This is a genomic window from Streptomyces sp. NPDC051183, assembly GCF_040682455.1.
In the GTDB taxonomy this organism is placed as follows: domain Bacteria; phylum Actinomycetota; class Actinomycetes; order Streptomycetales; family Streptomycetaceae; genus Streptomyces.
The window spans coordinates 1-57,488 of record NZ_JBFBBA010000013.1 but is presented as its reverse complement, the minus strand read 5'-3'; the positions used below and the strand labels follow the sequence as shown (position 1 = coordinate 57,488).

Genomic DNA, 57,488 nt, shown 5'->3' with positions numbered 1-57,488 from the left:
TAACAGACCAGCGTACGGTCGGGCCCCAGGTCGGAGGGCTCCAGTCGGATGCGGCGGTAGCAGCAGTTCGCACCCAGGATCGCGATGTTGGTGCCGGCGTCGCGGGCCGCCGTGAAATGGGCGCGCTGCTCGGGCGACCAGTACTCGTCGTGGCCGAGCGAGAGCACCGCCGCGGCCCCCTCCAGCAGCCGCTTCTCCCGGGCCACGTCGGTGGTCGTCGTGTACGCCAGGGGTATGCCGAGCCGCTCGGCGAGCGCGAGCAGCGGCGCCTCGTACACGAGGAAGAGGCCCGCGCCGTCGTCGTACTCGTACGGGCGGTCGAAGCTCACGGCGAGCGAGCGCGAGGCGTAGCCGCCGCTGGGGCCGTCGTAACTGCCGTAACCGCCCCACCGGTTGTACGCCTGCCAGGTGGCCACCGCGTTGACCACCACGGTACGTCCCGCCGTGGCCGCCGAGCGGACCGTGACGGGCACGAACCGCTGGCCCTCCCCGCCCTGCGCGTCGAGCCGCAGCAGGTAGCAGCCCTCCGGCCAGTCCTTGGTCTCGACGGTCGCGGTGCGGGCCCAGCGGGTGCGGACCGTCCGGGTCGCGGAGTCCACGCCGTGCTCGGGCTGGCGCACGCCCGGCAGCGCCTCGGAACGCCACACCAGTCGGGCCCGGGCACCGCCGTACCAGCCCATCCGGTAGGCGGAGACCGTGAACCGGGGCGCGGTGGTGGACACGTACAGCCCGAACGACTCGCCGGGCAGCACGCTGACCTTGTCCGCGAAGCCCTCGACGGCGCGGGCCGCCCCGGCCTTGGTCACCTGCCAGTCGGCGTTCCCGGGGCGGGCGTTCTCGGCCTTGACGTCGAAGCCGCCCGGCCCGTCCTTGCCCGGCGAGCCGGCCGGCTTCGGGCTCTTGCCGGAACCCGCCCCGTCTGCCCCGCCCGCTCCGCTCGCGCCGTCGGCGTCCCCGGCCGCGCAGCCCGCCACCGTACCGAGCCCGGCTGCCGTGGCCGCTCCCGTCGCGATGGCGAGGAACCGCCGCCTGCCTGCGCCTTCGCCGCCCCCGGCTATGTGCTCCTGATCCATGGAGGGCACGCTATGTCACGCTTGGGCCCCAGTCCTTACTGCCCCAGTCCTTACTGCCCTGGCCCTTACCGCCCCGGCCCGTCCTGGCTCTGGGGGCGCCACGTGTGGGACGGGAGCGAGTCCGCCAGCGTGGTGAAGTGGCGCTGGTCGCGCCACGCGGCGAGATTGCCGATGACGAACAGGCGGCGTTTGGCGCGGCTGACCGCGACATTGAGGAGGTTCGGGCGGGAGGCCGCCCACGTCCGGGCGCCCGCGCGCCGCGGATCGGTGCCCAGGACCAGGACGACGACGTCCGCCTCCTTGCCCTGGGTCGTGTGCACCGTACCGACCCGCTCGGCCGGCACCAGGTCGCGGCAGGCCCGCTTCGCACCGGCGACGACCTGGCGGAACGGGCTGATGACGAACACGTCCCGGTCGAGGTCCACGCCCCCTTCGTCGCGCAGCCGTTCCAGTACGCGCCGCAGCGCCCTGCCCTCCTCCGGGATCCAGTGCCCGTCCGCCTCCGCGCCGGTGACGTTCACCCAGCTGCTGGCCGGGCGGTAGACGTAGGGATCGCGTGCTCCCGGGTCGATGCCCTGGACCATGAGGCCGTCGTACGCGATGGCGTTGCTGATGGAGAACATCGGATCGTCGCACCGCCGGTGCACCCGCAGCGGCGAGCCGACCCACACCTCGTGACCGCCGTCGGGCAGTTCGGCGGGCAGCAGGGTGCCGTAGCGGTTGGCACGGTCGGCGAGCTGCTGCACCGAAGTACGCCCCGGCGCCCATTCCTCCGCGGCGCCGAAGTCGTCGCGCAGCGCCCGCTGCGCCGTCCACGGCAGCAGGACGACCGGCTCCAGCTGGAGCGGGTCGCCGACGACGACCGTACGGCGGGCCCGCCAGATGCCGCCGACCGCCATCTGCGGGGTCGCCTGCCCGGCCTCGTCCACGAACAGCCAGCCCAGCGACTCGGCACCGAGCCGCCCGAAGACCCGGTCGAGGGAGGCGAAGGTGGTCGAGACGACCGGGACCAGCAGGAACAGGCTCTGCCACGCGGCCCGCAGGTGCGCCTCGGGCACGGTCCGCGGTACCGCGCCGGTGACCGCGTCCATGGCGGCCATCAGGTTGGCGTACATGGTGCGGGCCGTGCAGCGCAGGAAGGCCCGGTGCAGGTCGAGGGCGGCGAGGAACAGCTCGCTGCGGGCCTGCGTGATCTCCGGGTCGGACCACGGGGCCGAGCGCTCGCGCGCCGCGTCGTCGTCGCTGTTGCCGCTGATGCCGTTGCCCTCGCCGCCGGTGAGCCGGCCCTCCTCCGGTACGAACCCTTCCCAGCGGGTACGGGCCGCCGCCAGGGTCCGCTCCACCTGCTCGACTCGGGCGCGGGCCGCATCCGCCGCCTCCTGCCGGGCGGCCAGCCGCGCCTCGGCCGCGTCCACGGTCGCATGTACGCCGTCCAGTCGCGCCTGCGCCGCGTCCCGGGCCTGGCGCGCCGCGGCGGTCGCGGCCGCGGCCTGCGCCTCGTCCGCGTGCCAGTCGCGGGCGGCGCGGCCCAGGGTGAAGAGGCTGACCGTGAAGCCGGGGCGGCGCGCCCGGTGCGCTTCGAGCGTCCGCTCGGCCTCGGCCAGTACCTGACGGGCCCGCGCCAGTACGGCCTCGGCGGGCGGGAGCCCGAGGCGGGCGCGGGCCAGGGCCGGGGCGTCGTGCCCCACAGCGCCCTGAGCCCGGCGCAGAGCCTCGTACGCCGCCAACCGGTCGGCATGGGCCCCCGCGGCACGCGTCCGCTCCTCGCGCAGCCGCTCGACCTCGGCCAGCGCGGCCTCGAACCGCTGCCTGGACTCGCGCCACACGCCGGTCTGCGGGGTGTCGCGCCACTGGCGCAGGAGGTGCGAGAGCCCGCTGCCGCTGTCGATCCAGGCGTTGCGGCCGGGGCGGCGGGCACCGTCACGGCAGCCGTCCGCCTGCGGCGGGACGGGCGGCGGGGGCGGGGCGTCGGCGTCGGTCCGGCGGTACTTGCCGTGCCAGAAGCGGTTGACGAACTCCAGGCGGTTCTTCTTGCTGCCCAGCCGGGCCGCGACCGCGCCCCAGGCGGGGTCGCCCTTGAGGAGGCGGGTGGCCTGCTCGGCGAAGTAGTCGGCGTCGCCGCGCCACTGCTCGCCGAGTGCGGCGCGGGCGGGGATCTCGGTGGAGATGTTCTCCACCGCACCGTTGTTGGCGGAGGCGACGACGATCTCGAAGCCGGTGAACTCCGGCCGCAGCGGCGTCACCGTACGGGTGTAGTCGCCGCTCTTCCACACGTACGGGGCCTGCTCGGCGAACGCCTGGGAGGGCAGCCGGAGCGCGGCCAGGCGGCGGGCCCGCTCGACCACGGCGGAGGCGAAGCAGTCGCGCAGCATGGTGGTCTTGCCGGTGCCCGGGGGACCGTTGACGGCGAAGATGCCGGCGGCCGGGGCGAGGTCGGCGTGGATGGCGTTGACGGCGAACTGCTGGCTCAGCGCGAGGGGATGCCCGGGGTCGGCCGGCCAGCGGCCCGCCGGGGTACGGGCGGGGGCCACGCCGTCGAGCGCGACCGCGGGGTGCAGGCGCAGGTCGATGCGGCGGGCCTTGTCGCAGGCGGCTTCGGGGGTGAGGTAGGCGGCCAGGGCCGGGCCGGGGTCGCGCTGTGCGAGCTCGCGGGCCACGCGGTCGAGGTCCGCGGCGATGAAACTGTTGAGGAAGTCCTGCTGGTCGGCGCCGCCGGGGTGGTCCAGGCGCACGGGGGTGCTGCGGACGCGAACGCCGGCCGGGGCCAGGGCGACGGAGACGCCCCAGGCGAGGGCGAGGCTGCCGGTGAACTCCAGTAAGTGCTTGGCCGTGACCACGCCGGCGCCGACGGGGGAGTCCTCGCCACCACCCGTACCCGCATCGGCTTCGCTGTCGGCCCCTCCTGCCGGGGCCTCGACGGGCCGCTCCCCGAGCGCACCGGCCCGCAGGCCCCACGCCCCGGCCTCCTCCTCGAATCCGTCGAGCCAGCCCGGGCTGCCGGGGCCGGGCGTCACGGCGCGGCCGGTGGCCCAGGCGCAGGAGGAGAAGACGGGGGAGTCCAGGACCAGTCGGCCCTCGTCCGTGACGGTCAGCGCGAACAGCGCGCTCTCGCCGTCCATCCGGCCGTCGTGGTCCTCGCCGCTCTCGCCGAAGACGTCGAGCAGAGTGTCCCGAACCGCGCCGAGGGCGTACGCGCCGCCGTACACGACGTGTTGCCACCCGTACCCGGGCTCCAGGGGTTCGGACCGCAGCGGATGCCCGGCCTCCCAGGGCATGGGCCGGTCCGGCTCGACGCCGTAGACGCGCTCCTTGACGGAGATCCCGGGCACCTTCTGCGGGCTGAACAGCTCAACTGCCCGCCAGTACCCCACGATCTGCCCCCGCCGCCGACGTTCGCCCCCCATGGCACCCGCTCCCGTCATCGGTGATCACTACTGCGCACCTTACGGCGCCACCGCCACCCGGGTCAGGCCGTTGCGCTGCCCCGGCACCGGCGGGTGAGCCGGGCGGCTATTGCAGGTTCAGGAGGAGCGGGTGTGACGGGTCCTCGGGGCAGGTGAAGATGCGGAGTTCACCGAACGAGCCGAGGTTCAGGTCCGGGTCCCGGCCGCTGTCCAGGGTGAGGGACAGCCGGGTCCGGGCGCCGCAGGAGCAGTCGAGCGGTTCCGGGTCCGTGGAGTGCCAGCTCGGCCAGCCGCCGGCCTTCCACCCGTCGTGGCAGGCGAGGCCGCGGTGGTACTCGGTGCCGTGTGCCTGTGCCCAGGCGTCGGCCCGCGCGGCGAGCTCTGCGGGCAGGTCCTCCGGGTCCGGGAGGTCGGTCACCCCGGCCGGATCCAGGACGCAGGGCCGCGGCAGGTGGCGGCGCGGGGCGTCGACCGGTACGGGGGGCTCCAGCACGGCCGCGACCGACGCGGCCGAGCGGCGGTACACCTCGACGGCCGGTCCCCAGTGCGCCGACCGGCCGGGCAGCTCGGGGTGCTCCCGAGGGCACCACAGCACTTGCAGCACGTCAGGGCCCTCGGGCAGGTCGGCCGCCGGTACGTCCTGCGCGCGCAACTGGAGCACGCCGACCAGCGGCACACCCGGGTCGGCCGGGACCGGCACCCAGCGGCACAGCTCCCACGTGTTCATGTCGAGCGACCCGGCGCCGTTCATGATCCGGGAATGGAGCTCGGCCTCCTCCTCGGTCAGCTCGTACGCGGAGTGCGGCTTCCCGGCCCGCCTCGCGCGCATGTCGCGGTCGATCCGCCGGAGGGCTTCCCGGTCGGCGTCGGAGAGCTTCTCCCGCACCTCGGTCAGGTGCGGCCCCCGGCATACGGGCCACTCCTCCTCGGCGGGCCACAGCATCGGCCCGCCGACATGACTGTCCCGCGCGGACGGCGTCCCCGCCGCGGGGCGCAGCAGCGTGGCCCTGCGGGCGTACGGGGCGAGGGCGGGCACGGCGGCGAGCAGCGCCTCGGTACCGGGGTGCACGTCTGTCACGTCAGTCACGCGGGAATCCGTAGCTTCCGCAAGGCAGCGGCCCACTCCTCGGCCGCCTCGGCGTCTCCCACACGCCGCGCACGCGTAGGATGTCCGGTTCCGACCCGTTCCGGGGATCGGCAGTGGCGTGGCAAGAGGTGGAAAGTGGCGGATCGGTTCCGGCGGGAGCCATGGGGCTGGTGGCGCTGGATGGCGGCTTGTGTCGTGCGCTACACGGCGCTGTTCGCGGCCGGCTGGACCGTGGTGACGCTGACCAGTCCGGGGCTGGACGATCCGGGCAGTGACGGCTTCGATGACACCCTGCCGTACGGGGAGACGGTCCGCGCGTACTGGGAGCTGGCGCCCGGTATGTTCGCGACGGTCGGCGGGCTCACGCTGCTGGTGCTGGTGTGCCTCTCGCGCCGGCGGAACACGCAGACCGAGTCGGCCGAGTTCCGGCTGCTCGTCGGGACGCTGACCGTCGTGCCCCTGATGCTCTTCGCCATGTTCGGCTGGCCCTCGCTCATCGTCGTCCTGCTGGCGGTCCAAGGGGTCTTCGCGGGCCTGCTGATGCCCGTGGGGCCGAGGCGGGTCATGCCGTGGTCGCGGGCGGGAGCCGCCGACGCGCCGGCCGAGCCGGAGTAGCGGCCCCCCGCCACGGTGCCCGGTCAGGGGCGGTGGCCGAAGCGGAAGGCGGCGGCCCGGGCCTGGAGGGCGCGGATCTCCGTCGGGGTGGTTTCGAGGAGGGTGGCGGCCAGGGCCAGCTCATGGTCGAGGGTCCGGCCCGTGTGGAGCGGGACGTCCGCATTGAAGGAGACCGGGACTCCGGCCGCCAGCAGGGCGGGGAGCGGATGGGCGCAGGGCGTAGGGACGGCGCCCAGGGCCAGGTTCGATGTCAGGGACACCTCGGTCAGGATCGAGTCCCGGGCCATCCGGCGCAGCAGCGCGGGGCTGGTGGCGCAGGAGAGCCCGTGGCCGATGCGGCGGGCACCCAGCTGGTCCAGGGCGCGCCAGACGTGCTCGGCCGGGCCGAACTCGCCCGCGTGCACCGTGCAGCCCAGGCCCGCTTCGGCCGCGGCCCGGGCGAGCGGCACGAAGGGCCGTACATCGGGGTGGGTGAGCTCGTCCCCGGCGATGTCGATGCCCACGAACACCGGGGGAAGGCAGCCGACGCGGTCCGTGAGCTCGGCCGTGAAGACGTCCGAGCTGTTGCGGTTGACGAGCAGGACCGCGGAGACCAGGGGATCGCGCAGCGGGCCCAGGACGTCCTGCGCGGTGTCGGTGAAGTCCTGCCAGGTCATCCCGTCGACGAGGAACCGGCGTGGCGAGAGCCGGAGTTCGACGTAGTCGGCGCCCTGGAGGCGCTGTTCGCGGTGTACGTCGCGAAGGAACCGCCGGAGGTCGCCCGGCTGGATCCGGGAGCGGTCGGGGCGGTCCGTGCGGTGCGCCTCGAAGAAGCGGTCGCGCGAGCCGAAGTCCCGTAGGGCAAGGCCCAGTTCGAGCCGTTTGCGCTCCTCCGGTTCGAGGTGCAGGTGGAGATGGGGGGAGCGGGGGTGCTCGTCGTGCGGGTCGGTCATGTCGTCCTGCGGAGCCTTAGTTTGATCCAGCGCTGCACCTCGTCGGAGGAGTCCCGTTCCTCCTCGGTCCAGGTGTGCTGTACGTCGAACCCCGCCTGGCGGGCCAGGGGGATCAGATCGCCGTGCCGGTAGAAGAAGAAGTGGCGGCGGTACGGGTTCTCGCCGCCCATGGGCAGGGAAGCGTGCCCGTCGCCCTCCTTGACGGAGACCTGTACGGCGCCACGGCTCTCCAGCACCCGGTGGAACTCCCGTAGCGCCCGCAGGAGTTCGGCCGGTGGTAGGTGCAGCAGCACCGCGGAGCACCACACCGCGCCCACGGACGCGGTCGACAGCGGCAGGGAGCGTACGTCACCGGTGACCCGTTGGACCTCGGGCTCGTCGGGGGTCATCGTCAACAGGGGCAGGCAGGCGTCGAGCGCGATGACCCGGCGGCCGTTCGCGGCGAAGCACAGCGCGTCGCGCCCCGCGCCCGCGCCGGCGTCGAGAACGACTCCGCGGGTGGTGCGTGCCAGATCGGCGATCTCGTGGGGCAGGGTCGAGCCGGCGGTGAACTGCCGGGTGAGGGCCGCGTAGGTACGGGCGGCCACTCCGTAGGCGAGCAGAGTTTCACGCATTTGGCGGTCCGTATCGGACTCGTCCGGGTCACGCAGCCGGTTGGTGGTGTCCTGGCAGTTGGCGAGGAAGGGGAACGCGGCCCAGTCCCACAGGTCGGGCGCGTCTAACGTTCCCGCCCACACGCGCCGTGCGTACTGGGAGGGCAGGTCGGGATCGGACAACAGGTACCCCTCGTCGCGTTTCCATGTGCAGAAGTAGTAGTTCTTCTTACGGTGCGCGGTGTCAATCAGACTCGACAGGCCGGAGATTTTCCGACTTCCGGGTGCAGCGAACAGCGGCGAATGGGCCGCATCCGAAAGGGGGAAGATGTGGAGGTGCGAATGTGTGATGCACGACCCTCCGGTGCGGTGCCGGCTTGCGGCGGCCGAGGCCGTGCCCGGGTCCGCGGCCCCGATCGCGCCCGCGGCTCCCGATGATCCGTGTTCCACCAGTACCACCGGGTGGCCGAATTCGCGCTCGATGCGCTCGGCGAAACACCAGCCGACGGAGAACGCCTCGGCCAGATCGGCCGGCGGCAGCTCGCCGAGGCTCGTGGTGTGCCGCCGCGGAACGACCAGTACGTAGCCCGGCAGCAGCGAACCGAGCCCGGACAGGACATCGACGGCCCTGGTCCGGGCGACGAGCCGGGAGAAGCCCGGCCCGGGCCCGTACGTCTGCCCGCTCCCGTGCCCTGACCCTGCGCCGGGCGGATCTCCGGGCGTCCGCGGGGTGACGCCCGTGGCGAAGGATCCGGACAGCCGGACCTCCTCGCACATCTCGCACACCTCGGGCGGCGGCATGACGACGGGGACGGGAGCGGGAGCGGGGACGGTAGCGGTCACGGTGAGCCCCCCGTCCGGGTCGACGGGCGCCGCTCCCATACGAACTGGAGCACCATCAGCAGCGCAGGAAGGATCAGCGCGGTCAGGAAGTCGTTGACCGAGAACCGCCCGGTCACCAGGAGGGCGATCGGGATGCCGGTGGTGATGAGGGCGATCGCCCAGAGCACCAGGGTGAGCCATTTGCTCCGCAGCCAGTCGAAGAACGCGTTCTGGATCAGGAGCCTGCGCGTCAGGTCCTGGGCCTGGTCCTCGCTCTGCACGATCGCGCACCCCGGATAGAGCAGGGACGCCTTGCTCCGGGGGGTGGACAGGACCGCGGCGCGTGCCGAGGACAGCGCCGAGACGAAGGGCCACAGCGCCCACACCGAGGGGCGCATGGGGCTGCGGGGCAACTCCCAGTGGCCTCCCTCCAGTTGGCTGTCGATGATGCCGGCGACGGCCTGGAAGAGCTTGGGCTGGAGCGGGTCCACCACGCCGGTGGAGAAGATCGCGGACAGGGCGAGCGGCCCCGCGAAGTGCGGGAGGGAGTTCTGGAACACGGCCGGAGCGCCGCCGTCCGTGAACGGGACGTCGTACTCCTCGACCGTCGTGCTGCGCTCGACGTGCACCCCGGGTTCGATCCGGTCCAGCAGCCATTCCGCCGTCTGGCGCATGGTGTTGGTGCTCAGCGCTCCGGGGATCCGGGCGAGCGCCATCAGCGCCATGCTCGTGTGCACCACCGTCGGCTGCGCCCCGGGCAGTGGTCCCCAGCCCGGGGTCTGCGCGTTCTGTACGTCGATCAGCCAGCGCTGGGCGTTGGCCAGGGCCTCGCCGCCCGCGCCGGACTCGTGGAGGGCGAGCATGTTGAGCGCGGTGTGGAAGACACGGGAGGGCTGGCCGCGGTACGAGCCCCAGCCGAAGTCCACGTTCTGGTTGGCCCGCAGCCATTCGACGCCCAGGCGCAGGGAGTCCCCGGCGAGGAGGGCGGCGCCCGGCTGGCTGAGCGCCCGTACCACCCAGGCCGTGGCCTCGCCGATGGGGAAACCGTTGGTCGTACGCACCGGCCAGCCGCCGGCGCTGCCGTCGGGGGACAGGCGCTGCTGGGCGGTGAGGTAGCCCACCACCTCGGAGGAGCGCTCGAAGCGGCCGCCCGCGAGGCCGAAGGTGAACAGGCCCACCGCGGAGGCGGTGATGCCCGGGTTCGGATCGTCGAGGTAGTGGTACCAGCCGGCGGCCGCGTCCGGAGCCGTACGGAAGTTCTGGCGCAGGCAGCCGATCGCGAGGTCGATGGATGCGGTGACGGCGGTACCGGACAACTCGGCTGCGGAACGCACGCCTTGGTCTCCCCCCGGGTGGCGGCTTCACGGCACGGCGTCCCGGTGCGTAGGTGATTCGGCACGCAGAACGGTAGGCACAGTGTGCCCTTTCCGGGGTCGCCCGACACCGGTTTCTCCCGTACGTGGCCCGTAGCCGCGTGTGCGGTTCCGTTCGGTTCGAGCGGGGCCGTACCGGGACCGGCCGGCCGTGCGGGAGCCGGTGAAAGCGCCGCGCGGCGGCGGCCTGCGCGAACAACGGGGCTGGTCATCGGCGTCGCTTCCCTCGGGAGCCGGCTCTCGGGGCGCCGGCCGCCGGGTCCTGCGGAGGGTCCCGTCCGGCCGCGGCCGCAAGTGCTTTGCGCGTGGTGACTCCGTCCGGCGACGGGTTCCGGCCAACCTGCCCGCGCCGGGAGCCCGGGAACGCGGGCGGGGCCCGACGCGATCAGCCGCCAGGCCGGGGCCGCCGACGCCGGCAGGTCGGCCAGATCCGGCTGCTCCGGTCCGCGGGCTGCTGTGTACTCACTGCTTCCGGTTCCCCGAACGCCGCGTCCGCCCTCCCCCCAGCCCGGGTCGGGCTTCCTCGCCATGCCCGCAGGGCTACGGCGAACCGGCTTTCACAGCACACGAGTTGGAGGAGAGGCGCATGTCCCGGACACAGACCGAGAAGCCGAATCCCGCCCCGCCGGAGTTCACGTTCAAGTGGGGGCAGCACAACAAGGCCATGGAGCGGCTGTCGCTCGCGCAGATGGCCCGCCGGGTGCCGTCCGCCCTCGCCCGGACCGGCCGCCTCGCCTGGGCGGTGAACCGTACGGCCTTCATCTGGCTCGTCGGAGCCCAGGTCATCGGCGGGATCTGTACGGCCGCGGCCCTCACGGCCGTCTCCAGGGCCATGGGCCCGCTCCTCACCGGCGGCACCGTCGAGCAGCGCATCGCGGCCGCCGCCTGGCCGCTGGTGGCCGCCGCCGCGATGACCGCCCTCGGCGCACTCGCCTCCATCGCCTCCGGCAGCGCCGCGCGCCGCCTCACCCCGGGCATGTCGACCATCGCCGACCTCGCGATGGTCGACGCCCACATGGACGTGGAACTCGCCTCCTACGACGCGCCCGACTTCACCGAGCGCTCCGAGGCGGCCGAGACCGGATCCGCGCGTTCCTCCATGCTCCTGCAGGACGCCCTCGGTTTCACCAGCGGACTCATCGACATGATCGCCGTCGCCTCGGTGCTGTCCGTGGTCCATCCGGTTCTGCTGCCGCTCCTGCTGCTGTCGGTCGTTCCGCGCGGCCTGGGCTCGGTCTACGCCGCCCGCCTCGACTACACCCTCCACAACGAGACGGTCGCGTCCCGCAACATCCGCCACATGATGCGCTGGCACCTCACCACGCCCAAGCTCGCGGACGAGCTCCGCGGCAACAGCATGCGTCCCTACGCCCACCACTGGTACGCCGCCGTCTGTGAGCGCATCGACTCCAGGATGGTCGGCTCGGCTCCCCGCTACCTGACCGTCCACCTGATCGCCGCGGGCGCGTCCGGGCTGTTCGTCGTCCTGACGTGGATGTCCCTGGGCGGACTCGTGGCCGGCGGATACATGGCCATCGGTGCCGCCGGTACCGCCATCGTCGCCATGCGGACCTCGACCGCGGCCCTGTCCAGCCTGGTCGTCTACGGCGCGGCGATGTTCCAGCACGCCCTCTACCTCGGCGACTACGCCACCTTCATCGCGCAGGCAGCCGAGCAGTCCGGAGCCCGGGGCCCGCAGGCCATGGAGGCCCCGGAGAAGATCCGGCTGGAGGCGGCCGCCTACACCTACCCGGGCAAGGACACCCCCGCCCTCGGACCGGTCGACCTGACCCTGAACCGCGGCGAGGTCGTCGCGCTCGTCGGCGAGAACGGCGCCGGGAAGTCCACCTTCATCCGCCTCCTCACCGCGCTCACCACCCCGACGGCCGGCACGGTGTCCTGGGACGGCGTGCCGACCTCCGACGCCGACCAGCGGACCGCCTGGACCCACGTCGGCCTCGTCACCCAGTCCTACGGCTACTGGCCCTTCTCCGCGCGCGAGAACATCACCCTCGGCCAGCCCGACCCGCGCGGAGAGGAAGCCGTCTGGGACGCCCTGCACGCCGTCGGCATGAAGGAGGCCGTCGAGGAGTTCCCCGACGGCCTGGACACACTCCTCGCCCGGTCCCTCTGGGGCGGACACGAACCGTCCGGCGGCCAGTGGCAACGCCTCGCCTGCGGCAGGGCGTTCCACCGCCGCCCGGCGCTCCTCGTCATGGACGAGCCGACGTCAGCGATGGACCCGCGGGGCGAGCACATGGTCTTCTCCGGCCTGCGCGACATGAAGGCGGAACGGATCACCGTGATCGTCACGCACCGCATGGAGAACTGCCGGCTCGCCGACCGCATCATCCTCCTGGAGCGGGGCCGGATCGCCGAGCAGGGGACGTACGAGGAACTGATCCGCACGCAAGGATCCTTCGCCGAGCTCGTCCGGCTCTCCATGGACCGGTAGCCGGGCCGGCACCATCCCGAACGGATACGGCCACCCACCCCCGCCGCCGCGGGGGTGGGTGGGTGGCCCGCTCAGCGCCGGCCCGTACGCACCGCGCCCGCGCTCGCCGCGGCCACCATCGCGATCCCCGCACACTGCGGCAGCGACAGCCCCTGGTCCAATACCAGGTAGCCCGCCAGTGCGGCGAAGGCGGGCGCCAGGCACGTCAGCACCGCGAACGTCGCCGCGGGCAGCCGGCGCAGCGCCAGCAGCTCCAGGGTGTGGGGCACGCCCGAGCTCATCACAGCGATGGCAAGGCCCAGGCCGAGCACCCGCGGTTCCAGCAGGGTCGCGCCCGATGCGCCGATGCCCAGCGGCAGGCTGACCAGCGCGGCGACGGACATCGCGACCGCCAGCCCGTCCAGCCGCGGAAAGCGGGCGCCCGCACGGGCGTTGAACACGATGTACGCCGCCAGCATCACCCCCGCACCCAGCGCGAAACACACGCCCGCGACGTCGAGCCGCTGGAAGTCGCCGCTGCCCAGGACGTACACGCCGGCCAGCGCGAGAGCGGCCCACAGCAGACTGGCGGCGCGGCGCGCCGCGACGACCGACAGCAGCAGCGGACCGAGCACCTCCAAGGTGACCGCCGCCCCCAGCGGGATGCGGTCGATCGCCTGGTAGAAGAGGACGTTCATGCCGCCGAGAGCCAGGCCGAAGCCCCCCGCCACCGCCCAGTCGGCCCGCGAGTACCCGCGCAGCCGCGGCCGGGTGACGGCCAGCAGCAGCAACGCGGCGAACGTCACCCGCAGGGCAACCGTGCCCAGCGCCCCGGCCCGGGGGAACAGCAGGGCGGCAAAGGCCGATCCGAACTGGACGGAGACGGCCCCGGCCAGCACCAGGCCGACGCCGCCGAGGGTGCCGCGCCCGGCGGCGTGGCGCAGGACGACGGGCGCGGCCGTCGTCGCGGTCGAGTCGTGCACCGTGGATGTCATGCCCTTCACGCTAGGAAACCGGCCGCGCCGCGTGAAATGCCGAGTACGTCCCGGTTATGCTCCTGACGCATGACCATCGAGCTGCGGCACCTGCGTGCCTTCCTCGCCATCGCCGAAGAGGGCAACGTCACCCGCGCCGCCGCCCGCCTGCACCTGAGCCAGCCCGCGCTCTCCCGCACCCTGCGCCAACTGGAGGACCACCTCGGCGCGCGCCTCGTCGACCGCTCCACGCACCACCTCGAACTGACCGCCGAGGGACGGACCTTCCGCGACAAGGCCGGTGCCGCCCTCGCCGCCGTCGAGACCGCCCTCGACCCGGGAGGGCTGAGGAACTGGCCGCTGCGCCTGGGCCACACCTGGGCGGCGCTCGGCGACCACACCGTCCCCTTGCTGCGCCGCTGGGACGAGCGGCACCCCGGCACCCCGCTGGAGCTCCTGCGCATCGACGACCGTACGGCGGGCCTCACGCAGGGCAAGGTCGACGCGGCCCTGCTGCGCGGCGCGGTCACCCCGGCCGGACTGCGCACGGAACTGCTGCTGTCGGAGCGGCGGGTGGTGGTCATGCCGGCGGACAGCCCGCTGGCGGCTCTCCCGCAGGTCACCCTGGCGGACCTCGTCGCCCATCCGATCGCCCTCAACACCGTCTCCGGCACCACGACGCCGGACCTGTGGCCGGCGACGGACCGGCCCACCGCGACCATCGAGGTGACCAACACCGACGAGTGGCTCATGGCCATCGCCGCGGGCCGCGCCGTGGGCGTCACCACCTCGGCCACCCCCAGCAACCACATACACCCCTCGCTGGTCTACCGCCCGCTCGCCGACGCGCCGACCGTTCCCGTGTTCCTCGCCTGGCGCGAGGGCCCGGGCCACCCGGCGATCCCGCACCTGGTGGCACTCGCGCACGAGGTCCTCACGGCCGGCGAAGGCTGACGAAGACATGGACGGGACGAAGAGACGAAGAGACGAAGAGCCGTTCGATGGACTCGCCCCGGAGCCGGATGCTCTCATGGGACCCATGCGGAGTCGGGGGTCGGGCCGCTCGGGCTGGTGGCTGCTCGTCGTGGTCGCCGCCGGCGTCTCGGCGGTCTCCTGGCTGGCCAGCCTGCTCCCCGGCCTGGTGGGAGGAGCCCTGGTCGCGACCGGGGCGGCGGTCGGCGCCGTGCTGTCGCAGCGGGGCAGGCAGCTCATCGACGAGGGCGTGCTCCACGCGCTGGAGACGCGCGAGAAGCTGCTGCGCGACCCGCGGGGCCGGCTGCCCCGGGTCCGTGACATCGAAGACCTGATCGCGGTCGGCGTCCACCCCGCCGCCCCGGCGGGGAGCGCCCGTACGGTCACCTCGAAGGTCACCCCGTTCGTGCGCCGCGACCGGAGCGAGGAGATCGAGGCGGCGCTGCGCACGCACGACTTCGTACTGGTCGTCGGGGGGTCCACCGCCGGCAAGACGCGGGCGGCGTTCGAAGCGGCGCGCACGGTGCTACCGCGGCACGCGTTCATCGCACCCGACCCCGCCGACCGGACGTCGCTGCGTGCCGCCGTCGCCGCGGTCCGGGGGCGCTCCCGCTGCCTCGTCTGGCTGGACGACGTCGAACGGTACCTCGGGTCCGACGGCCTGACCCCGTACGCCCTGCACAAGCTCACCCGATCGCCCGGCAGCCGCGAGGTCGTCGTCCTCGGCACGATCAGAGCACATCAGCGGTCCCGCTACAGCGGCGTGGAGGACGGCGACGCCGACGCCGGCGCCCGCTTCGACCAGCGCACCGGACGGGACGTCCTCGCCCTCGCGCACGAGATCCGCCTCGACCGGCGCTGGGACCCGGACGAGGTGGCACGGGCCCGCGCGTTCCGGAACGACGAACGCATCGCCCACGCGATCGGCAGCGCCGGCCGCTACGGCATCGCCGAGTTCCTGGCCGCGGGCCCCCAACTGCTCACGGCCTGGCAGGACGCCTGGGCTCCGGAAGGCGGGCACACCCGTGGAGCCGCGCTGGTCACCGCCGCGGTCGAGGCCCGCCGCGCGGGGTGGGCGCACCCCCTGCCCACCGCGCTGCTGCGCGACCTCCACGAGCGCCACCTCGCCGCCCGCGGCGGATTCGGACTCCGCCCGGAGAGCTGGGAGGAAGCGGTGGCGTGGGCGACCACCCCGCTGTACGCCACCAGCAGCCTGCTCCTCCCCCTGGACCCCTCCGGGGACGCCCACTACGTCTTCGACTACCTGCCCGACGCGGTCGACGCATCCCCGGAAGGAGCCCCCGTCCCGGAGGAGACCTGGACGCGGCTGATCGCCGAGGCGGACCCCGCCACCTGCGAGGCCATCGGCTGGGAGGCGGTCCGGCGTACGAGGTACACCGCCGCCCGGACCGCGTTCCAAAAGGCCCTGGACGCGGGCGTGGTCACCGGCGCGGTCGGACTGGCCCGGGTCCTCGGCGAGGCGCGGCAGGTGCAGGAGGCCTGCCGGGTGCTGCGTACGGCGTTGGGGTCGGTCCCGGCGGAGACCGACCCCGACGCCCTCCTCGCCCTCCGGCGGGCCCTGGCCTGGTGGAGCGGGGGAGCTGGGCATACGGAGGAGGCTCTGGCCATGGCCAGGGCCGTCCACGAGGAGTACGCGAGGAGGTACGGCGACGAGCACCGCGCCACACTCGAAGCCGCGCTGATCACGGCCCGCTGGCTCGGCGCCACCGGGCGCACCTCGGAAGCGCTGGGCCTGGCGCTCGACACCGGGCAGCGCTCCCTGCGCGTGCTCGGAGCCGAGCACCGTACGACCCTGGACGGCCGCTTCGAAGTCGCGATATGGACCGGGGAGAGCGGGCAGCCGGCCGAGGCCGCGCGGCTGTGGGGCGAACTGGACGAGGACGCCGGCCGGTTGCTCGGCGAGCGCGACAAGCTCACGAACGACGTACGCTGGAACCGCGCGGCCGTCGCGGCGGACACCGGCGACACCGCACTCGCCCTGGACCTCCTCACCGGTGTCGTGGAAGGCAGAGCCGCCCTCTACGGCGACGCCCACCCCTGGACCCTGGCCGGACGCCTCGAACTCGCCGGACGCACCGGCCGGGCCGGGCGGACCGAAGAGGCGCTGGCGCTCGCAACCACCGTCACCACGGACTGTGTTCGGTCCCTGGGCCACGCGCACGAACTGACCCTCGCCGGACGCCACCAGCAAGCCCTGTGGACCGCCCGCTCCGGTCGCTCCGAGGAGGCCGGTGAGCTGTTCGCGGCCCTCCTCGCCGACTGCGGACGACTGCTCGGGCCGGACCACCCGCTGACCGAAGGGTGCAGGTCGCAGCTCGCGCAGCCGGCCGGGCGGCCTGGTACTACGAACTGCCGTCGTGGTAGGCCGCACCCCCGTGAACCGGCCTGACCCGACGTGAACCGACCCGCCCCCGACCCGCCCCGGCCGGCCCCGAACCGACCTCAGATCCCGATCCCGATCATCCGCAGAGCATCGATCGCGGCCGGGGAGAGGACGGACTCCTCCAGCCCCGGCAAGGGAATCCAGTCGACGGCGCAGGTGGAGTCGTCTTCCTTGGTGACCGCGAGCGGGCCGGGCGCCAGATCCACGCGGTAGAACAGCCCCACCAGGTTCCAGCTCACCCCGAGCCGGTGCGCCGTGTACGCCCGCGCGTCGACCAGGCGGGCGTCGAGGAGTTCGAGCCCGGTCTCCTCGTACAGCTCGCGTTCCAGCGCCTCGCGCGGCTGCTCGCCCGGATCGATCCCTCCGCCGGGCAGGTGCCACAACCCCGGCTCGAAGACCGGCGAGGAGTCCGAGAGCCGGGTCAGCAGCAGTCGGTCCTGCGTCGTGGCGATGGCGTAGGCCGATACCCGTGAGCGTACGTGCTCCGTCAAAACGTCTCCCCGTGACTGGAGTTGCACGGCGCACACCGGCCGCAAGGGGACAACCTATCCGGTCAGTACGGCCGCACCTCGACCCGCTGGCCCCAGACCCGCGCGTTGCATTCCGCGCTGATCGTCCGGCTCTCGCCGGGGCCGATCCGGTACCAGTTCGACCAGTTCCAGTACGAGATCCCGGACGTCGGACCGCACAGGCCGCCGAGGCGGGCCCAGCTGGTCTCCGAACCGCCGGTGCAGTCCATCCAGTACGCCGTGTTCGCGTAGTGCCCGATGCAGGAGGCGAGGCTCTGCGCTCCGGCGGGAGCGGCACTGGCCGACGTGGCGGGCACCAGGGCGAGCCCGGCGGCGGTGGCGGTCGCGGCGGCGATGCCGAGCGCTTTGCTGCGCAGTTGCATGTGTTCTCCCGTTGGGCTCTCGTCCGGACTCTCGTCGGACTTGCGTGCAACGAAAGCTAATGCCGCCCTCGGCGGCCTTCGATCCCCGGAAGTTGGGGTTTCGCCGGGTGAGGCAATGCGGTAACAGACCCGCGTGACACGATCGAACACAGGTTTACCCGGCGGCGCCGCGCTGCGCCGCGCCCGTACGAGCATCGAGAGGCTGTGCCTGGGACTGCCGGATCCGATGACGCTGTTCAGCGGCCTGAACGAGATCATCCCCGCGGCCGTGGCGGCGGACGGGGTGTGCGGGCTGACACTGGACCCGGCCACCCTCATGCACACCGGCGGCTTCCACGAGAAGGGGGTCCCGCACACCCACCTGCCCAGGCTCCTGGACATTGAATACGGGGAGGAGGACGTCAACCACTTCCCCCACCTGGTCAGGACCGGCCGGCTCGCGGCCGGACTGTGGCAGGCCACCCGCCATCGCCCGCACACCAGTTGCCGCTACCGCGACGTCTACCGCCCGACCGGGATGGGCGACGAGATGCGCGTGGTCCTGCGCGGACGCCACACCGTGTGGGGCGCGCTGGTCCTGCACCGGGGCGGTGACCGGGCGCCGTTCAGCGAGGGCGAGATCGCGGCCATGGAGTCGCTCGCACCGACCATCGCCGAGGGGCTGCGCCGCTCCTACCTGCGCCACGATGCCGCCACCGCGGACTCGCAGGACCCCGCCGCCCCCGGACTGCTCACCTTCGAGCCCGACGGCGGCATCGGCGGGGTCACCCCGTCCGGGCAGTTGTGGCTCGACCGGCTGGGCGGCACCCCGGACGGCACCCCCGCAGGCCCGGGCGGGCTCCCGCAGCCGGTCCTGCACGCGTCGCGCAGGGCCCGTACGACGGGCGACGCATCGGTGCGCCTGTACGGCGCGGCCGGCCGCTGGGTGTCGCTCACGGCCACGCGGATGGACACGGCCGGGCGCGTCGCGGTCATCATCCAGCCCAGCCGCCCCGAGCACACCATCGGGATCCTGATGGAGGCGTACGACCTCACCTCGCGCGAACAGGACGTCGCGCAGCTCGTCGTCTACGGCATGTCCGACACCGAGATCTCCCAGCGGCTCGGCATCTCCCCGTACACGGTCAGGGACCACCTCAAGAAGGTGTTCGACAAGACCGGGGCGAACAGCCGGGGCCGGCTCCTGCGCATCCTCTACTTCGGCCACTACCAGCCCGGCGTCGAGAGCGGCCGCGCCATGGGAGCCTTCGGCTGGTTCCACACCCCCGGGCGGTAGGACGGCCTTTTGTATCGGCCGGGTATCAGGGAGCGCTTGGTCGCCCATCGAATCGGTGCGCCGGGCTGCGACGCGACCGCGGCGCCCGATGTATGCCATATCGTTCCCTCCGGGCCGCCGTCTGAGCGCGGTGCGCGCGGGGCGCGGCCCGCAGTCCCGTGGGCCCGTACCTCACGACCGTCCGAACAGGAGCCGCCCGCCCGTGTCCCCGTCCGTCCCGGCCCCGGCTCCGGCCGCTCCGTCCGCCGTCCGCGTGCTGCTGGTGGAGGACGACGACCTCATGCGCCGGTCCTTCACGGTCGCCCTGGAGCGCTACGGCTACCGGATGAATTCCGCGGCCGACGGACTGGCGGGCCTGGAGCTCTTCCGCGAAGAGCCCTTCGACCTGCTGATCCTGGACGTGATGCTGCCCGGTCTGGACGGGATCGGCCTGTGCCGCAGGGTCCGAGAGACCAGCCTGGTGCCGGTCCTGATGATGTCCGCCCGCGGCGACGGGCTCGACGTCGTCGCCGGTCTGGAGGCCGGGGCCGACGACTACGTGGTCAAACCCGTGGACACCTACGTGCTCGTGGCACGCATCCGTTCCCTCCTGCGGCGGGCGACCTACGCTCCCGCCCCGGCACCCGGGCGGACCGCGGACGGCGGGCAGGCCGCCGGCGACGGGCCGGCCGCGTCCGGGGGCGAGCTGCTGGTCTTCGGCGACCTGAGCATCGACACCGGCGGCCTGGAGGTGTCCGTCTCCGGAACCCCGGTGGCGCTGACCCCGACCGAACTGAAGCTGCTGCTGGAGTTCGCCGCCCACCCCGGCATCGTGCTGGAGCGGCACACCCTCCTGCGCAACGTCTGGGACTACGGCTGGGACGGCGACAGCCGGGTCGTGGACCTGTGCGTGCAGCGGCTGCGCGGCAAGCTCGGCCGGGACCGGATCGAGACGGTCCGCGGCTTCGGCTACAAGCTCAGGCGCTGACCCGGTGCGCCCGTTCCGCCGCCGCAAGCCGCTCCGCGTGACCCTCCGCTGGAAGATCGCCACGCTGGCCGCGGCCACGGCCTGCCTCGTCGCGCTGGTCGTGGGCCTGCTGGTGCACGTCTGGACCGCGCACGAGATCCGGCACCGGGCCGAAAGGCAGGCCTTCGACGGGGTCACCTCCGCCATGGACGTCTACCGGCGCACCGGGGCCCTCACGAGCAACGCCCGGCTCGACCCGCCCGAACTGCCCTACGCACTGGTCAACCCGACCGACGGTGACCGGCACGTCTCCTACGGCGGGAACGTTCCGGGGAGCATGGACCCCACCGTCTGGGGTGCCCAGCGGGTCGGCGGCCCGGGCAGCCCCGTGCTGGCCGTCCAGGTGACGATCTACGCGGACTTCCGTGAGCTGTACCGCCTCGACGTGACCATGGCGGTGGCCTCGCTGCTCGCCCTCGCGGCGGGCACGCCCCTGGCGGTCTACGGAGCCGGACTGCTCGCCCGCAGGCTGCGGCGGGTCTCCGAGACCGCGGGACGGATCTCCGCCGGGGACCTGGACGCCCGTACCGGCCACACCAAGGGCCGCGACGAGGTGGCCGACATCGCCGCCACCGTCGACCTCATGGCGGACAGCCTCGGCCGACGGCTGCGCACCGAGCGCCGGTTCACCGCGGACGTGGCCCACGAGCTGCGCACCCCCGTAGGAGGCCTGCTGGCCACCGCCGACCTGCTGCCGCCCGGCGAGACCGAGGACCTCCTCCGGGCCCGGGTGCGCGACCTGCGCGGCCTGGTCGAGGACCTGCTGGAGATCTCCCGGCTCGACGCCGGCGCCGAACAGGCGGTCCGCGCCCGGGTCCCGCTCGACGCGGTCGTCGCCGAGGCCGTGGCGCGCACCGGCCTCGACACCGAGGTCACCGTGGCCGGCGCGCGGCACGGCGAGGGCGCCCGGAGCGTGGAGACCGACCCGCGCCGCCTCGAACGGATCGTCGGCAACCTCGTCGTCAACGCCCACCGGCACGGGAACACCCCGGTGCGGGTCACCGTCGAGGACCGTACCGTCGTCGTACGCGACCACGGCCCGGGCTTCCCCCCGGACCTGCTGCTCGACGGCCCGCGCCGCTTCCACACGGGCGCGGCGGAGCGCGGCTCGGGCCACGGCCTGGGCCTGACCATCGCCCTGGGCCAGGCCCGGGTCCTCGGCGCCGAACTGCACCTGGACAACGCCCCGGACGGCGGCGCCGTAGCCACCCTGCGCCTGCCGGCCTGACCACCCGGCCCTCGGCCCTCGGCCCCCCAGCCCCCTACGCAACCGATACAAAGCGGCGCCGGCGCCGATACACGGCGGCCCAGGCCCCGATACGTTCCCCCGACACCCTTCGGAGTGCACCGTTCCGCACCCGAAGAGGAGTCCCTGTGACCGCCGACCCCCTGGCCCCGTACTCGCCGCACGCGACGACCGGGACCGCGGCCTCCACCACCGACCTGTCCAAGGCCTACGGCAGCGGCGACACCCGCGTCGTCGCCCTGGACCGCGTCAGCATCTCCTTCCGGGAGGGCGAGTTCACCGCGATCATGGGCCCCTCCGGCTGCGGCAAGTCCACCCTGATGCACTGCGCCGCGGGGCTCGACTCGTTCGACTCCGGTTCCGTCCGCATCGGCACCACCGAACTGGGCACGCTCGGCGACCGGCAGCTCACGCAGTTGCGCCGCGACCGGATCGGCTTCATCTTCCAGGCGTTCAACCTGCTGCCGACGCTGACCGCGCTGGAGAACATCACGCTGCCGCTGACCGTCGCCGGTCGCCGGCCCGACCGGCAGTGGCTGGAGCGCGTGGTCTCCATGGTCGGCCTCTCCCAACGCCTCGGCCACCGGCCCGGACAGCTGTCCGGCGGGCAGCAGCAGCGCGTTGCGGTGGCCCGGGCCCTGGTCTCCCGGCCGGCGATCGTCTTCGGTGACGAGCCCACCGGCAACCTGGACTCCCGCGCCGGGGCCGAGGTCCTCGGCTTCCTGCGCGACTCGGTGCGCGAGCTCGGCCAGACCGTGGTCATGGTCACCCACGACCCCGTCGCCGCCGGATACGCGGACCGCGTGGTCTTCCTCTCCGACGGCCGCCTGGTCGACGAGATGGTGCGCCCCACCCCCGACCGGGTCCTGGACCGGATGAAGGCGTTCGACGCGCGCTCACGCACCAGCTGAGCCGACCTCCCCGCCCTCCCCCCGGCACCGACCCAGCCGCCCGCTCGCACCGCCGAGCCAGCTCCCCAGGATCCGCACCCCATGTTCCGTACCGCCCTGCGCAACGTGTTCGCGCACAAGGCCCGCCTGCTGATGACCGCCTTCGCGGTCATGCTCGGCGTCACCTTCATCTCCGGCAGCCTCGTCTACGGCGACAGCCTGAACCGTGCCGCCACCGCCCGGGCGAGCGCCGGCTTCGAGCGCATCGCCGTCAGCGTCTTCCCCGACGACTCCCGAGCAGGTGGCGCCCGCGGCGGCGGACCGGCCGGCATCGACGCCGCCGCCGTGGACACCCTGGCCAAGGTCCAGGGCGTCACCGCCGCCGCGGGCCGGGTCGACGGCTTCGCCGCCGTCGCCGACCGCGAAGGCCGGCTGATCGGGCACGGCCCCGCCCACCGGGGCGGCAACTTCGCCCCCGGCACAGACGGCAAGGACCCCGCGTACCGCTTCGTCCAGGGTTCCGGCCCGACCGGCAAGGACAGGATCGCCCTCGACGAGACCACCGCCGCGAAGGGCGGCTACCGCATCGGCGACGCCGTACGCGTCGGCACGGACCAGGGCGCCGCGTCGTACACCCTCAGCGGGATCTTCCGCACCGACGGGACCCAGCTCCCCGCCGGCGGCAGCCTGACGCTGTTCACCGGCGCCACCGCCCAGGAGCTCTACCTCCAGCCCGGCCGCTACCAGAAGATCGACCTGACGGCCGCGCCCGGCACCGACGTGACGCAGCTCCTCAGCCGCGTCGAACAGGTGCTGCCCCAGGGCACCGGCGCGGCCACCGGGGCCCGCCTCGCCCAGATCCAGGTGAACCTCGCCACCAGCGACAGCGACACGATGAGCCAGATCCTGCTGGGCTTCGCCGCGGTGGCCCTGTTCGTCGCCACCTTCCTCATCTCCAACACCTTCACCATGCTCGTCGCCCGCCGCACCAGGGAGCTGGCCCTGATGCGGGCCGTCGGTGCCTCGCGCAAGCAGGTGCGCCGCACCTTGCTGACCGAGACCCTCGTCGTCGGCGCGGTCGCCTCCGCGGTCGGCCTCGCCGTCGGCACCGGGGTCGCCGCCCTGCTCCAGACCGTCTTCGCCGCCGACGACGCCCCGGCCGCCCCGCTGGTCCTCACCCCGGGCACCGTGATCGCCTCCGTGCTGGTCGGCACGGCCCTGCCCCTGGTCGCCGCCTGGCTGCCGATCCGCCGGGCCATGGCCATCCCGCCCGTCGCCGCGCTCAGCGCGGCCGAGCACGCGCCGCCCGCTCGCGCCGGCTCCCTCCGTACCGGCCTGAGCGCAGCGCTGGTGCTGTGCGGCGCCGCCGCCACGGTGTACGGGGCCATCACCACGGGCAAGGACGCCCGGGCCGTCATCGGCATCGGCGCGGCCCTCACCCTGACCGGGGCGATCGGCTTCATCCCGCTGCTGTCCCGGCCCTTCGTCGCCGCGCTCCAGCCGCTCCTGACCCGCTTCCAGCCCGTGTACGGGGACCTCGCCGCCCGCAACACCGTGCGCGACCCGCGCCGCACCGGCGCCACCGCCGCCGCGCTCGCCATCGCCCTCACGCTCGCCTCGGGCCTGTCGGTCCTCGGAGCCTCCGCCGCCCAGTACCTCGACCGCGCGACCACCCACGACTTCACCGCCGACTACCTGGTGAAGCCCGCCGACGGCGCCATGCGGATGACGCCCGCCACCGCGGAGCCCCTCAAGAAGGTGCCCGGCATCGCCTTCAGCCCGCTCAACCAGTCCACTGGATACCACCTCGCGGGCGCCCCCTCGGTCCTGACCGGCGTCGACCCCGCCACCATCGGCCGACTGGTCCGGTACGACGTGGTCGACGGCTCCCTCGACCGCCTCGCCCAGGGCCAGATCGCCGTGGCCGACTTCAAGGCCAGGGCGGCGGGCTGGCACGTGGGCCAGACCCTCCCGCTCAAGCGCCAGGACGACCAGAGCGGCAGCGTCACCATCGGCGCGATCTACCGGGCGGACGAGCAGAGCAACCTGCTGCCCAGCATCACCGCACCCGACTCCCTTGTCGCCCGCTACGACTCCACCCCGCACACCGACGGGATCCTCGTGGCCGCTGACGGCGGACCCGGCCGGGCCGCGCTCGGCAGCGTCACCCACGCCCTCGGCGACAACCCCGCCCTGGCGGTCCTCGACGAGGCGGCCATCCGAGCCCAGGACAGCGGGTCCATCGGCGACCAGCTCAACGTTTTCTACGCCCTGCTGAGCATGGCCCTGGTGATCGCCGCGCTGGGCATCGCCAACACCCTCGCGATGTCCGTCCTCGAACGCCGCAAGGAGATCGGCACCCTGCGCGCCTTGGGCGTGGACCGGGCCGGGGTGACCCGGATGATCCGGCTGGAGGCCCTGCTCCTCGGAGGGCTCGGCGCCACCCTCGGCACGGTCCTGGGAGTCTTCACGGGCTGGGCGCTGGGGCGCACCCTCCAGGAGAGCGTCGTGGGATACACGCTGGTCATCCCGTGGGGGCGCCTCGCCGTCGGCGTGCTCATCGCCCTGGCCGGCGCGCTGCTCGCCTCGCTGTGGCCGGCCCGCCGGGCGGCCCGCGTCGACATCCCCGCCGCCACCGCGGCTTCGTAGCCACCCGGAACGCAGCCGGAGCTTCACGCCGCATTCACCGGCGGCTGCCACCGTCTCCGTATGGCCCTCAGTAGACGAGAACTGCTGGCAACCGGAGCGGCCGCAGCCGCCGGCCCCCTCACCCCCGCCGACCGGGACGACGCCGATCCCGCCGCCACCGTCATCCGTACCCTGCGCGGCACGATCGCACCCGGCGCCCCGGACTACGTGTACGTCCCGCTCGAAGTGCCTTCAGGTGTACGTGAGTTGCGCATCGCCTACACCTACGACAAGCCGCCCCAGCCGTCCGGCACCCCGGGCAACGCGCTCGACATCGGCATCTTCGACCAGCGCGGCACCGCCCTCGGTGGCCGCGGCTTCCGGGGCTGGTCGGGCGGCGCCCGCGGCGAGTTCTTCCTGCGGGCCGACGCGGCCACCCCCGGCTACCTGCCCGGCGCCCTCGAACCCGGCCGCTGGCACCTGGCGTTGGGCCCGTACACGGTGGCCCCCCAGGGCCTGTCCTACGAGATCACCGCCACCTTCACCCACGGCCCGCCGGGGGTCCCCGCCACCCCCGTCCACCCGCCGCAGCGCGTACGGGGCCGCGGCCGTGCCTGGTACCGGGGCGACTGCCACCTGCACTCCGTGCACTCCGACGGCCGCCGCACCCCCGCCGAACTCGCCGCGCTCGCCCGTGGGGCGGGCCTGGACTTCATCAACTCCTCCGAACACAACACGAATTCGGCCCACGCGGCCTGGGGCCCCGTCGCCGGGACCCATCCCGACCTGCTGATCCTGACGGGGGAGGAGGTCACCACCCGCACCGGCCACGTCCTCGCGGTCGGTACCGCACCGGGCACGTTCGTGGACTGGCGCTACCGGGCCCGCGACCAGCGCTTCGGCCGCTTCGCACAGCAGATCCGGCGGGCCGGAGGCCTGGTCGTCCCCGCCCACCCGCACGCCACCTGCATAGGCTGCGCCTGGAAGTTCGGCTTCGGGGAAGCCGACGCGGTGGAGGTGTGGAACGGCACCTGGACCCCGGACGACGAGGTCGCCCTCGCCTCGTGGGACGCGACCCTGCGCGGCCCCGGCGAACGGTGGCTCCCGGTGATCGCGAGCAGCGACTACCACCGGGACCCGGACCGGGTGGGCACACCGCAGACGGTGGTGCTGGCCGAGGACCTGTCCCGCGAGGCGATACTGGCCGGCCTTCGGGCGGGCCACAGCTACGCCGCCGAGTCCTCGGCCGTATCGGTGACCTTCGACGCGGTCACCGCGCGAGGGGCCCACGCCGGGATCGGCGACCGGCTCCACGCCCCGGCCGGCGCGGAGGTCCTGGTCCGGCTGACGGTGACCGGAGCCGACGGCTGCGACCTGCGGCTGGTCACGGACCAGGGCGTGGCCTTCACGGCCCCGGCCGCCACCGCGCTGGAGTGGCGCACCACACCCGCCCGTACGTCCTCCGTCCGGGCGGAGGTCCGCCGTACGCCGCAGATGCCACCGCTGCCCGGAGCGCCGGTGGCGCTGACCAACCCGATCTGGCTGACGTGACCCTGCCGCCCGGCTAATCCCTGGTGAGGAGGGTACGGAGGTCGATGATCTCGTAGCCCTGCCGCTGGGCCGCGTCGATGATGCGGGGCAGGGCCAGGGCGTCCAGGACGACGCCGTCGCCGTTGCTGCCGACGTGCATCTGGAGGATGGCGCCGGGAGCGAGGGCGTCGACGGCGCGCTGCACGGCCCGGTCGACGCTCATGCCGCCTTGCGGGCCGAGGTAGCCGTTGGTGTCCTGGGTGAACTCGATCGCCGCGTAGCCGAGGTCGTTGACGTCGGCGATCGAGTCCGGGGCGGTGGCGCTGTAGGGGAACCGGAACAGCGGGAGGGGCTCGGCCCCCGATGCCCGGCGGATCGCGGTGTCGGCGCGCTGGACCTCGCGGGAGCGTTCCCCGGTGGTGAGGTCGTCGAAGTAGGGGTGGGTGTGCGAGTGGTTGCCCAGGCCGTGGGCGGCCGCCATCGCACGGACGGCCGCGGGACGGGACTCGGCGAACCGGCCGGTGGGGAAGAACGTGGCGGCGAGCTTCCGCCGGCGCAGCTCGGTCAGCACGGTCTCGATCCCGGCCTCGTCCCAGGCGGCGTTGAACGTGAGCGCCACGATCTTCCGGGTGGTCGGAATCCGCCGGATCTCGTCACCGAACCACGCGGCCGGCGGACGGGGACCCGCTGCGGGTGCGGCCAGGGCGTGAGGGTCGGGGAGGGATCCCGCGGCCGCGAGCGCCGCCGCCATAACAACAGCACGCCGTCCCACATCCATCACGGGCATTCCCTTCGATGCGGTCCGCCATTCGCAGCCCTGTCAGGACTATGCGAGAGCCACGGGCCCGGCGCCTGCAGCCCGTGCCGGGCACTCGGGTGATCTCGGGGCTCGGCCACGCACGTCCGATGTCCGGATGTGACAGTCAGCCGTCATTGCGGTCATGGGTGGTGCCGGTGAGGATTGGGTCATGCCCACTTCGCACCGTGTCGTCATCGCGGTCTTCCCCGATGTCGACCTCCTCGACGTCACCGGCCCGGCCGAGGTCTTCGCGCTGGCCAACCGCGAGACCGCGGGCCGCGCCGGCTACCAGGTCCGGCTCGCCGGGCCGGCCGCGGGCGAGGTGCGTACGTCGGCGGGTGTGCGGCTGCTGGCCGACCTGGCCTTCGATGAGGTCGGCGGGCGGGTGGACACCCTGCTGGTGCCCGGCGCCGTCGACATGGCCGAGGACGGCCCCCGGGCCCGGATCGACACCGATGTCGTGGCCTGGGTGAAGGAGACCGCCCCGCACGCGCGGCGGGTGGCGTCGGTGTGCGTGGGCGCGCACCTACTGGCGGCGGCCGGGCTGTTGGACGGGAAGACGGCGACCACGCACTGGTCGACCGCCGCCCAGCTCGCCGCCGACCATCCGGCCGTCACGGTCGACCCGGACCCGATCTTCGTCCGCACCGACCGCGGCCGGCTCTGGACGGGCGCCGGGATCAGCGCCTGCCTGGACCTCGCGCTCGCCCTGGTGGCCGAGGACCTGGGCGAGGACGTCGCGCTCGCCGTGGCCCGGCAACTGGTGATGTACCTCAAGCGGCAGGGCGGCCAGAGCCAGTTCTCCGTGCCGCTCAGCCGGCCCGCCTCCGCCCGCCGGGACATCGACGAGCTGCGGCTGTGGATCGCGGACCACCTCGACGAGGACCTGTCCGCGGAGGTGCTGGCCGCCCGGATGTGCCTGAGCGAACGGCACTTCGCCCGGGTCTTCAGGCAGGAGACGGGCGCCAGTCCCGCCGCCTACGTCGAAGCCGCCCGGGTCGAGGTGGCCCGGCGCCTGCTGGAGACCACCGACGGCCCGCTCGACCGGGTCGCGGCCGAGGCCGGGCTCGGCTCGGCGGAGACCCTGCACCGGGCGTTCCGGCGGCAGCTCGCCACGACCCCGGCCGCGTACCGCCGCCGCTTCCGCACACAGACCGTCTGACCCTTTTCACCGCACGACCACACCCAGGCAGGGCGCACGGCTTCGCCATGCCTGATTCCTCTTGATTCCTCTTCATTCCTCCACGAAAGGAAAACCGATGAGCACGAACCAGCCCTCCGCGACCCTGCGAGACGTCAGCGGCCTGGACAGCCGGCCGGCCAGGCTGAGCGACTCCGTCCTGATCATGATCGACTTCCAGAACACCTACCGCACCGGAGTCATGGCCCTGGAAGGCGCCGAGGAAGCCCTCGCGGCCGGCGCCCGCCTGCTGGAGCGCGCCCGGGCCGCGGGCACCCCGGTCGTCCACGTCATCAACGACGGCGGGGAGGGCACCCCGTACGACATCCGCGCCCACATCGGCGCCATCAGCGACGAAGTCGCCCCGGTGGAAGGCGAGTCGGTCGTGGTCAAGCAGTTCCCCAATGCCTTCAACGCCACCGAACTGGAGAAGACGCTGACCGGCCTCGGCTTCGAACCCGGCAGTGGCAACGACCTGGTGCTGGCCGGCTTCATGACGCACATGTGCGTCAACTACACCGCCCAGGGTGCCTTCAACCTCGGCTACCGCTCCACCGTCGTCGCCGAGACCACCGCCACCCGCGCCCTCGCGACCCCCGACGGCGCAGTCCTGCCCGCTGCCGCCCTCCAGGCGGCCGCGCTGACCGCCGTCACCGACCTGTTCGGGGTCGTCGTCCCCACCGTGGAGGCTCTTCCCGCCTGACGCGGACGCGGACGTACGGCAGTGCGCGGTGGGGCCGATGCCCCGCCGCGCACTGCCGTACGTCCGGACGGTCCCGCTCACGACCTACGCACGGTTGCGGCGGCGGTACTCCTCCGTCGGGACGCCGCCGACGCCCCAGTCCTCCAGGTCGACCTCGTCGATGAGGACGAACGTGGTCGCCGGGTCCTTGTCGAGGACCCTGACCAGCAGGTCGGTGACCCCCGCGATGATCTCGGCCTTCTGGGCGGCGGTGGCGCCTTCACGGGTGATCTTGACGTTGACGTACGGCATGGCTGTGAATGTCCTTCCGGAGGAGGTGGGTCGGGGTGAGGTGAGGTGGAGTCTCAGGCGCGGCCGATGACGTGGCCGCCGTCCACGCGCAGGGCGTGTCCGGTGACGAACGTGGCGCCCGCGAGGTAGAGCACCGCATCGGAGATCTCGGCGACCTCGCCGACCCGGTTGAGCAGGGCGAGTCCGCCGAAGGAGTCCACGTCCGAACCCGCGTGCAGCGGGGTGCGGATGATGCCGGGCGATACGAGGTTGACGCGGATGCCGTCGGCCGCGAGCTCGGCGGCCAGGCTCGTGGTCAGCGCGTGCACGCCCGCCTTGCTGACCACCGGCGCGGAGGCCGGGAAGCCCGCCAGTGCGTGGTCCACGAGGACGGTGCCGATGTTGACGATGCTGCCGCCGCGGCCCTGCGCGCGCAGCGCCCGTACGACCACCTGGGTGGTGACGTAGGTGCCCTTGAGGTTGCCCGTCAGGAACCCGTCGAGCTCCTCCTCGGTGACCTCGGTGAAGGGCTTCGGGGCGAACGTACCGGCGTTGTTGACCAGGACGTCGATCCCGCCGAAGCGGTCGAGGGCGGTGCGGACGAGCGACTCGCCGGTCCGCGGATCGGCGATGGCGCCCGCGGCCCACGCGGTCCGCTCGGGGTGGCCCAGGTCGGCCGCGGCCTTGGCGAGACGCTCGGGGTTGCGGCCGTTGAGGACGACGTTGGCTCCGCTCGCCAGGAAGGCGCGGGCGATGTCGAGGCCGATGCCGCTGGAGGAGCCGGTGACGAGGGCGGTGGTGGCAGTCATGGGTGTGTGCCTTTCGGTTTCCTGGGTGACACCAGAAAACCTACGAGCCCTCAACACATAACACCACGACGGAAATTGGAGCATGTCATAATCCAGCGTTATGGATGTGGATCTGCGTGACCTGGAGCTCCTGCACGCCACCGCCGACGCGGGCTCGCTGACCGCCGCCGCCGAGCGGCTCTACGTCAGCCAGCCCGCGCTCAGTCAGCGGCTGACCCGGCTGGAGGCCCGACTCGGCATGCCCCTGTTCGACCGCAAGGCCCGCCGCCTGATCCCCAACGCGGCGGGCCGCCGGCTACTGGTGGCCGCCCGCCAGGTCCTCGGCGAACTGGAGTCCGCCTCCCGCGACTTGCGCGAGATCCGGGACGGGCGCGACCGGCGGGTCCGCTTCACCGCGCAGTGCAGCACCACCTTCCCCTGGCTGCCGCCCGTACTGCGCGCGTTCCGCGAGCGCGAGCCGGACGTCGACGTACGCATCGAGACCGTCGCCGACGACGCACCGATCCCGGCGCTGCTGGCCGACCTCGTGGACGTGGCGCTGGTGACCAAGCCGGACATGCAGATGGAACGGGTCTCCCTGACGCGGCTGTTCGAGGACGAGATGGTGGCGGTGGTGCCCGCCGGACACCCGTGGGCGTCCCGCAGACACCTGACCGCCCGCGACTTCGACGGCGTCGACCTGGTCCTCTACGACTTCTACGACCAGAAGCGCATCCCGTCGATGCCGCTGCCGATCCCCGCCGGAGCCCGGCCCGGCCGGATCACCACCATGCCCGTGGTGACTGACCTGGTGGTCGAGATGGTGGCGGGCGGTCAGGGCGTGACGGTTCTGCCCAACTGGGTGGCCGCCCCGTACGCGGCCTCGCACGCCCTCGCGCTGGTCCGCATCGGCGCGCAGCCGCTGACCCGCACCTGGTTCTGCGCCACCCGCCAGGGCGCCCGCCCGCCGCACCTGGACACCTTCGTGGAGGAACTCGTAACCAACCTGACGACACCGCACAGCGGTTAGCGCGGGGGCCCCGGCTCCGGCCTCAACCACTCGGGGCACAGGGCGGCAGCAAGGCCGCACACTCCTCCCGGGCCGCCGGGCTGAGCAGCGGCTTGAGGGAGGTGAAGAGCGCGAGCAGGCCGGCGCTGTGCGCTTCGCGGAAGCCGGCGTCGATGCGCGCGATGTCCAGCTCGTTGGCGGCGGTGAGTTCGGCGAAGTCCTTGCGCTGCTGAAGGGCGGGCACGAACGTACGGCCGGTGAACCGGTCACGAAAGCCCGCGTCGGACTGGGCAATCCGGGGATAGGAGGCGCCGCGGTCGCAGCTGGCGTAGAAGTACACGATCGCCTCGGCCTCGCCGCCGATCACCTCCACGAGCCGCCCCCGCTGCCCGAGGGCCAACGGCGCGACCGCGAACCCGTCGGTCCCGTAGAACGCATGGCACAACCCGGCAAGCTGAAGCGCGGGACGCGCCCCCCAGACCTCCAACTGCCGCCGCACCCGCTCCAGATGCGCCCCCAGAGTCCCCCCGGGATGCTCCACACCCGCGCCCCCGAGCTCGTCGAGCAAACCCAGGGCGGCCGCAGCACGCTCAGCGGGAAGCACCATCAGGACCGTCCCTTCGCGGGGTGGGACCCCTGCCCCCGTCCCCGAACGCAGGCTCGCAACCCGCAAACCCCAAGTCAATCCCCTGCTTCGCTTCCACACCCCGCGGATGTGGTACGCCGTGCCGCTGCGTCCCGCCGAGCAGCAGCGGCGAGCATCGAACGGCTCGGCCGGCGAGGCCACGAGCCGTGGGCAACGTTTCTGGCCCGCGGCGATGTGGCCGAGTTGACGGCCGAGCGATCCTGGCTCCGATCGGAACGCCCGAATCTCCTCGGTGGTTCGGCCGGCTGAGCGGAGTCTGTCCCCCCGGTTGACCCCAGCCGGAACGGTCTCGCACGGGCTGCGGACGCGGTCCGCAAGGGCTGGACCGGGCCCGGCTGGTCGGATCAGCGGGAGCGGCCGAAGAGGCGGGTGAGGAGGGAGCGGGGTTTGCGGGGGTGAGGGGTCGTGCGGGACTTCAGGGCGGCCGTGATTTCCGCTTGGCGGTCTGCGGCGTCCGGAGCGGGTTGGGCGTGGAACTCCGTGGCTGCTGACAGCATTTTGTCGGCCAGGTCGAGGAAGGTCGGCTGGAGCCACGGGCAGGCCAGTACCAGGTGGCAGAGCGAGGCGAGGATCGTGGCGTCGCGGTCCTGCCAGGCCTTGCCCACCGCCATCATGCGGTCGACCAGGAGGGCCCCGATGTCGTCGCGGGTCGTCGGGTCGGACCAGGCCGTGGCCAGGAGGGCGAAGCCGGCGGCTTCGTTCGTCCAGTCCTCCGGGCCGAAGAGGAGGTGCGTGAGGAGGGTCCTGCGGCGGGAGTCCAGCCAGGGCTCGTCCGCGCGGTGGTGGGCCAGGCCCAGGCAGGCGAAGGTCTGCACCGCCCGGACCCACATCTCGGGCTGGCGGCCCAGCAGGTACGCCCCCTGCTCGTCCTCCCGGGGCAGCGGCGGGTGTACGCACACGGCCAGCAGGTCCTCGGCGGACAGCCCGGCGAGGCGTACGGCGTGGTCGTACGCGGCACCCGGCGCCGACCAGCTCAACGCGGCGACCTGGCGCACGAGTTCCGCGGCCTCGGGGGAGGGCGGGGCGACGGCGGGGCGGGCGTCGAGGCCCTCGAACTCCCACAGGGCGGTGTCCACCCGGTACTGCGGGACCCGGGGGTCGGGCGACGGCAGCGCCTGGTAGTCGAGCTTCGAGCGCGGGAAACCCATGCGCAGGGCCAGGCGCGTGCTGGGCGCTTCCAGGGCGGAGCCCAGGAGCTCGATCTCGTGGTCCCGGGCGGTCTCGGGGTTGGCGAGCATCTGGTGGAGTACGTTGACGCTCGCTTCGAGCGCGTGGTGCACGTGCCCGAGCCAAGGCTCGTTGTCGCAGAGCCCGTTCAGGAGGTGGGCCGCGTAGTTGTGGTCGGGGTGGGCGCGCAGGTGGTCGGAGAGCGCGAGCAGATGCTTCGTACCGCCATCGACGGCGTGGCGCAGGGCGAACGCGGCCGGGGCGGCCTTGGGGTGGTCGGGTTCCGCGGCCAGGGCGCGGTCGAGCCAGGCCAGGCCCTCGGCGGGGCGGCCGGTCTTCCCGTAGAGCTCGGCCACGTCTACGTACAGGTGCAGGTCGGAGGGGTCGCGGGCGATCTCCGCCTCCCAGACGGCGAGCGCGTCGTCCGGGCGACCGGCGGCGTTGAGTGCGGAGCCGAGGATGACGGCCTGCGTGTGGCCCGGCTCCAGCTGCTGGGCGCGCTCGGCCCAGGTGACGGCGTCGGCCGTGTCGCCGAAGCGGCGGGCGAGGGCGGAGGCCATCGCGTGCAGCAGCGTGTGCTCGGGCCGGGCGGCGACGCACGCTCTGACCAGCGCGTAGAACGGCTGGACACCGTCGCGGAGCTGCGGCGGCAGCGGATCGGGCAGGTTGCGGGAGAGCCCGGCGACGGCCCGGGTGACGGCGTCCGGCGAGAGGCGGCCGGGCAGCGCGGGGTCGGCCAGCCAGGCGACCTCCGCCCAGGGGCGTTCGGGGTCGGCGCCGATCACCGAGGTGAGCGCGGAAAGGGCGGGCTCCCACTGCCCGGCGGCAGCGTGGAGCTGGGCGACGCAGGCGATCGAGCCGATGCAGGGCTCGTCCTCGGGGAACAGTTCCAGGGCGGCGGCGTGACCGCCGGCGGCCGCGGCGAGTTCGCTCAGGGCCTCGTAGGCGTCGGGACAACGCGGGTCGGTGGTCAGCGCGTTGCCGAGGTGCTTCGCCGCATGCCCCAGATCCCCGCTGCCGATGGCGAGGCGGGCAACCGCCACTTCGCCCTCGGCTTCGAGTCGCTCGTCCCGCTCGTCCCGCTCGTCCCGCTCGGCCCGCTCGTCCATCTCTCCGTCTCTCCCTGCCGTGGTGATCGGTACGAAGGTAGCTCTTGGCATGTCCGGTACCAGCAGCGGGTCCGGCGGATGCCAGGAGGTCACCGGGCAGCGGGAGCCGACCCGATCTCGACCACCCGTGCCCACTCGGGCGGCGAGTCCGGCACGTAGTCGGGATCGTCCTCGTCCCACGACCCCGCCGAGCGCCCACGGGGGAACAGGCCCACCACCGTCCGGCACGGAGGCCGCGCGTCCGGCCAGGGCGTCTGGCCGTCCGTCAGCACCACCATCACGTCCGGCCGGGGCCCCGCCCGCAGCGCCTTGGCGAAGCCCTCGCGCAGGTTCGTACCCCCACCGCCCAGCAGCGGGATTCCCTCGCCGCGACACAGCGGATGCACCACGCGGGCCGCCGCGTCACACGGCACCACCGTGATCAGGTCGCGCCGGCCGCCCAGGGCCTGGGAGATCGCGGCGACCTCCAGGAGCGCGCTGCCCAGTTCGGCGTCGCTCACCGACGCGGAGGTGTCGATGACGACGCTGACCCGCGGCGGCTTGCGCCGCAGGCTCGGCAGGACGATGCCGGGCAGTCCCGCGGAGCGACGGGAGGGCCGGCCGTACGTGTAGTCCTGCCCCGCCCCCGATCCGGAGGCCGCCGAACGGAGCGCGGCCCCCAGCAACTCCCGCCAGGGCTGCGGCGGGTGGAACGCCTCCTCCGCCCAGCGCCGCCACGCCTTCGAGGCCCTGCCGGGCCGCCCGGTGATGCCCTGCGCCACCCGGAACCGGACCGCGTCCCGCTCCTGCTCGGTGAGACCGTGCGCGCCGTCCGGCCCCAGGTCCCACTCCCGCTCCAGCCCGTCGGCGCCGCTGCCGCAGTCCAGCCAGACCAGGCCGTCCGTACCCGCCCCGAGGCTGAACCGGGAGAGGTAGTCCTCCATCAGCTCTCCCTCGGGCAGCCCCAACATCTGTGGCAGGACGGCCCCTTCGGGGCAGACCAGCCCGTCGCCGAAGGCGTCGTCGTTGATCTCGCAGTCCGCCGCGATGTTCATCCGCAGCCGTTCCCCCGCGCCGGTCAGCCCCCGCTCCCGCGCGACCCGGTCACTTCGCCCGTGGTGGTCGCGCAGCAGGTGCGACACCTCGTGCACCCATACCGCGGCCAGCTCCTCCACCGGCGTGCGGTCCACGAACGACGGCGATGCGTAGCACCGCCAGTGCCGGTCCACGGCCATGGTCGGCACCCGCCGTGACTCCACCGTGTGCAGGGCGAACAGGGCCGTCGCCAGATACGGCCGGACCCGTACGGCGAGCAGCCGCGCGGCAAACAACTTGTCGAGGTCAAGTTCCCCCGGTGCGGCGCTGCTCATCGGCCGGCCTTCGCGCCGACCGCCGCGGACCGGGCCGCAGCCTTGTCCGCCCTCCTCGACAGGGCCACCGCTCCGGCCAGCCGCTCGATAGACGCCGGTACGTCCCAGTCCTCGCGGCGCAGCGAGGCGAGCGTCGTCGCGGGGACGACCACCAGGTCCGGGGCTCCGGTTTCGAGGGCCCGGACCAGCACCGCCCACGCCGCGTCCCAGCGGTACTTGTCCGGCCGCGCGCGGACGGCCGCCACCACTCCGTCGAGCACGACCTGGCGCAGGTCCCCCCGCTCGGGCAGCGCGGCGCCCGCGGGGTCGGCGAGCAGCGTCTCGGGGTCCGGCAGGTCCATCCGGTCCAGGCTCGCCAGCAGCTCCAGCCCCGGACCGTCTCCCACGGTGCCCCTGACCAGCAGTGACAGCACTTCCCGGGAGGAGTCGGCCGCGGTCGCGAAGGCGATCAGGCGCAGCGTCATCTCCCAACTGCGCGGGGACGGCCAGGGGCCGCCGCGGCGCGTTTCGCTGGTGGGCAGTTGGTGTACGAGCTTGGGGCGGGCGGCGAGGAGCCCGCACACGGCACGCCGCGCGAACTCCACGGCCTCCGGCAGCTTCGCCGGGTCGAGCCGCGGGAGGGTCGCCCGGGGCCAGGTACCGCCGAGGCCTCGTACGACGACCTCGTGCTCGTGGATCCACTGGAGGTGCACGAACCGGTTGGCCAGCGGCGGGCTCAGCTCCCAGCCGTCGGCCGCCGAGGCCCGCGGATTGGCGGCGGCCACGATCCGCACCCCGGGCGGCAGTTGCAGCGAGCCGATCCGCCGTTCGAGCACGAGGCGGAGCAGGGCGGCCTGCACGGCCGGGGGCGCAGTGGACAGCTCGTCGAGGAACAGCAGCCCCCGGCCGGCCCGTACGAGGCGCACGGCCCAGTCCGGCGGGGCCATCGGAACGCCCTGCTCCGCGGGGTTGTCCCCGACGATGGGCAGACCGGAGAAGTCGGACGGCTCGTGCACGCTGGCGATCACCGTGGTCAGCGGAAGGTCGAGCGCCTCGGCCAGCTGCGTCAGGGCGGCGGTCTTGCCGATGCCCGGCTCGCCCCACAGCAGCACGGGCAGGTCGGCGGCGACGGCCAGGGTCAGGGCCTCCAACTGCATGTCGGGGCGGGGTTCGGTGGTGGAGTCGCGCAGCATGGCCAGCAGCTCTCCGGCGACGTCGAGCTGCGAGGCGTACGCGGTCATGGGCGCAGGCATGGGCACGGGAATGGGCATGGGCATGTTCGATCACCTTTGGATTTCGTGGTGGGGGTGAGCTCAGGGCATGTTCGGGCAGGGCAGGGCAGGGCAGGGCAGGGCAGGTCGAGTCGGGTCAGTTCAGCGAGCGGTCGTATCGCGCGGGTGCGACCGGTGGTGCCGGGGGCGGCCGGCGCCGGGCAGGATGCGGTGGGGTGCGCGGCCGGACAGTCCCGCCCGGAACAGCCCGTAGGTGATGCGCTGGCGCGCGGCCGCCTCCAACTCGTCGCGCAGTGCGCCGCTGCGCAGCAGCGCCCCCGGTCCCAGCAGGCCCTCTACGACAGCCAGCGCGCCGGCGGTGTCCCCGTGGTCCAGGCGTTCGCGGACGCCGGTGAGGCAGTCGGGACGGCGGTGCGCCTCGTCGATGGCCTGCAGGCAGGGGAGCGGGGTGCCGGTCAGCGCGACCAGCAGTTCCTCCCGGCGGATCTCGGCCGGGTCGTGGTCCAGCGGGGCAAGGACCCCGTTGACCAGGCCGATCCGGTGCCGGGCTCCCCGGCACTCCACGAGGCGCGGCTCACCCGCCCGGTCCGGAGCCCGGGACGGACCGGCCGGCGCATGGTCCGGTACGAGGGCCAGGGCGACCAGCGGGTGGAGCCGATCGGCCTCGATGGCACCGGCGCGGAGAAGCTCCAGATCGGGCAGCACCCAGGTCGCCGCGTCGGGCAGCACCGGCAGCGCGGCGGCGCTGCCGTCCGTGGGCGCGGCCGAGACCCGTACGCAGGGCGGCCGCCCGGGCTCGTCGGGGTGCACGACCAGCCGGTGCCGGGCCCCGATCCGCACGGTGACGGGCCCGGTGGACCGCCCTTCGGCGCGCAGCAGTACGCCCGCCTCGGCCGCCCACCGGTCCACGGCGCACCGGTACCCGTGCGGGGCTGCCCCCGGCAGCTCCGGGTCCGGCAGGGGCGGTCCGTCGCCGCGCAGCCGATCCGCCCCGGACCGGATCCGCAGCTCATCCGCCCTGCGGGCGTCCCACAGGTGGCGGTGCAGGTCGAGGCGGAACCGCGGGTTGGGACGCGGGTGCGGGTGAAGGGAAGTGCCGGCCTCGGAGTCGGGGTCGGACGCGTCCCACAGGGCGAGGCTGATCCGCTGACCGGCGTCCGCCCAAGCAGGCGCGGTCCGGGCCACGAGGTGCACCGGAGCTACGCCGTCACGCCCTTCGGCTTCGTACCGGGCGAGCGTGAGGCTCAGCCCTGGGCGCAGCAGTCCGTCGGGTGCGATGCGCGGCATGTGCCAGCGCAGGAGGTCGGGGGCCAGATGGCGCAGATCGGCCCGGAGCCGGGTGGCGAGCCCTTGGCCTTGCGTACGTGCCACGAAGCGCAGATTGAAGTCGACGTCGATGCCTGCGGCGGTGCACGCCCCGCCCCAGTCGCCGACGGCGCGGCGGGCGGTCGCAGTCTCGATCATGGAAGGCGGCACGGCGAACTCGCGCACGCGCAGCCAGAAGGAAAGGCGGGAATCCCCGTTCACGGTCTCGGTGAGCATCAGCACTCACCTTGCGTGGACGGGACCCCCAATCTGTGAACAGCTTGAGTGATCATCGCGATGACCATATCGCTCCCACCCGCGAGCTGCCAGGGATTTCCGGAGCGTGGACGGACGGTCTTTGCCGTGAGTCCTCGTATGGGTGCGGTACGGGTGGGCGGCGGCGCAAAAGGTGTTGGTCGGGGCTTGTCGGAGTCGGCATGATTCGTGGGTTCAGGAGTGGGGGGAGAAGGCGTGGCCGTGTTCGTGTGCGCGGGGTGTGGTGCCGTGCTGACCGCCCCGGTGTCGCGGATCGCACTTCCCGTGCAGGCCCATCAGCGGTACGGACACGAGATGCTCCCCTCGCTCATGGAGCCGGGGACCTACGCCGTCGACCCGGAGCCCTTTGGTCCGCCGCGGCGGCTGTGGGACGAGGTCGGGGTGGAGGAGGCGGAGGCCCGCGGGGTCTTCGCTCCGGTCCATGCCCTGTCCTTCGGGGCGCCGGGCGCGAGCGTTGTCGCACCGGGCGACACCTGTGGCACCGTCCTGATCCCCGACCGGTGCGACGGCTACTGCATGGGGCTGGACGGGCGTGACGGTCCGAACCTGGCCTGTGCGCAGTGCGGGCAGCCGGTGGCGACCCGCATCGACGACTGCGCCCTGTGGCAAGCGGTGTGGCTCGACCCGCATGCCGTACGCTGCCTCTCCGCCGACGCCCCGGCCGGCCCGACGGCCGACTGGAGAGCCCTGGCACAGGAAGGGCACGGCACGCCGCCCATCGAGCCGCCCGGGGCGTGGAGTCCGCGATGGGAGGCGGCCGTCGGGGAGGCACTGGCCCACCTGCTGGCGGCCTCGGCCGGCGGGCGCCCGGCCGTACCCGGCGGCCTCGTCGCGGACACCTTCGGCCGCGCGCTCGACGCGCTGCTCCCGCCGTCGCCGTGGGCGCCGACGCGGCAGGTGGCCCTGGCCGGACCGGGTCTGCCCGTCCCGGACCCTGCCCCCGACATCGCCCTGGTTCCGCGACATCCGCGGACGGGGGAGGCCTGGCCGCTGAGCCGCGCCGCAGACATCGTGCCGTTGGCCGCCGATGTGTGGATGCATCTGGCGTTCCCCACTGACGGGTTGCCGTTTCCGGCGACCGGCGGGATGCCCGACGGAGTCCTGCGAGACGATCCACTGCCGATGTATCCATGGAGGGTGTTCCGGCCCGATGCGAGGGTGTTCCTCCACACGCTGGCTCGGCTGCCCGCCGTCCGTCAGCCGTGGCTGCGCCACATCTACGACCAGGTGCGGGAATTCCCGTACGCCCGCCCGTTCTAGCGCTGCGCGACGTGCTCGCGGTAGGCATCGATCACCTCCCGCAGCACGGCTCCGCCGTCCCGGGTCCACAGCTCCGGCTGGAAGATCTCCACTTCCACCGGGCCCTGGTACCCGGCCGCGTCGGTCAGTTCCCGGAAGCCCCGCAGGTCGATGCAGCCCTCGCCCAGCCGGCCACGGCCCAGCAGTACGCCCTCGGGTAGTGGAGTCACCCAGTCGGCCACCTGGACGGACATGATCCGGCCGCCCTCCCCGGCCCGGCGCAGCTCGGCCGACAGCCGCTCGTCCCACCACAGGTGGTAGGAGTCGACCACCACCCCCACCTCCCGCGCCGGGAACTGCTCGGCGATGTCCAGGGCCTGACCGAGCGTGGAGACCACACAGCGGTCGGAGGCGAACATCGGATGCAGCGGTTCGATCCCCAGCCGCACCCCGTGCTCCGCGGCCCACGGTGCGAGCTCGCCCAGGATGTCGGCGATCCGACGGCGCGCCCCCGCCAACTCCCGGTCGCCGGCGGGCAGGCCCCCCGAGACCAGGACCAGGACGTCGGCGCCCAGTTCGGCCGCCTCCTCCACGGCCCGGCGGTTGTCGTCGAGCGCGGCCGCGCGGCCCGCCGGGTCGGCGGCGGTGAAGAAGCCGCCCCGGCACAGCGAACTGACCCGCAGTCCCGCCCCGGCGACCAGCTTCGCAGCCTCGCGCACCCCGAAGCCGCGCACCGGATCGCGCCAGAGCCCGACCGCGCCCACCCCGGCGGCCGTACACCCGGCGACCAGCTCGGGCAGCGACCACTGCCGGATCGTCTCCTGGTTCAGGCTGAACCTGGCCGGAGCCGGGGCCCGGCTCATGACGCCACCCCGTGTACCGCGAGCAGCTGCCGCATCCGGCCCTCGGAGAGGTCGGGGTCCGGGAACAGGCCGAGCCCGTCGGCCAGTTCGTACGCGGTGGCCAGATGGGGGAGCGAGCGGGCCGAGTGCAGTCCGCCCACCATGGTGAAGTGGTCCTGGTACCCGGCCAGCCAGGCCAGCAGCACCACCCCAGTCTTGTAGTAGCGGGTCGGCGGGGCGAACAGGTGCCGCGACAGTGCCACCGTCGGATCGAGCAGTTCCCGGAAGCCTACGCGGTCGCCCAGGTCGAGGGCGCGCGCCGCCCGGGCCGCGATCGGGGCGATCGGGTCGAAGATGCCCAGCAGTGCGTCACTGGCCAGTTCTCCGTCACCGGCGATCAGTTCCGGGTAGTGGTAATCGTCGCCCGTGTAGCAGCGCACTGCCGCCGGCAGCTGCCGGCGGATGCCGACCTCGCGCTCCGCGTCCAGCAGCGAGACCTTGATCCCGTCCACCTTCTCCGGGCATTCGGCAATGATCTTCAGGAAGACCTCCGTGGCCCGGTCCAGGTCCTCGTGCCCCCAGTAGCCGACCAGCTCCGGGTCGAACATCGGGCCGAGCCAGTGCAGGACGGCCGGCCGGGCGCTCTGCCGCAGCAGTGTTCCGTACACCTCCAGGTAGTCCTCCGGGTCGCGCGCCGACGCGGCCAGGGCCCGCGAGGCCATCAGTACGGGCGCGGCCCCGCACTCCTCGGCGTGGGCCAGCTGTTCCTCATACGCGGCGGTGACCGCGGCCAGGGAGTGCACCACGCCCGCCGCGAGCTGGTCGGTGCCCACGCCGCAGACGATCCGGCCGCCCACCGACCGGGCCTCGGCCGCCGAGCGGCGGATCAGCTCCGCCGCCGTCGGCCAGTCCAGGCCCATCCCGCGCTGGGCGGTGTCCATGGCCTCGGCCACCCCGAGCCCCTGCGCCCACAGCCGGTGCCGGAAGGCCAGCGTGGCCTCCCAGTCGACCGCGGGCCCGGCTTCGGCCGAGGCGGCGAGCGGGTCGGCGACCACATGCGCGGCCGAGTAGAACACACGGCTTCGGGCCGGGCCGCACTCCAGCGGCGCGAGGGGTCGGGTGCCCGGCCGGTACGGGCGGAACCCGCCGTCCGCCGAAGGGAGTCGGATGCTCACAGCGACACCTCCGGCACCGTCAGCCGCCGGCCCTCGGCGGAGGAGAGCAGTCCGAGCTGGGCGAGCTGCACCCCGCGGGCCCCGGCCAGCAGGTCCCACTCCCAGGGCTCCTCCAGCACGACGTGCCGCAGGAAGAGCTCCCACTGGGCCTTGAAGCCGTTGTCGGCAGGGGAGTTGTCCGGGACCTCCTGCCACTGGGACCGGAAGTCGTGGGTCTGCGGCAGGTCCGGATTCCACACGGGCTTCGGCGTCGCCCCTCGGTGCTGGATCCGGCAGCCGCGCAGCCCGGCGACCGCCGAGCCGTGCGTCCCGTCCACCTGGAACTCCACCAGCTCCTCGCGGTGCACGCGGACCGCCCAGGAGGAGTTGATCTGCGCGATCGTGCCGCCCTCCAGCTCGAAGATCCCGTACGCCGCGTCGTCCGCCGTGGCCTCATACGGCTTGCCGTCCTCGTCCCAGCGCCGGCCGATGTGCGTACGGGCCAGCGCCTGCACCGTTCTGACGCGGCCGAACAGCCCGTGCAGCAAGTACTCCCAGTGGGGGAACATGTCGGCGACGATGCCCCCGCCGTCCTGCGCCCGGTAGTTCCACGACGGCCGCTGGGCGGGCTGCCAGTCGCCCTCGAAGACCCAGTAGCCGAACTCCCCGCGCACCGACAGGATCTCGCCGAAGAAGCCGCCCTCGATCAGCCGCCTGAGCTTCAGCAGTCCCGGCAGGAACAGCTTGTCCTGGACCACGCCGTGCTTGACCCCGGCCTCCGCGGCCAGGCGCGCCAGCTCCAGCGAGGACTCGAAGCTCAGCGCGGTCGGCTTCTCGCAGTACACGTGCTTGCCCGCCGCTATGGCCTGCCGGACGGCCGCCTCCCGGGCGCCGGTGACCTGCGCGTCGAAGTAGATCTCGACCTCGGGGTCCGCCAGCACGGCCGACAGGTCCGTGCTGACGTGCTCCAGCCCGTGCCGCTCGGCGATGGCCCGCAGGGCCTCCTCGCGGCGCCCCACGAGCACCGGCTCCGGCCACAGCGCCGTGCCGTTGCCGAGGTCCAGGCCGCCCTGCTCGCGCAGGGCGAGCAGGGACCGGACCAGGTGCTGGCCGTACCCCATCCGCCCGGTCACGCCGTTCATGGCGATCTTGATGGTCCTGCGCTCCACGGGGTCCCCCTCTTCAGGCTCGGATCCGGCATCGGATCCAGGATCGGATCGGAAAGCGGATAGAAAGCGCTTTCGCTCCGATCAGGCTAGGGTCGCCCATCGATCCTCTGCAAGACCCTTTCGGGTGATAGAAAGCGCTTCCCCAATCCGGGAGCATATGGAGGGTACGGAGATCCACACACCGGATGAGACGATGAGCCCGAGCAAGCGATGAGCGCCCGAGCACGGCACGGGCAGGCAGAAGGGAGGGGTGCGGATGGCGGTGACCCTCGCCGAGGTCGCGGCGCACGCGGGCGTGTCGCCCGCGACGGTCTCGCGCGTACTGAACGGCGGATATCCGGTGGCCGGCGCCACCCGGACCCGCGTGGAGCAGGCCGTCGAAGACCTCGGCTACATCGCCAACGGCCCCGCCCGCGCGCTCGCGGCCGCCACCTCGGACCTCGTCGGCGTCCTCGTCCACGACATCGCCGACAGCTTCTTCGGAATCCTCGCCGGTTCCTTCCAGAGCGCACTCTCGCCCACCGGCCAAGCGGACGCCCGACGCCTCGCCGTCGTCTGCAACACCGAAGGCGCGGCCGCGGCCGAGCTCGCCTACCTCACCCTCCTGGAGGGCCAGCGGGCCGGCGGGGTCGTCCTCACCGGCAGCGCCGTCGAGGAAGCGGAGCACACCCTCGCGCTCGCCGCCCGGCTCGCGCGGATCGCCGCCACCGGCGCCCCGGTGGTGTTGTGCGGACGCCCCCCGCTGCCCGTACCGGCCGGACTGCCCGTCGCCACCATCATGTTCGACGACCGCGGGGGCGCCTTCCGCCTCGCCGAGCACCTGCTCGCGCTCGGCCACCGCCGCATCGCCTACGTCGCCGGTCCGCCGGGCCTGAGCACCACCCGCGAGCGCCTCGCCGGGCACCACGACGCCCTGACGCGGCACGACCCCGCCCTGCCCCAGAACTGCGCCGACCTCACCGTCCACGCCGGGTTCCAGCGCTCCGCCGGGTACGACGCCGCCCGCGAACTGCTGCGCCGCGGAGCCCCCTTCACCGCCGTCGCCGCGGCCAACGACTCCGTCGCCACGGGAGTCGCCGCCGCCCTGCGCGAGGCGGGCCTGCGCATCCCCGAGGACGTCTCCGTCGCCGGCTTCGACGACCTGCCCGTCTGCGTGGACACCGCGCCCGCCCTGACCACCGTCCGCGTGCCGCTGCGCGAAGCGGGCGTGCTCGCCGCGCAGTTCGTCACCGGACGCAGACAGCTTCCGCCGGGCGGGATCACCACGCTGCCCGCCGATCTGATCGTGCGCGGCTCCACCGCGCCGCCGCCCCCGGCCGGAGGGAGCCGCCCGTGAGGTACGCGTTCTCCACGCTCGGCCTGCCCGGCACGCCGCTCGCGCGCAGCGCCGAACTCGCCGCCGCCCACGGGTACGAGGGCCTGGAGCTGCGCGCCCACCCCGAGGAGCCGCTGCACCCCGGCAGCCCGGCCCCAGACCGCGCCGCGGGACTGCGGACCCTCACCGCCGCCGGGGTCCGCGTCCTGGGCGTCGCCGGGTACGCCCGGGTGGCCACCCCCGGCCCGGACGAGCCCGTCCTCGCCGAGATCCGGGCCCTGATCGCGCTCGCCGCCGACCTGCGGGCCCCCTACGTCCGCGTCTTCCCCGGCGGCGGGGACCAGCCCGCCCCGGCCGCCGACGACCACGCCGTACGCCGACTGCTGGCCGCGGCCCCGTTCGCCGAGCGAGAGGGGGTGCGGATCCTGCTGGAAACCCATGACTCGCACCGCACCGCCGCCGCGACGGCCCGGGTGCTCGACCGCGTCGCACATCCGGGCGCGGGCGCGCTGTGGGACGTACTGCACACCTGGCTCGGTGCCGAGGCCCCGGCCGAGTCGCGGCGCACCCTGGCCGCGCACTTGGGCTACGTACAGGTGAAGGACGTGGCGTCGGCGGGGGACCTGACCCCGCTCGGGCTTGGTGTCGGAGTGCTGCCGCTCACCGAGGCCGTGGCCGTCGCCGCAGCCGCGGAACCGGACGGCTGGCTCTGCTGGGAGTACGAGAAGCGCTGGTACCCCGGCGCCGCCGAACTGCCCGGGCAGCTGGCCGCGGGCCGGGAGTACCTGGCTGGCCTGGTCCGCGCCCACCGCCGGGAGTGAACGCACAGCTCGATCGGATCGGTCATCTGCCCGGACCCACCCCGACCCGCTCCCATCCCCCCCGCCCCGCGCCCTACGAGCGGATCGTCAGCCGCGGAAGCAGTTCCAGGTGCTGGCGCGGGCTCTCGTACGATGCCCCGCCCGCGAGCCGGTCCAGCAGCAGCCCCGCCGCCCGCGCGCCCACCTCGCCCTTGGCCGGTGCCACCGCCGACAGAGGGACATCGGCCAGCCCGGCCACCTCGTCGTCGTACGTGATCACCGCCAGGTCCTCCGGCACCCGCACCCCCCGCGCCTGGAGCCGCGGGATCAGCATGATCGCGTCGGTGTCGCTGTGGATCAGGGCAGCGGTCACCCCGCCCTTGGTCACCGCCTCGTGCAAGTAGTCCAGGGTCCGGGCGAACGCGTCCGCGTCGGACAGCGGGCCGGGCCCGGCCGCCGGCCAAGCGGGCGCGGGTTCCAGACCGAGTGCGGCCACGGCCGCCTCGTACCCGGTGCGCAACCGCGCCGTCGTCGGTGTTTCCCGGCTGGCCAATGCGATCCTCCGGTGCCCCAGTTCGACCAGGTGCTGCACCGCGCACGCCGCGCCGTGCGCGTGGTCCGAGGTCACGCGGTCGAGCGCCGCCGCGGCATGCCCCGGCGGGGCCCACCGCTCCACCAGCACCGTTGGAACCGGCAGTTCCGCGGTCCACGCCCCCTCGCCGGGGCCGGGCGAGCCGGTGTCCCAGTTCGGAGTCAGCAGTAGCCCGTCCGCCCCCGTGGACAGCAACCGGTCCGCCTGGGTCCGGTCCTCGCCCGGCAGGTACCGGGTGAGCCCCACGGTCAGCCGCGCGCCCCGCGCCTCGACCACCTCGCGGGCCCCCCGTACGACTTCGGCGTAGTAGTACTCCGTGGTCGGCACCACCATCCCGATCACCAGCCCCTCGGCCTCGGCCGACACCCCGCCGGACGCGAGCGCGCGGGCCGCAGCCCCGGCAGCCCCCGAAGCCGGCGCCGCGGCGACCGGGGACCGGCCGGCCTCCAGCCGGCTGATCACCCCGTGCATCCGATGGATCTCGCCCCGCGCCGCCATCGCCTCGATGTCCCGCCGCAGGGTCACGGGGGAGACGCCGAGCTCCTGCGCCAGGTCCGCGACGCGCACGCTGCCGCGCGCCTGGACGAGCGCGAGTACGTGGGCCTGGCGCTGGTCTACGTGTGGTCTCAAGGAAGATCCCCCTGCGATCTGTGATCTGCGATCTGCGCTGCGCACGGCCGCGGCCGCGGCTGCACGCGCTCTGTCCGTCCGGGCCATCATAGAGAACAGATCCGATCGATTCGATCGATTCCGATCAACCGGTCATTGACGGCGTGGACCGCGCATTCATATATTCGGCGGCGTCCCGCACCTCACGGCAGCATCTCGACCTCTTCCGGGAGTCAGCGCATGCTCACGTACGACCAGGACGGCTTCCGGCGCGCAGACCGCCCCCACCGCATCGTCTCGGGGGCCCTGCACTACTTCCGGGTCCACCCCGACCTGTGGGAAGACCGGTTGAGGCGGCTGCGGGCCCTGGGCGCCAACACCGTGGACACCTACGTGCCCTGGAACTTCCACGAAACGGCCCCCGGCAAGGCCGACTTCACCGGCTGGCGGGACCTCGGCCGCTTCCTGCGCATCGCCCAGGGCCTCGGGCTCGACGCCATCGTCCGCCCCGGCCCGTACATCTGCGCCGAATGGGAGTTCGGCGGCCTCCCCGCCCGGCTGCTGGCCGTCGACGGCCTCCACCTGCGCTGCTCCGACCCGCGGTTCGAGGCCGAGGTGGACGGCTGGTTCGACCTCGTCGTCCCCGAACTGCTGCCCCTGCTCGCGAGCCGCGGCGGACCGGTGGTCGCCGTCCAGATCGAGAACGAGTACGGCTCGTACGGCAACGACATCCGCTACCGGGCCCACGTGGAGCAGGCCCTCGCCGAACGCGGGGTGGACTGCCTGCTGTTCACCGCCGACGGCCCCGAGGACGCCATGCTGCAGGGGGGATCGGTCCCCGGCCGGCTGGCCACGGCCACCTTCGGCGCCAAACCCGCCGAACGCCTCGCGCACCTGCGCCGCTACCAGCGCACCGGCCCGCTCGCCGCGATGGAGTTCTGGATCGGCTGGTTCGACCACTGGGGCGAGGAGCACCACGTCCGCGACGTCGATGAGGCGGCGCAGTCGCTCGACGAACTCCTCGCCACCGGCGCCTCCGTCAACCTCTACATGGCCCACGGCGGCACCAACTTCGGCTTCTGGGCGGGCGCCAACCACACCGGATCCCGCCCCTGCGACCCCGGCTACCAGCCCACCGTCACCAGCTACGACTACGACGCCCCCATCGGCGAAGCCGGCGAACTCACCCCCAAGTTCCACGCGTTCCGCGAGGTCATCGGCAAGTACGTCCCCCTGCCGGACGGCCCGCTGCCCGAACCGCCGCTCCGGATGACGCCCGCCCTCGCCGTCCCCGCCGGCACCGCGCCGCTCCTCGCCCATCTCGACGTACTCGGCGGCCCTCCGGTGCTGCGCCCCGCGCCCGAGTCCATGGAGAAGCTCGGCCAGGACCACGGCCTGATCCACTACCGCACCACCGTCACCGGCCCGCGCCCGGCCATGCCGGTGAAGATCGACGGCCTGGGCGACCGTGCGTACGTCTTCGCCGACGGCGTGCCCCTCGGCATCCTGGACCGCAACACCCCCGACGAGGGCCTCGACCTCCCCGTCGGCGAGGCCGGAGTCGTCCTCGACGTACTGGTCCGGGCGATGGGCAGGGTCAACTACGGCCCGCTGATCGACGACCGCAAGGGCATCTGGCGCGCCGTGCGCCACGGGCACCAGCACCTGTTCGAGTGGGAGATACGGCCGCTGCCGCTCGCCGACCTGACCGGCCTGACCTGGTCGGCGCAAGCGCACGAAGAACCCGGGCCCGCCTTCCACCGATTCACCCACACCCTGGAGGAGCCCCCCGCGGACGGCTTCCTCGACGTATCGGGCTGGGGGACCGGTCTGCTCTGGCTGAACGGTTTCCTCCTCGGCCACTACGACACCCCGCGCGGCCCGCAGCGCGCCCTCTACGCCCCCGCGCCCCTCTGGCGGGCGGGCTCCAACGAGATCGTCGTACTCGAACTGGAGCGCCCGGGCACCGAACTGCCCCTGGGCGACCGGCCCGACCTCGGCCGCCCCACGATCGTCACCCTCCCATAGGAGGGCCCCCCGCCCGGGCGGGGGCCCTGGGGTAACTTCACTGTGATCGCCAGCGGTCAACAGTCCGCAGTTCGTTCGTGAGTGGAGGAACGGAACCCATGCGCCATCTCCCCCTGGGCAGTTCAGGTCTGCGGGTGTCCGCCGTCGGCCTCGGCTGCAACAACTTCGGCCGCCGTCTCGACGCCAAGGCCACCCGCGAGGTCGTCGACGCCGCCCTCGACGCGGGCATCACCCTCCTCGACACCGCCGACATCTACGGCGGCCTCGGCGGCTCGGAGACCCACCTGGGCCAGGCCCTCAAAGGCCGCCGGGACCAGGTCGTCCTCGCCACCAAGTTCGGCTTCGCCGGCATGGACATGGGCTACGGAGCCGCCGCCGGCGCCCGCGGCGGCCGCGCCTACATCCGACGGGCGGTCGAGGAGTCCCTGCGCCGCCTGGTGACCGACCACATCGACCTCTACCAACTGCACAGCCCCGACCCCACCGTCCCCGTGGCCGAGACCCTGGCCGCGCTCACCGAGCTCGTCGCCGAGGGCAAGATCCGCTACATCGGCCACTCCAACTTCAGCGGCTGGCAGCTCGCCGAAGCCGCCCACGTCGCACGGGAGACCGGCGCGGCCCCCTTCGTGTCCGCGCAGAACGAGTGGTCACTGCTCGAACGGTCGGCGGAGCGCGAACTGGTCCCCGCCGCCCTGAACTACGGCGTCGGCGTGCTCCCGTACTTCCCGCTCGCCAACGGCCTGCTCACCGGCAAGATCCGCCGGGGTGCCCCCGTACCGGCCGGCTCCCGCCTCGAAGGACGCGACGGGTACCTCACGGAGGAGCGCCTCGACACCGTCGAGGCACTGGTCGCCATCGCCGAGAAGCACGGCCGCACCGTCCTGGAGCTGGCCATCGGCTGGCTGTCCGCCCAGCCCGGCTGCGCCTCGGTCATCGCCGGAGCCACTTCGCCCGAGCAGGTCCGCGCCAACGCGGCCGTCGCCGACCGCCCGCTGGAGCCCGAACTGCTCGCCGAGATCGACGCCGTGGCGCCCGGGGTCGCCTGACGCCGCGCCCCGCCACGCCACCGCGGCGGCGCGCCACCCGGAAGGCTCGGGCGGGCGCGCCGCTCGGGCGGCAGCAGCGGCGCTCGCCCGCCGAGCTCGCCCGCCGAGCCCGCCCGCCGCGCGCGGCGGCTCAGGACACGATGTCCTTGCGGGAGAACCCCCGGAACGCGAGGGCGAACAGCACCACCGCGTACGACACCGACACCGCGACCCCCTTGACCATCCCGCCCCACTCCAGCTGCGGCTGGAGGGCGTCGGCCCAGGCGAACTGCCAGTGCGCCGGCAGGAACTCCCGCCACGACCCCAGCGCGGTCACCGCGTCGAGCACGTTCCCCACGATCGTCAGCCCGACCGCCCCGCCCACCGCGCCCAGCGGCGCGTCCGTACGGGTCGACAGCCAGAACGCCAGCCCGGCCGTGACCAGCTGCGACACGAAGATGAACGCGACGGCCAGGGCCAGCCGCGGCACCGTGTCCCCGACCGCCAGCGAACCGCCCGTCGGCAGCTTCAGCGGTCCCCACCCGTACGCGGCCGTACCCGCCGCCAGCGCCACCACCGGCAGTAGCACCATGGCCGCCAGGCTGAAGCCGAGCGCGACCACCAGCTTGCTCCACAGCAGCCGCGCCCTCGGCACCGGCGAGGCCAGCAGGTAGCGCAGCGAGGACCAGCCGGCCTCCGAGGCGACCGTGTCCCCGCAGAACAGCGCCACCGGCACCACCAGCAGGAACCCGGCCGACACGAACAGGCAGGTGGCGGCGAAGTTCGCCCCCGAGGCCGTCGCCGTGTCGATGAGCGTGATGCGGCCGTTGCCGCCCGGGCCGCCGTCCGGCCCGCCGCCCACCGCGAACGCGATCATCAGGATGAACGGCAGCACGGCCAGCACCCCGCCCATCACCAGCGTCCGCCGACGGCGCCACTGCCGCAGCGCCTCCACGCGCAGCGGCAGGGTCCGGCCCGCGTGATAGCCGGGGGCCACCTCCTGGACCTGCGCCCGGACCGTACTCACGCCGCACCTCCGATCAGGGTGAGGAACGCGTCCTCCAGCCGGCGGTGCGGACCGACTCCGCTCACCGGCACCTCCAGCCGTACGAGTTCCGCGATCAGCCCGGCGGCCGTCGCGCCTTCGAGCCGTACGAGCAGCCCGTCCTCGGCAGTCACCACCGAACCCACTCCCTCCAGCGCCGCCACCTTCTCCACGGTCACCTCGTCCACCGGCCCGGCCAGCGTCACCAGGAGGGTGTCGCCGCCGCCGGTGATCTCGGCGACCTCGCCCGCCGCCACCCGCTGCCCGTGGTCCATGACCACCAGGTGCGTGCAGGACTGTTCCACCTCCGACAGCAGGTGGCTGGAGACGATGACCGTCCGCCCGCCCGCCGCGTACCGGATCATCACGTCCCGCATCTCGCGGATCTGCGGCGGGTCCAACCCGTTGGTCGGCTCGTCGAGGATCAGCAGGTCCGGCATGCCGAGCATGGCCTGGGCGATGGCGAGCCGCTGCCGCATGCCCTGCGAGTACGTGCGCACCGCGCGCTCCAGCGCGTCGCCGAGCCCGGCGATCTCCAGGGCCTCGGCCATGTGCGAGTCCTCGGCCGGACGGCCGGTGGCCTGCCAGTACAGCTCCAGGTTGGCGCGGCCCGTCAGGTGCGGAAGGAAGCCGGCACCCTCCACGAACGCCCCGACCCGCGACAGCACCGGAGCCCCGGCCCGCACCGCGTGCCCGAACACCCTGATCTCCCCGGCGTCCGGCGAGATCAGGCCCATCAGCATCCGCAGCGTGGTGGTCTTGCCGGCCCCGTTGGGCCCGAGCAGACCGAGCACCTGGCCCTTCTCCACCCGGAAGGACAGGTCCCGCACGGCGTAGCGGTCCTGCGCCTTCGCGTAGCGCTTCGTCAGCCCGGTGATTTCCAGTGGTACGTCGGCCAGCGCGGGTTCGGGCTGCGGTTCTCCCGCCCGCACCCGCGCGCGGCCCCCGCCGGTCCTCCGGACTCCCAACAACCCCGCGGCCAGAGCCAGAGCCGCGAGGGGCAGCCCCCAGGTCCAGGCGGGCAGCCCGGTGGCAGCCGTCCGCACCCCGTCGGCGACGGGCACCGCCAGCGGACCCTGCGCCGAGACGGTGTACGTGGCCGGCGCGGCCGGGGACGCGTACCCGAGATCGGTGGCGGCCACCACGAGCCGCAGCCGGTGCCCGGCCTCCACGGCGTGGTCGATCGCCGGGAGCCGCAGCTCGACGGTCGCGTCCTGCCCGGCGTTCTCCACCCGTACCGGGGCGACGAGCTGACTCGGCAGCACCTGCTGGCGGCCGTCGGGCCCGACGTCGTAGACCTTGCCGAACAGCACGGCCGAACCGTCCGCAGCCGTAGACCTCACCTTCAGGGTTACGGTCGGGGTCCCGGTGATCCGCAACCCGGTGTCCAGCGGCTCCGTCTCGAACCGGGCGTTCTGCCCGGGGAAGTCCAGCGAGAGCCCGGCCCCGAAGGCCGCGAGCTGCCCGCCGATGCCGGGCAGCGCGGACAGCGCGGGCGGAGCCCCGCCCGCCGGGTTGCCGAAGCTCTGCTCCCGTCCGGCCAGGGCGAACTCGCGCGGGCCCGACCGCAGCCCGGGGTAGCTGTCGCCGTCGGCGCCGCGCAGCTTGACCTCGCCGTCGGTGGAATCGATGCCGCCGGAACGCGAGACGCGGAACGCCGGTCCGGTGGCCGCCCCCTCGTCTCCCTTGAGGTAGCGGTCGAACCAGGCCTTGATCCGGGCCTCGACCCGGTCCGCCTCGCGCATGCCGCCGTCGTGGCCGCCGGCCGCCCAGTCCACGGACACGGGCGCGCCGTTCGCGGCGATGGCCCCGGCCATGGCGTCGGCCTGGTCGAGCGGGAAGAGGGAGTCGTCCTGGCCCTGCACGACGAGGGTCGGCACCTTGATCTTGTCGCCGACCGCCGACGGACTGCGCTGCTCCAGCAGGGCGCGGGCCTCGGCATCGGGTTTTCCGGCCACCGCGACCCGTTCGTACATGGCGCACAGCTCGGGCTGGAAGCGCCCGCAGCCGGGGGCGGCGGGCGCGGCGGCGGCCCCGGGGCCCGACTGGGCCCCCGCCTGCCCCGCCTGGCCGACCTGCATCCCGCCCGCGGATCCGGTGGTGAAGAAGAGCCCGGCCCACAGCTTCTTGAACACGCCGTTGGGGAAGAGGGAGTCCGCGAGGTTCCAGTAGGTGATCGTCGGGGCGATGGCGTCCACGCGCGGATCGTGTCCGGCCGCGAGCAGGGAGACGGCCCCGCCGTAGGAGCCGCCGGTCACCCCGACGCGCGGGTCGCCGGCAGCGTCGAGCCGCACCTCCGGCCGGGTGGCGAGCCAGTCGATGAGCCGGGAGACGTCCTTGACCTCGTATTCGGGGTCGTTCAGCCCGATCCGGCCGCCGGAACGGCCGAAGCCGCGCGCCGACCAGGTCAGGACGGCGTACCCGTCGCTGGCCAGCCGCTCGGCCTGCGCCCGGACGTCGTCCTTGCTGCCGCCGAAGCCGTGCCCGATGAGGACGGCAGGGCGTCTCTCGCCGCCGCCGGAGGTGAAGTACGAGGTGTCGATCGAGGCACCGGGCATGTCGAGCACCTGGTCCTCGCGGTGCACGGACGCGGAGTCACCGGCGGCGGCGGTGGCCGTCAGCGTGCCGGCTCCCGCGACGACGGCGAGTGCGGCCGCGCTCGCGAGCAGGCGGCTTCGGCGGCGCCGGGGCAGTCGGAGCTTCATACGGGAACCCTAAACGCCCGGCCCCCGCCGACCGCGCCCCCGCAGGCTGAACTCAGCACCTTCTCGAGGACTACGCCGCAGCGCCCGTGTACCGCGCCTGCGGTACACCAGCGGCGCCGGGCCGCCCCGCCGAGCCCCCGGCCTGCCAGAGCCTCCCCGCCGCGCCGAGCCCACCGCCGCGCAGGGAGGCCCCCGCCCGACCTGCGCCCGGCGCCGACCGGCGGGAGGATGGCCGCATGCTGCTGGCCGAGGTCGCGCGCGTGTCCCGGGAGGTCGCCGAGGCCTCGGCCCGGTCCCGCAAGAGCGCCCTGCTCGCGGAGCTGTTCGCCGCCGCCCCGGCGGAGGAGGCCGCGCTGGTGATCTCCTACCTCGCCGGGCGCCTCCCGCAGGGCCGTCCCGGGATCGGCTGGCGCGCGCTGGCCCGTGAGAGCGAACCCGCCGCCGAGCCCACCCTGACCGTGGCCGCCGTCGACGCGGCGGTCACCGAGCTCGCGGCCGTCGCGGGCCCGGGGGCGCAGGCCGAGCGGTACCGGCTCGTGGACGCCCTGCTCGGCGCGGCCACCGAACCCGAGCAGCGGTTCCTGCGCAGCCTGATCTCCGGCGAGGTGCGCCAGGGCGCGCTCGACGCGGTGGCGCTGGAGGGCGTGGCCGCGGCCGCCGGGGTGCCGGCAGCGGAGCTGCGCCGGGCCGTGATGCTCGACGGTTCGCTGCCCCGGGTGGCGGCCGCCGTCCTCGCCGACGGGGCGCAGGCCCTGCGCGATGTCACGTTGCGCGTCGGGCAGCCCGTACAGCCCATGCTGGCGAACACCGCCAAGTCGGTGGCCGAGGCCCTGGCGGCGCTCGGGCCCTCGGCGATGGAGGAGAAGCTCGACGGGATCCGCGTACAGGTCCATCGCGAGGGGGACGACGTACGGGTGTACACGCGGTCCCTGGACGAGATCACAGACCGGCTGCCGGAGGTGGCCGAGCTGGCCCGGTCGCTGCCGGGGGAGCGGTTCATCCTCGACGGCGAAGTCATCGGGCAGTCGGCGGACGGCCGCCCGGTGCCCTTCCAGGAGGTCGCGAGCCGGGTGGGCTCGCGCGTCGACGTCTCCGCCGCCCGGCAGGCGCTCCCGGTCGTCCCCTACTTCTTCGACGTACTGGCGGCGGGCGACGAGGTGCTGCTCGACCAGCCGGTCCGCGAGCGGTACGAGGCCCTGGCGGCGCTCGTGCCCGAGGACCGTCGCGTCCGGCGGCTGGTCGTCGAGGATCCGGTGGGGCAGGCCGCCGACGCCGAGGAGTTCTGGGCCGAGACCCTGCGCCGCGGCCACGAGGGGGTGATGGCCAAGGCGCTCGACTCGGCCTACGCGGCCGGGCGGCGCGGCAAACACTGGCTCAAGGTGAAACCGGTCCACACCCTCGACCTGGTGGTCCTCGCCGTCGAGTGGGGCCACGGGCGGCGCACCGGGCTGCTGTCGAACCTGCACCTGGGCGCGCGGGCCGCCGACGGCTCGTACGCCATGCTCGGCAAGACCTTCAAGGGGCTCACCGACGAGATGCTGCGCTGGCAGACCGCCAGACTGCTGGAGCTGGCGACCTCGGACGACGGGTACACCGTGCGGGTCAGGCCCGAACTGGTCGTGGAGATCGCCTACGACGGTCTGCAGCGCTCCCCGCGCTACCCGGCCGGGGTCGCGCTGCGGTTCGCACGGGTGCTCCGGCACCGCCCGGACAAGCGCGCCGAGCAGGCGGACACCGTGGAGACGGTGCTGGCGGACGGATCCTGAGACCCCCGCACGAGCGGGGTCAGCAGACCGTGCCGGGGCGCGCCGCGGTGGCCCGCAGGAGGTCCCGCACCAGGTCGAAGTCGATGTTCTCGGGCTTGCGGAACCGCAGGCAGCCCTTGCCCATGTCCTGGTCGGCCAGGCGTTCCGCGAAGGCCTCGCGGACGTCGCCGCGCATCAGATAGAAGGAGACGTACTGCTTCTGGGAGGCGAAGGCGATCTCGGCGGCGCCGTCCCGCTGGTACACCGGCATTCCGTAGGCCATGACCTCCTCGAAGCCGGCCAGCTCCGCGCGGCACAGCTCCCGCAGCCGGGTGAGGGCCGGCCTGCGCCCCTCGGGGGCCTCCGCCAGATAGCCGGGTACGTCGTTCGCCTCGCTGTGCACCATGCCACGAGGCTAACCGGAACCCCGAGAACCAGGGATTTGCCTCAGAGGCAAGATGGATTGCCAGGCAGGCAAGAATCTGGCTCAATCGGGGCATGACAACCGGTCCTGCCCCCGGCCCCGAAGACGCGGCCGACCCCGACGGCCCGGTGGGGGAACTCCCCGCCGTCGCCCCGCAGCTGCGCGAACTGCGCCGCCGCGCCGGACTCACCCTGGAGGCGGCCGCCGCGCGGGCCCGGCTCTCGCCCGCCCACCTCTCGCGACTGGAGACCGGCCGGCGCCAGCCCTCGCTGCCCCTGCTGCTCGAACTCGCCCGCACCTACGGTACGACGGTCTCGGAGCTGCTCGGTGAGACCCCCGCCGTCGCCGACCCCATCGTACGGGCCGGTGGTCCGGGTGCCCGCGAGGCCGACGGATGGACGTACTGGCAGGCCGGTGGCTCCGGCCGGGGCATGCAGGCGCTGCGCGTGCACGTGCCGCAGGGCCGCGGCCCGGGCGAACTGGTCCGCGTACACCCCGGGGAGGAGTGGCTGTACGTGCTGAAGGGGCGGCTGCGGCTGCACCTGGGGGAGACCGAGTACCTGCTGGAGCCTGGGGACAGCGCGCACTTCGACTCGCTCACCCCGCACCGGATCGGAGCGGCCACCGCCGCCGGGGCCGACCTGCTGTTCGTCCACACCCTGCTCCAGAGCAGCCTCGCCGGGCTGTGCCTGGGCGGCGGGGCAACCACGCACCACCGATAGGCGAGGATACGTACCCATGTCCCAGCGAGAGACCCTCGACTCCACGACCGAGCCGACCGAGCCGACCGAGCCGACCGAGTCCACCGAGCCGACGGAACCCACCGACCCGACCCCCGCGCCGACCGGATTGCGGCGCATGGAGTCGAAGTTCCCCCGAGGTCTCGTCATCCGGCTGATCGCCTACTTGTTCGTGGGCCACCTCTTCGCCTTCTTCGTCTACCTCCTCTTCGTCCTGGGCGCCGAGAACCAGTGACGACGGGGGCCCGCGACTCTGGAAACCTGCAGGTCCTGTCGCTACCCTCCGCGCATGATTTCCACGGTTGTCTGGGGTACCGGCAACGTCGGCCGTTTGGCCATCCGTGCCGTAGAGGCCCATCCGGCGCTGAAACTGGCCGCCGTCATCGTCCACAATCCCGCCAAGGTCGGCCGCGACGCGGGGGAACTCGGTGAACTCGACTACGAAGTCGGCGTAGCGGCCACCGACGACATCGAGGCGGTCCTGGCCGCCGGTCCGCAGGCGGTCGTCTACGCGGCGTCCGGCGACGTCCGCCCCGACGACGCGCTCGCCGACATCACGCGGGCGATCAGGTCCGGCGCGGTCGTCGTGAGCCCCGCGCTCTACCCGCTCTACGATCACCGCAACGCCCCGCCGGAGTTCCGCGATCCGGTGGCCGCGGCCGTCGTGGAGGGCGGCGGCTCGCTGTTCGCCTCGGGAGTCGACCCCGGCTGGGGCAACGACGTACTGCCCCTCCTGCTCAGCGGACTCGGCACCCGGATCGACGTCATCCGCTGCCAGGAGATATTCGACTACTCCACCTACGACCAGCCGGACTCGGTCCGCTACCTCGTCGGCATGGGCCAGCCCATGGACTTCGAGCCGATGATGCTCATGCCGTCCGTACCGACCATGGTGTGGGGCGGGCAGATACGGATGATGGCCCGAGCCCTCGGGGTCGAGCTGGACGACATCGTCGAGACGGTCGACCGCCGGGCCCTCGACGCCACCGTGACCACCAGGACGATGGGCGAGTTCGAGGCCGGCACCCAGGGCGCCATCCGCTTCGAGGTGCAGGGCATCGTCGAGGGCGAGCCCCGCATCGTCATCGAGCACGTCACCCGCATCCACGCCTCCTGCGCCCCCGACTGGCCGTCGCCTCCGGACGGCGGCGACGGTGCGCACCGGGTGATCATCGAGGGCCGCCCGCGCATCGAGGTCACCATCGAGGCGACCGACGAAGGAGAGAACCGCTCCGCGGGCGGCAACGCCACCGCGGTCGGCCGGCTGGTCGGCGCCATCGACTGGCTCGTGGACGCCGAACCGGGGCTCTACGACGCCCTGGACATCCCCTTGCGCCCCGCCATCGGCAAACTCGGAAGGAAACAGCCGTGAACATCGACATTCCCGAAGGACAGCACCCGATCGAGTACGTGTGGGGTGACATGGTCCCCGGCATCGGGATGGCCGCCGCCAACTTCTCGCTGTCGGTGTACGCCCACACCACGCTTGGGCTGCGCGAGTTCGAGGCCGCGCGGTTGCGCGTCGCGCAGATCAACGGGTGCATCTTCTGCCTGGACTGGCGCACCGACCGGGACGGGGAGAAGGTCGAGGAGGAGTTCTCCGACGCCGTGACCGACTGGCGCACCACGGACCGCTTCGACGACCGGACCCGGCTGGCGGCCGAATACGCGGAGCGGTACACGCTGGACCACCACGGGCTCGACGACGAGTTCTGGGACCGGATGAAGGCGCACTACAGCCAGTTGGAGATCGTGGAGCTGACGATGAGCATCGGCTCCTGGCTGGCCTTCGGCCGGCTCAACCACGTGCTGGGCCTCGACAGCGTGTGCATGCTGCCGAACCACTGACAGGGCGTACAGGGCGTACAGGGCATGCAGGGCATGGGTCCGGGGCCGGTCGGTCGATCCGACGGCCCCGGGTGCTCGTGGTCACACTGTCCGAACCGGCCACGGCACTAGGGGGTGTCTGGCGGATCAGGGTCGGGTAGCCCGGCCCGTCTGGTGCCGTGGCTTGCCGCGTTGTCGTCAGTCGCCAATGCTCCGCAGTGGCTCCCTCCTCCGCCTTGCAATCCACGGCACCAGACGACCCGGGC

The 57,488-nt window shown here is 73.5% G+C and carries 47 protein-coding genes (1 of these 47 running past the window's edge); 23 read left to right on the top strand and 24 right to left on the bottom strand.

The features are described 5' to 3' along the window. From AB0M99_RS13995 to AB0M99_RS13985, 3 genes are all read right to left on the bottom strand, one after another. Positions 1-1,073, bottom strand: the 5' portion of a protein-coding gene (locus AB0M99_RS13995) for a N,N-dimethylformamidase beta subunit family domain-containing protein (protein WP_365919913.1). The gene continues 559 nt to the left of window position 1, outside the view; the window shows 1,073 of its 1,632 coding nt (coding positions 1-1,073); its start codon is at positions 1,071-1,073; its stop codon lies beyond the left edge, outside the window. A gap of 65 nt (positions 1,074-1,138) precedes the next feature. After that, on the bottom strand, positions 1,139-4,477 hold the full coding sequence (locus AB0M99_RS13990) for a DEAD/DEAH box helicase (RefSeq protein WP_365919911.1): 3,339 nt from the start codon (positions 4,475-4,477) through the stop codon (positions 1,139-1,141). 106 nt (positions 4,478-4,583) lie between these two features. Beyond that, positions 4,584-5,564: a hypothetical protein gene (locus tag AB0M99_RS13985; protein WP_365919909.1), complete on the bottom strand. Its 981-nt coding sequence runs from the start codon at positions 5,562-5,564 to the stop codon at positions 4,584-4,586. Positions 5,565-5,744: 180 nt separating this feature from the next. On the opposite strand from AB0M99_RS13985, the gene AB0M99_RS13980 reads away from it, so the two are divergent. After that, entirely contained in the window at positions 5,745-6,179 is a 435-nt protein-coding gene (locus tag AB0M99_RS13980) for a hypothetical protein (protein WP_365919907.1), read from the top strand. A gap of 23 nt (positions 6,180-6,202) precedes the next feature. Here the strand turns inward: AB0M99_RS13980 and AB0M99_RS13975 are convergent, their stop codons facing one another. From AB0M99_RS13975 to AB0M99_RS13965, 3 genes are read right to left on the bottom strand one after another with little or no spacing between them, the layout of a single operon-like run. Continuing rightward, positions 6,203-7,111 (bottom strand): hypothetical protein, encoded by a 909-nt coding sequence (locus AB0M99_RS13975; protein ID WP_365919905.1) that lies wholly within the window; start codon positions 7,109-7,111, stop codon positions 6,203-6,205. Further along, positions 7,108-8,547 carry a methyltransferase domain-containing protein gene (locus AB0M99_RS13970; protein WP_365919903.1) on the bottom strand — a complete coding sequence of 480 codons (1,440 nt, stop codon included), beginning with the start codon at positions 8,545-8,547 and terminating at the stop codon, positions 7,108-7,110. Before AB0M99_RS13970 ends, AB0M99_RS13975 begins: the two co-directional genes overlap by 4 nt. Further along, the gene (locus AB0M99_RS13965; protein ID WP_365919901.1) at positions 8,544-9,860 is read right to left on the bottom strand and encodes a prenyltransferase/squalene oxidase repeat-containing protein; all 1,317 of its coding nucleotides are present in this window, start codon (positions 9,858-9,860) and stop codon (positions 8,544-8,546) included. Before AB0M99_RS13965 ends, AB0M99_RS13970 begins: the two co-directional genes overlap by 4 nt. A 625-nt stretch (positions 9,861-10,485) precedes the next feature. Here AB0M99_RS13965 and AB0M99_RS13960 point away from each other — a divergent pair. Further along, positions 10,486-12,354, top strand: coding sequence for an ABC transporter ATP-binding protein (locus AB0M99_RS13960; RefSeq protein ID WP_365919900.1), 1,869 nt, complete (start codon positions 10,486-10,488; stop codon positions 12,352-12,354). 71 nt (positions 12,355-12,425) lie between these two features. Here AB0M99_RS13960 and AB0M99_RS13955 read toward each other — a convergent pair whose 3' ends face one another. Beyond that, positions 12,426-13,328 carry an EamA family transporter gene (locus AB0M99_RS13955; protein ID WP_365919898.1) on the bottom strand — a complete coding sequence of 301 codons (903 nt, stop codon included), beginning with the start codon at positions 13,326-13,328 and terminating at the stop codon, positions 12,426-12,428. A gap of 69 nt (positions 13,329-13,397) precedes the next feature. Here AB0M99_RS13955 and AB0M99_RS13950 point away from each other — a divergent pair, with 69 nt between their 5' ends. Both AB0M99_RS13950 and AB0M99_RS13945 read left to right on the top strand, forming a co-directional pair. Beyond that, positions 13,398-14,261, top strand: a complete 864-nt coding sequence (locus AB0M99_RS13950) for a LysR substrate-binding domain-containing protein (protein ID WP_365919896.1) — start codon at positions 13,398-13,400, stop codon at positions 14,259-14,261. An 85-nt stretch (positions 14,262-14,346) separates the two neighbouring features. Continuing rightward, on the top strand, positions 14,347-16,689 hold the full coding sequence (locus tag AB0M99_RS13945) for a tetratricopeptide repeat protein (RefSeq protein ID WP_365919894.1): 2,343 nt from the start codon (positions 14,347-14,349) through the stop codon (positions 16,687-16,689). 53 nt (positions 16,690-16,742) lie between these two features. Here the strand turns inward: AB0M99_RS13945 and AB0M99_RS13940 are convergent, their stop codons facing one another. Continuing rightward, positions 16,743-17,174 carry an NUDIX domain-containing protein gene (locus AB0M99_RS13940; RefSeq protein ID WP_365919892.1) on the bottom strand — a complete coding sequence of 144 codons (432 nt, stop codon included), beginning with the start codon at positions 17,172-17,174 and terminating at the stop codon, positions 16,743-16,745. Positions 17,175-17,236: 62 nt separating this feature from the next. Continuing rightward, positions 17,237-17,575, bottom strand: a complete 339-nt coding sequence (locus AB0M99_RS13935; RefSeq protein ID WP_365919890.1) for a hypothetical protein — start codon at positions 17,573-17,575, stop codon at positions 17,237-17,239. Positions 17,576-17,708: 133 nt separating this feature from the next. Here AB0M99_RS13935 and AB0M99_RS13930 point away from each other — a divergent pair, with 133 nt between their 5' ends. The 6 genes from AB0M99_RS13930 to AB0M99_RS13905 all read left to right on the top strand — a co-directional run bounded on the left by AB0M99_RS13930 (position 17,709) and on the right by AB0M99_RS13905 (position 26,172). Then, a complete protein-coding gene (locus tag AB0M99_RS13930) occupies positions 17,709-18,851 on the top strand; it encodes a LuxR C-terminal-related transcriptional regulator (RefSeq protein WP_365919888.1) in 1,143 nt (380 codons plus the stop codon). A gap of 202 nt (positions 18,852-19,053) precedes the next feature. Beyond that, a complete protein-coding gene (gene cseB / locus AB0M99_RS13925; protein ID WP_365919886.1) occupies positions 19,054-19,818 on the top strand; it encodes a two-component system response regulator CseB in 765 nt (254 codons plus the stop codon). Between the two features lie 37 nt (positions 19,819-19,855). Further along, positions 19,856-21,085 carry a HAMP domain-containing sensor histidine kinase gene (locus tag AB0M99_RS13920; RefSeq protein WP_365919884.1) on the top strand — a complete coding sequence of 410 codons (1,230 nt, stop codon included), beginning with the start codon at positions 19,856-19,858 and terminating at the stop codon, positions 21,083-21,085. 161 nt (positions 21,086-21,246) lie between these two features. Then, complete coding sequence (locus AB0M99_RS13915; RefSeq protein ID WP_365920151.1) at positions 21,247-22,014, top strand: ABC transporter ATP-binding protein; 768 nt, start codon at positions 21,247-21,249, stop codon at positions 22,012-22,014. Positions 22,015-22,095: 81 nt separating this feature from the next. Then, positions 22,096-24,642, top strand: a complete 2,547-nt coding sequence (locus AB0M99_RS13910) for an FtsX-like permease family protein (RefSeq protein ID WP_365919882.1) — start codon at positions 22,096-22,098, stop codon at positions 24,640-24,642. Positions 24,643-24,702: 60 nt separating this feature from the next. Then, entirely contained in the window at positions 24,703-26,172 is a 1,470-nt protein-coding gene (locus AB0M99_RS13905) for a CehA/McbA family metallohydrolase (protein WP_365919880.1), read from the top strand. Between the two features lie 13 nt (positions 26,173-26,185). Here the strand turns inward: AB0M99_RS13905 and AB0M99_RS13900 are convergent, their stop codons facing one another. After that, complete coding sequence (locus AB0M99_RS13900) at positions 26,186-26,929, bottom strand: polysaccharide deacetylase family protein (protein WP_365919878.1); 744 nt, start codon at positions 26,927-26,929, stop codon at positions 26,186-26,188. Positions 26,930-27,119: 190 nt separating this feature from the next. Between AB0M99_RS13900 and AB0M99_RS13895 the strand changes: the two genes are divergently transcribed. Further along, a complete protein-coding gene (locus tag AB0M99_RS13895) occupies positions 27,120-28,112 on the top strand; it encodes a DJ-1/PfpI family protein (RefSeq protein ID WP_365919876.1) in 993 nt (330 codons plus the stop codon). A gap of 97 nt (positions 28,113-28,209) precedes the next feature. After that, positions 28,210-28,833, top strand: a complete 624-nt coding sequence (locus tag AB0M99_RS13890) for an isochorismatase family protein (RefSeq protein WP_365919874.1) — start codon at positions 28,210-28,212, stop codon at positions 28,831-28,833. Positions 28,834-28,917: 84 nt separating this feature from the next. On the opposite strand, the gene AB0M99_RS13885 is transcribed toward AB0M99_RS13890, so the two are convergent. Next, complete coding sequence (locus tag AB0M99_RS13885; RefSeq protein ID WP_365919872.1) at positions 28,918-29,124, bottom strand: 4-oxalocrotonate tautomerase family protein; 207 nt, start codon at positions 29,122-29,124, stop codon at positions 28,918-28,920. Between the two features lie 53 nt (positions 29,125-29,177). Continuing rightward, positions 29,178-29,912: an SDR family oxidoreductase gene (locus tag AB0M99_RS13880; RefSeq protein WP_365919870.1), complete on the bottom strand. Its 735-nt coding sequence runs from the start codon at positions 29,910-29,912 to the stop codon at positions 29,178-29,180. A 100-nt stretch (positions 29,913-30,012) separates the two neighbouring features. Between AB0M99_RS13880 and AB0M99_RS13875 the strand changes: the two genes are divergently transcribed. After that, positions 30,013-30,921, top strand: coding sequence for a LysR family transcriptional regulator (locus tag AB0M99_RS13875; RefSeq protein ID WP_365919868.1), 909 nt, complete (start codon positions 30,013-30,015; stop codon positions 30,919-30,921). Between the two features lie 22 nt (positions 30,922-30,943). On the opposite strand, the gene AB0M99_RS13870 is transcribed toward AB0M99_RS13875, so the two are convergent. From AB0M99_RS13870 to AB0M99_RS13850, 5 genes are all read right to left on the bottom strand, one after another. After that, positions 30,944-31,507, bottom strand: a complete 564-nt coding sequence (locus AB0M99_RS13870) for a DUF6817 domain-containing protein (protein WP_365919866.1) — start codon at positions 31,505-31,507, stop codon at positions 30,944-30,946. 383 nt (positions 31,508-31,890) lie between these two features. Continuing rightward, complete coding sequence (locus AB0M99_RS13865) at positions 31,891-33,822, bottom strand: tetratricopeptide repeat protein (RefSeq protein WP_365919864.1); 1,932 nt, start codon at positions 33,820-33,822, stop codon at positions 31,891-31,893. An 89-nt stretch (positions 33,823-33,911) separates the two neighbouring features. Then, a complete protein-coding gene (locus AB0M99_RS13860) occupies positions 33,912-35,171 on the bottom strand; it encodes a VWA-like domain-containing protein (protein ID WP_365919862.1) in 1,260 nt (419 codons plus the stop codon). Further along, entirely contained in the window at positions 35,168-36,421 is a 1,254-nt protein-coding gene (locus AB0M99_RS13855) for a MoxR family ATPase (protein ID WP_365920149.1), read from the bottom strand. Before AB0M99_RS13855 ends, AB0M99_RS13860 begins: the two co-directional genes overlap by 4 nt. A 102-nt stretch (positions 36,422-36,523) precedes the next feature. Further along, positions 36,524-37,924 (bottom strand): hypothetical protein, encoded by a 1,401-nt coding sequence (locus AB0M99_RS13850; RefSeq protein ID WP_365919861.1) that lies wholly within the window; start codon positions 37,922-37,924, stop codon positions 36,524-36,526. Positions 37,925-38,158: 234 nt separating this feature from the next. Here AB0M99_RS13850 and AB0M99_RS13845 point away from each other — a divergent pair, with 234 nt between their 5' ends. Next, positions 38,159-39,223, top strand: a complete 1,065-nt coding sequence (locus tag AB0M99_RS13845; protein WP_365919859.1) for a hypothetical protein — start codon at positions 38,159-38,161, stop codon at positions 39,221-39,223. On the opposite strand, the gene AB0M99_RS13840 is transcribed toward AB0M99_RS13845, so the two are convergent. From AB0M99_RS13840 to AB0M99_RS13830, 3 genes are read right to left on the bottom strand one after another with little or no spacing between them, the layout of a single operon-like run. Then, positions 39,220-40,065: a sugar phosphate isomerase/epimerase family protein gene (locus AB0M99_RS13840; protein ID WP_365919857.1), complete on the bottom strand. Its 846-nt coding sequence runs from the start codon at positions 40,063-40,065 to the stop codon at positions 39,220-39,222. The two genes, AB0M99_RS13845 and AB0M99_RS13840, sit on opposite strands and share 4 nt — an antisense overlap. Then, positions 40,062-41,219 carry a dihydrodipicolinate synthase family protein gene (locus AB0M99_RS13835; protein WP_365919855.1) on the bottom strand — a complete coding sequence of 386 codons (1,158 nt, stop codon included), beginning with the start codon at positions 41,217-41,219 and terminating at the stop codon, positions 40,062-40,064. The genes AB0M99_RS13840 and AB0M99_RS13835 overlap by 4 nt, the downstream gene beginning before the upstream one ends. Further along, the gene (locus AB0M99_RS13830; RefSeq protein ID WP_365919853.1) at positions 41,216-42,367 is read right to left on the bottom strand and encodes a Gfo/Idh/MocA family oxidoreductase; all 1,152 of its coding nucleotides are present in this window, start codon (positions 42,365-42,367) and stop codon (positions 41,216-41,218) included. Before AB0M99_RS13830 ends, AB0M99_RS13835 begins: the two co-directional genes overlap by 4 nt. Before the next feature lie 256 nt (positions 42,368-42,623). Here AB0M99_RS13830 and AB0M99_RS13825 point away from each other — a divergent pair, with 256 nt between their 5' ends. Both AB0M99_RS13825 and AB0M99_RS13820 read left to right on the top strand, forming a co-directional pair. Continuing rightward, positions 42,624-43,703: a LacI family DNA-binding transcriptional regulator gene (locus AB0M99_RS13825; protein ID WP_365919851.1), complete on the top strand. Its 1,080-nt coding sequence runs from the start codon at positions 42,624-42,626 to the stop codon at positions 43,701-43,703. Beyond that, the gene (locus AB0M99_RS13820) at positions 43,700-44,503 is read left to right on the top strand and encodes a sugar phosphate isomerase/epimerase family protein (RefSeq protein WP_365919850.1); all 804 of its coding nucleotides are present in this window, start codon (positions 43,700-43,702) and stop codon (positions 44,501-44,503) included. Before AB0M99_RS13825 ends, AB0M99_RS13820 begins: the two co-directional genes overlap by 4 nt. A gap of 73 nt (positions 44,504-44,576) precedes the next feature. Here the strand turns inward: AB0M99_RS13820 and AB0M99_RS13815 are convergent, their stop codons facing one another. Then, on the bottom strand, positions 44,577-45,704 hold the full coding sequence (locus AB0M99_RS13815) for a substrate-binding domain-containing protein (RefSeq protein ID WP_365919848.1): 1,128 nt from the start codon (positions 45,702-45,704) through the stop codon (positions 44,577-44,579). 219 nt (positions 45,705-45,923) lie between these two features. Here AB0M99_RS13815 and AB0M99_RS13810 point away from each other — a divergent pair, with 219 nt between their 5' ends. Together AB0M99_RS13810 and AB0M99_RS13805 are read left to right on the top strand one after the other, a co-directional pair. Then, positions 45,924-47,711: a beta-galactosidase family protein gene (locus tag AB0M99_RS13810; protein ID WP_365919846.1), complete on the top strand. Its 1,788-nt coding sequence runs from the start codon at positions 45,924-45,926 to the stop codon at positions 47,709-47,711. Between the two features lie 98 nt (positions 47,712-47,809). After that, a complete protein-coding gene (locus AB0M99_RS13805; protein WP_365919844.1) occupies positions 47,810-48,757 on the top strand; it encodes an aldo/keto reductase in 948 nt (315 codons plus the stop codon). A 130-nt stretch (positions 48,758-48,887) separates the two neighbouring features. On the opposite strand, the gene AB0M99_RS13800 is transcribed toward AB0M99_RS13805, so the two are convergent. Both AB0M99_RS13800 and AB0M99_RS13795 read right to left on the bottom strand, forming a co-directional pair. Next, complete coding sequence (locus tag AB0M99_RS13800) at positions 48,888-49,763, bottom strand: ABC transporter permease (protein WP_365919842.1); 876 nt, start codon at positions 49,761-49,763, stop codon at positions 48,888-48,890. After that, positions 49,760-52,486 carry an alpha/beta fold hydrolase gene (locus AB0M99_RS13795; protein ID WP_365919841.1) on the bottom strand — a complete coding sequence of 909 codons (2,727 nt, stop codon included), beginning with the start codon at positions 52,484-52,486 and terminating at the stop codon, positions 49,760-49,762. Before AB0M99_RS13795 ends, AB0M99_RS13800 begins: the two co-directional genes overlap by 4 nt. Before the next feature lie 236 nt (positions 52,487-52,722). Here AB0M99_RS13795 and AB0M99_RS13790 point away from each other — a divergent pair, with 236 nt between their 5' ends. Continuing rightward, a complete protein-coding gene (locus tag AB0M99_RS13790; RefSeq protein WP_365919839.1) occupies positions 52,723-54,252 on the top strand; it encodes an ATP-dependent DNA ligase in 1,530 nt (509 codons plus the stop codon). Positions 54,253-54,271: 19 nt separating this feature from the next. On the opposite strand, the gene AB0M99_RS13785 is transcribed toward AB0M99_RS13790, so the two are convergent. After that, a complete protein-coding gene (locus tag AB0M99_RS13785; RefSeq protein WP_365919837.1) occupies positions 54,272-54,637 on the bottom strand; it encodes a DUF1801 domain-containing protein in 366 nt (121 codons plus the stop codon). Between the two features lie 92 nt (positions 54,638-54,729). Between AB0M99_RS13785 and AB0M99_RS13780 the strand changes: the two genes are divergently transcribed. The 4 genes from AB0M99_RS13780 (at position 54,730) to AB0M99_RS13765 (ending at position 57,243) form a co-directional block, all read left to right on the top strand. Continuing rightward, positions 54,730-55,377 (top strand): XRE family transcriptional regulator, encoded by a 648-nt coding sequence (locus tag AB0M99_RS13780; protein WP_365919836.1) that lies wholly within the window; start codon positions 54,730-54,732, stop codon positions 55,375-55,377. Between the two features lie 136 nt (positions 55,378-55,513). Then, positions 55,514-55,630 carry a DUF6126 family protein gene (locus AB0M99_RS13775; RefSeq protein ID WP_365920147.1) on the top strand — a complete coding sequence of 39 codons (117 nt, stop codon included), beginning with the start codon at positions 55,514-55,516 and terminating at the stop codon, positions 55,628-55,630. Positions 55,631-55,684: 54 nt separating this feature from the next. Continuing rightward, positions 55,685-56,767, top strand: coding sequence for a dihydrodipicolinate reductase (locus AB0M99_RS13770; RefSeq protein WP_365919834.1), 1,083 nt, complete (start codon positions 55,685-55,687; stop codon positions 56,765-56,767). Continuing rightward, positions 56,764-57,243 (top strand): carboxymuconolactone decarboxylase family protein, encoded by a 480-nt coding sequence (locus tag AB0M99_RS13765; protein WP_365919832.1) that lies wholly within the window; start codon positions 56,764-56,766, stop codon positions 57,241-57,243. Before AB0M99_RS13770 ends, AB0M99_RS13765 begins: the two co-directional genes overlap by 4 nt. Positions 57,244-57,488 lie beyond the last annotated feature (245 nt).

Bases quoted from the DNA above. Each gene is read 5' to 3' on its own strand.
- AB0M99_RS13910 (WP_365919882.1), top strand. From the start codon at position 22,096: ATGTTCCGTACCGCCCTGCGCAACGTGTTCGCGCACAAGGCCCGCCTG.
- AB0M99_RS13865 (WP_365919864.1), bottom strand. From the start codon at position 33,822: ATGGACGAGCGGGCCGAGCGGGACGAGCGGGACGAGCGGGACGAGCGA.
- AB0M99_RS13855 (WP_365920149.1), bottom strand. From the start codon at position 36,421: ATGCCCATTCCCGTGCCCATGCCTGCGCCCATGACCGCGTACGCCTCG.
- AB0M99_RS13770 (WP_365919834.1), top strand. From the start codon at position 55,685: ATGATTTCCACGGTTGTCTGGGGTACCGGCAACGTCGGCCGTTTGGCC.
- AB0M99_RS13840 (WP_365919857.1), bottom strand. From the start codon at position 40,065: ATGAGCCGGGCCCCGGCTCCGGCCAGGTTCAGCCTGAACCAGGAGACG.
- AB0M99_RS13895 (WP_365919876.1), top strand. From the start codon at position 27,120: ATGCCCACTTCGCACCGTGTCGTCATCGCGGTCTTCCCCGATGTCGAC.
- AB0M99_RS13875 (WP_365919868.1), top strand. From the start codon at position 30,013: ATGGATGTGGATCTGCGTGACCTGGAGCTCCTGCACGCCACCGCCGAC.
- AB0M99_RS13945 (WP_365919894.1), top strand. From the start codon at position 14,347: ATGCGGAGTCGGGGGTCGGGCCGCTCGGGCTGGTGGCTGCTCGTCGTG.
- AB0M99_RS13890 (WP_365919874.1), top strand. From the start codon at position 28,210: ATGAGCACGAACCAGCCCTCCGCGACCCTGCGAGACGTCAGCGGCCTG.
- AB0M99_RS13775 (WP_365920147.1), top strand. From the start codon at position 55,514: ATGGAGTCGAAGTTCCCCCGAGGTCTCGTCATCCGGCTGATCGCCTAC.
- AB0M99_RS13805 (WP_365919844.1), top strand. From the start codon at position 47,810: ATGCGCCATCTCCCCCTGGGCAGTTCAGGTCTGCGGGTGTCCGCCGTC.
- AB0M99_RS13790 (WP_365919839.1), top strand. From the start codon at position 52,723: ATGCTGCTGGCCGAGGTCGCGCGCGTGTCCCGGGAGGTCGCCGAGGCC.
- AB0M99_RS13860 (WP_365919862.1), bottom strand. From the start codon at position 35,171: ATGAGCAGCGCCGCACCGGGGGAACTTGACCTCGACAAGTTGTTTGCC.
- AB0M99_RS13950 (WP_365919896.1), top strand. From the start codon at position 13,398: ATGACCATCGAGCTGCGGCACCTGCGTGCCTTCCTCGCCATCGCCGAA.
- AB0M99_RS13785 (WP_365919837.1), bottom strand. From the start codon at position 54,637: ATGGTGCACAGCGAGGCGAACGACGTACCCGGCTATCTGGCGGAGGCC.
- AB0M99_RS13795 (WP_365919841.1), bottom strand. From the start codon at position 52,486: ATGAAGCTCCGACTGCCCCGGCGCCGCCGAAGCCGCCTGCTCGCGAGC.
- AB0M99_RS13810 (WP_365919846.1), top strand. From the start codon at position 45,924: ATGCTCACGTACGACCAGGACGGCTTCCGGCGCGCAGACCGCCCCCAC.
- AB0M99_RS13780 (WP_365919836.1), top strand. From the start codon at position 54,730: ATGACAACCGGTCCTGCCCCCGGCCCCGAAGACGCGGCCGACCCCGAC.
- AB0M99_RS13955 (WP_365919898.1), bottom strand. From the start codon at position 13,328: ATGACATCCACGGTGCACGACTCGACCGCGACGACGGCCGCGCCCGTC.
- AB0M99_RS13935 (WP_365919890.1), bottom strand. From the start codon at position 17,575: ATGCAACTGCGCAGCAAAGCGCTCGGCATCGCCGCCGCGACCGCCACC.
- AB0M99_RS13905 (WP_365919880.1), top strand. From the start codon at position 24,703: ATGGCCCTCAGTAGACGAGAACTGCTGGCAACCGGAGCGGCCGCAGCC.
- AB0M99_RS13980 (WP_365919907.1), top strand. From the start codon at position 5,745: ATGGCGGCTTGTGTCGTGCGCTACACGGCGCTGTTCGCGGCCGGCTGG.
- AB0M99_RS13990 (WP_365919911.1), bottom strand. From the start codon at position 4,477: ATGGGGGGCGAACGTCGGCGGCGGGGGCAGATCGTGGGGTACTGGCGG.
- AB0M99_RS13885 (WP_365919872.1), bottom strand. From the start codon at position 29,124: ATGCCGTACGTCAACGTCAAGATCACCCGTGAAGGCGCCACCGCCGCC.
- AB0M99_RS13880 (WP_365919870.1), bottom strand. From the start codon at position 29,912: ATGACTGCCACCACCGCCCTCGTCACCGGCTCCTCCAGCGGCATCGGC.
- AB0M99_RS13850 (WP_365919861.1), bottom strand. From the start codon at position 37,924: ATGCTCACCGAGACCGTGAACGGGGATTCCCGCCTTTCCTTCTGGCTG.
- AB0M99_RS13870 (WP_365919866.1), bottom strand. From the start codon at position 31,507: ATGGTGCTTCCCGCTGAGCGTGCTGCGGCCGCCCTGGGTTTGCTCGAC.
- AB0M99_RS13960 (WP_365919900.1), top strand. From the start codon at position 10,486: ATGTCCCGGACACAGACCGAGAAGCCGAATCCCGCCCCGCCGGAGTTC.
- AB0M99_RS13975 (WP_365919905.1), bottom strand. From the start codon at position 7,111: ATGACCGACCCGCACGACGAGCACCCCCGCTCCCCCCATCTCCACCTG.
- AB0M99_RS13825 (WP_365919851.1), top strand. From the start codon at position 42,624: ATGGCGGTGACCCTCGCCGAGGTCGCGGCGCACGCGGGCGTGTCGCCC.
- AB0M99_RS13900 (WP_365919878.1), bottom strand. From the start codon at position 26,929: ATGGATGTGGGACGGCGTGCTGTTGTTATGGCGGCGGCGCTCGCGGCC.